The sequence below is a fragment of the Streptomyces sp. NPDC057253 genome (assembly GCF_042669125.1).
Lineage (GTDB): Bacteria > Actinomycetota > Actinomycetes > Streptomycetales > Streptomycetaceae > Streptomyces.
Genome location: NZ_JBHUXV010000008.1, coordinates 55,493 through 109,769, shown reverse-complemented (window position 1 = coordinate 109,769; position 54,277 = coordinate 55,493). Strand labels below are relative to the sequence as shown.

The 54,277-nt window shown below is 70.1% G+C and carries 56 protein-coding genes (2 of these 56 cut by a window edge); 27 read left to right on the top strand and 29 right to left on the bottom strand.

The features are described from left to right. Together ACFULQ_RS06590 and ACFULQ_RS06585 are read right to left on the bottom strand one after the other, a co-directional pair. Positions 1 to 200, bottom strand: the start of a protein-coding gene (locus ACFULQ_RS06590) for a DUF2252 domain-containing protein (protein ID WP_383539009.1). 1,219 nt of this gene lie to the left of the window's left edge; 200 of the gene's 1,419 nt are visible here — the first part of the coding sequence; its start codon is at positions 198 to 200; its stop codon lies beyond the left edge, outside the window. A gap of 262 nt (positions 201 to 462) precedes the next feature. Then, a complete protein-coding gene (locus ACFULQ_RS06585) occupies positions 463 to 1,806 on the bottom strand; it encodes a hypothetical protein (protein WP_383539007.1) in 1,344 nt (447 codons plus the stop codon). A 204-nt stretch (positions 1,807 to 2,010) separates the two neighbouring features. Here ACFULQ_RS06585 and ACFULQ_RS06580 point away from each other — a divergent pair, with 204 nt between their 5' ends. Both ACFULQ_RS06580 and ACFULQ_RS06575 read left to right on the top strand, forming a co-directional pair. Further along, positions 2,011 to 2,463 carry a DUF6325 family protein gene (locus tag ACFULQ_RS06580; RefSeq protein WP_383539004.1) on the top strand — a complete coding sequence of 151 codons (453 nt, stop codon included), beginning with the start codon at positions 2,011 to 2,013 and terminating at the stop codon, positions 2,461 to 2,463. A 36-nt stretch (positions 2,464 to 2,499) separates the two neighbouring features. Continuing rightward, a complete protein-coding gene (locus tag ACFULQ_RS06575; protein ID WP_383539002.1) occupies positions 2,500 to 2,778 on the top strand; it encodes an SHOCT domain-containing protein in 279 nt (92 codons plus the stop codon). Positions 2,779 to 2,802: 24 nt separating this feature from the next. Here ACFULQ_RS06575 and ACFULQ_RS06570 read toward each other — a convergent pair whose 3' ends face one another. After that, entirely contained in the window at positions 2,803 to 3,588 is a 786-nt protein-coding gene (locus ACFULQ_RS06570; RefSeq protein WP_383538999.1) for an MHYT domain-containing protein, read from the bottom strand. Between the two features lie 349 nt (positions 3,589 to 3,937). On the opposite strand from ACFULQ_RS06570, the gene ACFULQ_RS06565 reads away from it, so the two are divergent. Beyond that, positions 3,938 to 4,216 carry a WhiB family transcriptional regulator gene (locus tag ACFULQ_RS06565; RefSeq protein ID WP_383538997.1) on the top strand — a complete coding sequence of 93 codons (279 nt, stop codon included), beginning with the start codon at positions 3,938 to 3,940 and terminating at the stop codon, positions 4,214 to 4,216. A gap of 129 nt (positions 4,217 to 4,345) precedes the next feature. Here ACFULQ_RS06565 and pntB read toward each other — a convergent pair whose 3' ends face one another. From pntB to ACFULQ_RS06545, 4 genes are all read right to left on the bottom strand, one after another. Beyond that, positions 4,346 to 5,812: a Re/Si-specific NAD(P)(+) transhydrogenase subunit beta gene (gene pntB, locus ACFULQ_RS06560; RefSeq protein ID WP_383538995.1), complete on the bottom strand. Its 1,467-nt coding sequence runs from the start codon at positions 5,810 to 5,812 to the stop codon at positions 4,346 to 4,348. 6 nt (positions 5,813 to 5,818) lie between these two features. Continuing rightward, positions 5,819 to 7,375 (bottom strand): Re/Si-specific NAD(P)(+) transhydrogenase subunit alpha, encoded by a 1,557-nt coding sequence (locus ACFULQ_RS06555; protein ID WP_383538993.1) that lies wholly within the window; start codon positions 7,373 to 7,375, stop codon positions 5,819 to 5,821. 239 nt (positions 7,376 to 7,614) lie between these two features. Then, complete coding sequence (locus ACFULQ_RS06550) at positions 7,615 to 8,004, bottom strand: hypothetical protein (protein ID WP_383538990.1); 390 nt, start codon at positions 8,002 to 8,004, stop codon at positions 7,615 to 7,617. Between the two features lie 215 nt (positions 8,005 to 8,219). Further along, positions 8,220 to 8,543 carry an MOSC N-terminal beta barrel domain-containing protein gene (locus ACFULQ_RS06545; protein ID WP_383538987.1) on the bottom strand — a complete coding sequence of 108 codons (324 nt, stop codon included), beginning with the start codon at positions 8,541 to 8,543 and terminating at the stop codon, positions 8,220 to 8,222. Positions 8,544 to 8,765: 222 nt separating this feature from the next. Between ACFULQ_RS06545 and ACFULQ_RS06540 the strand changes: the two genes are divergently transcribed. After that, positions 8,766 to 10,352 carry an amidohydrolase family protein gene (locus ACFULQ_RS06540; RefSeq protein WP_383538984.1) on the top strand — a complete coding sequence of 529 codons (1,587 nt, stop codon included), beginning with the start codon at positions 8,766 to 8,768 and terminating at the stop codon, positions 10,350 to 10,352. 152 nt (positions 10,353 to 10,504) lie between these two features. Then, the gene (locus tag ACFULQ_RS06535) at positions 10,505 to 11,119 is read left to right on the top strand and encodes an SMI1/KNR4 family protein (protein ID WP_383538981.1); all 615 of its coding nucleotides are present in this window, start codon (positions 10,505 to 10,507) and stop codon (positions 11,117 to 11,119) included. Between the two features lie 134 nt (positions 11,120 to 11,253). Here ACFULQ_RS06535 and ACFULQ_RS06530 read toward each other — a convergent pair whose 3' ends face one another. Next, the gene (locus ACFULQ_RS06530) at positions 11,254 to 11,811 is read right to left on the bottom strand and encodes a hypothetical protein (RefSeq protein ID WP_383538979.1); all 558 of its coding nucleotides are present in this window, start codon (positions 11,809 to 11,811) and stop codon (positions 11,254 to 11,256) included. A gap of 113 nt (positions 11,812 to 11,924) precedes the next feature. Between ACFULQ_RS06530 and ACFULQ_RS06525 the strand changes: the two genes are divergently transcribed. Further along, on the top strand, positions 11,925 to 12,614 hold the full coding sequence (locus tag ACFULQ_RS06525; protein ID WP_383538977.1) for a TetR/AcrR family transcriptional regulator: 690 nt from the start codon (positions 11,925 to 11,927) through the stop codon (positions 12,612 to 12,614). Positions 12,615 to 12,694: 80 nt separating this feature from the next. On the opposite strand, the gene ACFULQ_RS06520 is transcribed toward ACFULQ_RS06525, so the two are convergent. Next, positions 12,695 to 12,925 (bottom strand): tautomerase family protein, encoded by a 231-nt coding sequence (locus tag ACFULQ_RS06520; protein WP_383538974.1) that lies wholly within the window; start codon positions 12,923 to 12,925, stop codon positions 12,695 to 12,697. Positions 12,926 to 13,022: 97 nt separating this feature from the next. After that, positions 13,023 to 13,805 (bottom strand): SDR family oxidoreductase, encoded by a 783-nt coding sequence (locus tag ACFULQ_RS06515; RefSeq protein ID WP_383538971.1) that lies wholly within the window; start codon positions 13,803 to 13,805, stop codon positions 13,023 to 13,025. Between the two features lie 159 nt (positions 13,806 to 13,964). On the opposite strand from ACFULQ_RS06515, the gene ACFULQ_RS06510 reads away from it, so the two are divergent. Then, positions 13,965 to 14,870 (top strand): helix-turn-helix domain-containing protein, encoded by a 906-nt coding sequence (locus ACFULQ_RS06510; protein WP_383538969.1) that lies wholly within the window; start codon positions 13,965 to 13,967, stop codon positions 14,868 to 14,870. Between the two features lie 54 nt (positions 14,871 to 14,924). Here ACFULQ_RS06510 and ACFULQ_RS06505 read toward each other — a convergent pair whose 3' ends face one another. Continuing rightward, positions 14,925 to 15,662 (bottom strand): SDR family NAD(P)-dependent oxidoreductase, encoded by a 738-nt coding sequence (locus tag ACFULQ_RS06505; protein ID WP_383538966.1) that lies wholly within the window; start codon positions 15,660 to 15,662, stop codon positions 14,925 to 14,927. Between the two features lie 84 nt (positions 15,663 to 15,746). On the opposite strand from ACFULQ_RS06505, the gene ACFULQ_RS06500 reads away from it, so the two are divergent. Continuing rightward, positions 15,747 to 16,343 carry a TetR/AcrR family transcriptional regulator gene (locus tag ACFULQ_RS06500; RefSeq protein WP_383538964.1) on the top strand — a complete coding sequence of 199 codons (597 nt, stop codon included), beginning with the start codon at positions 15,747 to 15,749 and terminating at the stop codon, positions 16,341 to 16,343. 158 nt (positions 16,344 to 16,501) lie between these two features. On the opposite strand, the gene ACFULQ_RS06495 is transcribed toward ACFULQ_RS06500, so the two are convergent. Next, on the bottom strand, positions 16,502 to 17,482 hold the full coding sequence (locus tag ACFULQ_RS06495; RefSeq protein ID WP_383538962.1) for a helix-turn-helix domain-containing protein: 981 nt from the start codon (positions 17,480 to 17,482) through the stop codon (positions 16,502 to 16,504). 307 nt (positions 17,483 to 17,789) lie between these two features. Between ACFULQ_RS06495 and ACFULQ_RS06490 the strand changes: the two genes are divergently transcribed. The 4 genes from ACFULQ_RS06490 to ACFULQ_RS06475 all read left to right on the top strand — a co-directional run bounded on the left by ACFULQ_RS06490 (position 17,790) and on the right by ACFULQ_RS06475 (position 21,190). Further along, on the top strand, positions 17,790 to 18,614 hold the full coding sequence (locus tag ACFULQ_RS06490) for an alpha/beta fold hydrolase (protein ID WP_383538960.1): 825 nt from the start codon (positions 17,790 to 17,792) through the stop codon (positions 18,612 to 18,614). Positions 18,615 to 18,675: 61 nt separating this feature from the next. Further along, positions 18,676 to 19,515 (top strand): alpha/beta fold hydrolase, encoded by an 840-nt coding sequence (locus tag ACFULQ_RS06485; RefSeq protein WP_383538957.1) that lies wholly within the window; start codon positions 18,676 to 18,678, stop codon positions 19,513 to 19,515. Between the two features lie 29 nt (positions 19,516 to 19,544). Continuing rightward, on the top strand, positions 19,545 to 20,339 hold the full coding sequence (locus tag ACFULQ_RS06480) for an alpha/beta hydrolase (protein WP_383538954.1): 795 nt from the start codon (positions 19,545 to 19,547) through the stop codon (positions 20,337 to 20,339). A 59-nt stretch (positions 20,340 to 20,398) separates the two neighbouring features. After that, positions 20,399 to 21,190, top strand: a complete 792-nt coding sequence (locus ACFULQ_RS06475) for an MBL fold metallo-hydrolase (protein WP_383538951.1) — start codon at positions 20,399 to 20,401, stop codon at positions 21,188 to 21,190. A 45-nt stretch (positions 21,191 to 21,235) separates the two neighbouring features. On the opposite strand, the gene ACFULQ_RS06470 is transcribed toward ACFULQ_RS06475, so the two are convergent. Together ACFULQ_RS06470 and ACFULQ_RS06465 are read right to left on the bottom strand one after the other, a co-directional pair. Then, the gene (locus tag ACFULQ_RS06470; RefSeq protein WP_383538949.1) at positions 21,236 to 21,889 is read right to left on the bottom strand and encodes a response regulator; all 654 of its coding nucleotides are present in this window, start codon (positions 21,887 to 21,889) and stop codon (positions 21,236 to 21,238) included. After that, a complete protein-coding gene (locus ACFULQ_RS06465) occupies positions 21,886 to 23,025 on the bottom strand; it encodes a sensor histidine kinase (protein ID WP_383538946.1) in 1,140 nt (379 codons plus the stop codon). The genes ACFULQ_RS06470 and ACFULQ_RS06465 overlap by 4 nt, the downstream gene beginning before the upstream one ends. A 249-nt stretch (positions 23,026 to 23,274) precedes the next feature. Here ACFULQ_RS06465 and ACFULQ_RS06460 point away from each other — a divergent pair, with 249 nt between their 5' ends. After that, on the top strand, positions 23,275 to 23,898 hold the full coding sequence (locus ACFULQ_RS06460; RefSeq protein WP_383538944.1) for a hypothetical protein: 624 nt from the start codon (positions 23,275 to 23,277) through the stop codon (positions 23,896 to 23,898). A 143-nt stretch (positions 23,899 to 24,041) separates the two neighbouring features. On the opposite strand, the gene ACFULQ_RS06455 is transcribed toward ACFULQ_RS06460, so the two are convergent. The 3 genes from ACFULQ_RS06455 to ACFULQ_RS06445 form a co-directional block, all read right to left on the bottom strand. Next, positions 24,042 to 24,614 carry a transcriptional regulator gene (locus ACFULQ_RS06455; RefSeq protein WP_383538941.1) on the bottom strand — a complete coding sequence of 191 codons (573 nt, stop codon included), beginning with the start codon at positions 24,612 to 24,614 and terminating at the stop codon, positions 24,042 to 24,044. A 113-nt stretch (positions 24,615 to 24,727) separates the two neighbouring features. Beyond that, a complete protein-coding gene (locus ACFULQ_RS06450; RefSeq protein WP_383538938.1) occupies positions 24,728 to 26,314 on the bottom strand; it encodes a helix-turn-helix domain-containing protein in 1,587 nt (528 codons plus the stop codon). Next, complete coding sequence (locus ACFULQ_RS06445) at positions 26,314 to 26,619, bottom strand: helix-turn-helix domain-containing protein (protein ID WP_383539107.1); 306 nt, start codon at positions 26,617 to 26,619, stop codon at positions 26,314 to 26,316. Before ACFULQ_RS06445 ends, ACFULQ_RS06450 begins: the two co-directional genes overlap by 1 nt. A gap of 141 nt (positions 26,620 to 26,760) precedes the next feature. Between ACFULQ_RS06445 and ACFULQ_RS06440 the strand changes: the two genes are divergently transcribed. Beyond that, positions 26,761 to 27,354 carry a VOC family protein gene (locus ACFULQ_RS06440; protein ID WP_383538936.1) on the top strand — a complete coding sequence of 198 codons (594 nt, stop codon included), beginning with the start codon at positions 26,761 to 26,763 and terminating at the stop codon, positions 27,352 to 27,354. 37 nt (positions 27,355 to 27,391) lie between these two features. On the opposite strand, the gene ACFULQ_RS06435 is transcribed toward ACFULQ_RS06440, so the two are convergent. Continuing rightward, positions 27,392 to 28,531, bottom strand: coding sequence for a helix-turn-helix domain-containing protein (locus ACFULQ_RS06435; RefSeq protein WP_383538933.1), 1,140 nt, complete (start codon positions 28,529 to 28,531; stop codon positions 27,392 to 27,394). Positions 28,532 to 28,618: 87 nt separating this feature from the next. On the opposite strand from ACFULQ_RS06435, the gene ACFULQ_RS06430 reads away from it, so the two are divergent. Then, complete coding sequence (locus ACFULQ_RS06430) at positions 28,619 to 29,674, top strand: ferredoxin reductase (RefSeq protein WP_383538930.1); 1,056 nt, start codon at positions 28,619 to 28,621, stop codon at positions 29,672 to 29,674. Positions 29,675 to 29,681: 7 nt separating this feature from the next. Next, positions 29,682 to 30,803 (top strand): fatty acid desaturase family protein, encoded by a 1,122-nt coding sequence (locus ACFULQ_RS06425; protein WP_383538927.1) that lies wholly within the window; start codon positions 29,682 to 29,684, stop codon positions 30,801 to 30,803. A 76-nt stretch (positions 30,804 to 30,879) separates the two neighbouring features. On the opposite strand, the gene ACFULQ_RS06420 is transcribed toward ACFULQ_RS06425, so the two are convergent. Continuing rightward, positions 30,880 to 31,923, bottom strand: a complete 1,044-nt coding sequence (locus ACFULQ_RS06420; protein ID WP_383538924.1) for a saccharopine dehydrogenase family protein — start codon at positions 31,921 to 31,923, stop codon at positions 30,880 to 30,882. 128 nt (positions 31,924 to 32,051) lie between these two features. Between ACFULQ_RS06420 and ACFULQ_RS06415 the strand changes: the two genes are divergently transcribed. The 5 genes from ACFULQ_RS06415 (at position 32,052) to ACFULQ_RS06395 (ending at position 36,694) form a co-directional block, all read left to right on the top strand. Then, entirely contained in the window at positions 32,052 to 32,987 is a 936-nt protein-coding gene (locus ACFULQ_RS06415; protein ID WP_383538922.1) for a helix-turn-helix domain-containing protein, read from the top strand. A 70-nt stretch (positions 32,988 to 33,057) separates the two neighbouring features. After that, positions 33,058 to 33,345: a VOC family protein gene (locus ACFULQ_RS06410; protein WP_383539104.1), complete on the top strand. Its 288-nt coding sequence runs from the start codon at positions 33,058 to 33,060 to the stop codon at positions 33,343 to 33,345. A gap of 221 nt (positions 33,346 to 33,566) precedes the next feature. Then, the gene (locus ACFULQ_RS06405) at positions 33,567 to 34,337 is read left to right on the top strand and encodes an NPP1 family protein (protein ID WP_383538919.1); all 771 of its coding nucleotides are present in this window, start codon (positions 33,567 to 33,569) and stop codon (positions 34,335 to 34,337) included. A 323-nt stretch (positions 34,338 to 34,660) separates the two neighbouring features. Beyond that, on the top strand, positions 34,661 to 35,593 hold the full coding sequence (locus ACFULQ_RS06400; RefSeq protein ID WP_383538917.1) for an Ig-like domain-containing protein: 933 nt from the start codon (positions 34,661 to 34,663) through the stop codon (positions 35,591 to 35,593). A 294-nt stretch (positions 35,594 to 35,887) separates the two neighbouring features. Further along, positions 35,888 to 36,694, top strand: coding sequence for a class I SAM-dependent methyltransferase (locus ACFULQ_RS06395; protein ID WP_383538914.1), 807 nt, complete (start codon positions 35,888 to 35,890; stop codon positions 36,692 to 36,694). 104 nt (positions 36,695 to 36,798) lie between these two features. On the opposite strand, the gene ACFULQ_RS06390 is transcribed toward ACFULQ_RS06395, so the two are convergent. The 4 genes from ACFULQ_RS06390 to ACFULQ_RS06375 all read right to left on the bottom strand — a co-directional run bounded on the left by ACFULQ_RS06390 (position 36,799) and on the right by ACFULQ_RS06375 (position 39,761). After that, on the bottom strand, positions 36,799 to 37,458 hold the full coding sequence (locus ACFULQ_RS06390) for a class I SAM-dependent methyltransferase (RefSeq protein WP_383538912.1): 660 nt from the start codon (positions 37,456 to 37,458) through the stop codon (positions 36,799 to 36,801). Between the two features lie 142 nt (positions 37,459 to 37,600). Continuing rightward, positions 37,601 to 38,182, bottom strand: coding sequence for a GNAT family N-acetyltransferase (locus ACFULQ_RS06385; protein ID WP_383538910.1), 582 nt, complete (start codon positions 38,180 to 38,182; stop codon positions 37,601 to 37,603). 97 nt (positions 38,183 to 38,279) lie between these two features. Then, positions 38,280 to 38,675 carry a GNAT family N-acetyltransferase gene (locus ACFULQ_RS06380; protein WP_383538907.1) on the bottom strand — a complete coding sequence of 132 codons (396 nt, stop codon included), beginning with the start codon at positions 38,673 to 38,675 and terminating at the stop codon, positions 38,280 to 38,282. 72 nt (positions 38,676 to 38,747) lie between these two features. Further along, positions 38,748 to 39,761, bottom strand: coding sequence for a cytochrome c oxidase assembly protein (locus tag ACFULQ_RS06375; protein ID WP_383538904.1), 1,014 nt, complete (start codon positions 39,759 to 39,761; stop codon positions 38,748 to 38,750). A gap of 226 nt (positions 39,762 to 39,987) precedes the next feature. On the opposite strand from ACFULQ_RS06375, the gene efeU reads away from it, so the two are divergent. After that, positions 39,988 to 42,141 (top strand): iron uptake transporter permease EfeU, encoded by a 2,154-nt coding sequence (efeU, locus tag ACFULQ_RS06370; RefSeq protein ID WP_383538902.1) that lies wholly within the window; start codon positions 39,988 to 39,990, stop codon positions 42,139 to 42,141. Positions 42,142 to 42,188: 47 nt separating this feature from the next. After that, positions 42,189 to 43,472: an iron uptake transporter deferrochelatase/peroxidase subunit gene (efeB, locus tag ACFULQ_RS06365; protein WP_383538900.1), complete on the top strand. Its 1,284-nt coding sequence runs from the start codon at positions 42,189 to 42,191 to the stop codon at positions 43,470 to 43,472. Between the two features lie 12 nt (positions 43,473 to 43,484). On the opposite strand, the gene ACFULQ_RS06360 is transcribed toward efeB, so the two are convergent. Then, positions 43,485 to 43,892 (bottom strand): NUDIX domain-containing protein, encoded by a 408-nt coding sequence (locus ACFULQ_RS06360; protein WP_383538898.1) that lies wholly within the window; start codon positions 43,890 to 43,892, stop codon positions 43,485 to 43,487. Between the two features lie 67 nt (positions 43,893 to 43,959). On the opposite strand from ACFULQ_RS06360, the gene ACFULQ_RS06355 reads away from it, so the two are divergent. Both ACFULQ_RS06355 and ACFULQ_RS06350 read left to right on the top strand, forming a co-directional pair. Further along, positions 43,960 to 44,229 carry a hypothetical protein gene (locus ACFULQ_RS06355; protein WP_383538895.1) on the top strand — a complete coding sequence of 90 codons (270 nt, stop codon included), beginning with the start codon at positions 43,960 to 43,962 and terminating at the stop codon, positions 44,227 to 44,229. 182 nt (positions 44,230 to 44,411) lie between these two features. Further along, positions 44,412 to 44,780 (top strand): hypothetical protein, encoded by a 369-nt coding sequence (locus ACFULQ_RS06350; RefSeq protein WP_383538893.1) that lies wholly within the window; start codon positions 44,412 to 44,414, stop codon positions 44,778 to 44,780. A 12-nt stretch (positions 44,781 to 44,792) separates the two neighbouring features. Here the strand turns inward: ACFULQ_RS06350 and ACFULQ_RS06345 are convergent, their stop codons facing one another. After that, the gene (locus ACFULQ_RS06345) at positions 44,793 to 46,049 is read right to left on the bottom strand and encodes a cellulose binding domain-containing protein (RefSeq protein WP_383538890.1); all 1,257 of its coding nucleotides are present in this window, start codon (positions 46,047 to 46,049) and stop codon (positions 44,793 to 44,795) included. A gap of 49 nt (positions 46,050 to 46,098) precedes the next feature. Further along, entirely contained in the window at positions 46,099 to 47,739 is a 1,641-nt protein-coding gene (locus ACFULQ_RS06340) for a glycoside hydrolase family 27 protein (protein ID WP_383538887.1), read from the bottom strand. 379 nt (positions 47,740 to 48,118) lie between these two features. Between ACFULQ_RS06340 and ACFULQ_RS06335 the strand changes: the two genes are divergently transcribed. After that, a complete protein-coding gene (locus ACFULQ_RS06335) occupies positions 48,119 to 49,705 on the top strand; it encodes a glycoside hydrolase 43 family protein (RefSeq protein WP_383538885.1) in 1,587 nt (528 codons plus the stop codon). A 76-nt stretch (positions 49,706 to 49,781) separates the two neighbouring features. Continuing rightward, positions 49,782 to 51,800 (top strand): non-reducing end alpha-L-arabinofuranosidase family hydrolase, encoded by a 2,019-nt coding sequence (locus tag ACFULQ_RS06330; RefSeq protein WP_383538883.1) that lies wholly within the window; start codon positions 49,782 to 49,784, stop codon positions 51,798 to 51,800. A 74-nt stretch (positions 51,801 to 51,874) separates the two neighbouring features. On the opposite strand, the gene ACFULQ_RS06325 is transcribed toward ACFULQ_RS06330, so the two are convergent. The 3 genes from ACFULQ_RS06325 to ACFULQ_RS06315 form a co-directional block, all read right to left on the bottom strand. After that, positions 51,875 to 52,444 (bottom strand): hypothetical protein, encoded by a 570-nt coding sequence (locus ACFULQ_RS06325; RefSeq protein WP_383538881.1) that lies wholly within the window; start codon positions 52,442 to 52,444, stop codon positions 51,875 to 51,877. A gap of 664 nt (positions 52,445 to 53,108) precedes the next feature. After that, positions 53,109 to 54,131, bottom strand: coding sequence for an SDR family oxidoreductase (locus ACFULQ_RS06320; RefSeq protein ID WP_383538878.1), 1,023 nt, complete (start codon positions 54,129 to 54,131; stop codon positions 53,109 to 53,111). Between the two features lie 99 nt (positions 54,132 to 54,230). Further along, on the bottom strand, positions 54,231 to 54,277 hold the 3' portion of the coding sequence (locus ACFULQ_RS06315; RefSeq protein WP_383538875.1) for an aldo/keto reductase. It continues 1,003 nt past the right edge of the window; the window shows 47 of its 1,050 coding nt (coding positions 1,004–1,050); its start codon lies off the right edge, out of view; the stop codon is at positions 54,231 to 54,233.

The window sequence follows — 54,277 nt, the reverse complement described above, 5'->3', positions numbered from 1 at the left end:
TAGCGGACCGGCACGAGCTCGGGCAGTCGGGTCGCCGACTGCTCCCCGATGATCTCGAGCGGGTCCGGTCGTTTCGGTCCCGGCGCGAACTCGGCGTGGCTGGAGCGCGGGACCGCGGCCCGCGCCGCCTTGCCCAGCGCGGCCCGCTCCTGCGGGGTGCGGTGCCGCAACTCGCGGCCGTCGAGGTGGTTCTCTGTCATGACAGCGGCTCCCGGGGATGGCCGCCTCCGCGCCTACGGGGACGACGGGCCGTCAGTTGTGGGATGTCCGCTCCGAGTCGCCCGCCGGCCGGGTGCCGTGTGGTGGGCCGTGTGGTGGCCGGACCGCGACCGGCGCAGCGGGCCGGCGGTCTCGGAGCGAACTCCGTTCGCGCCGTGCTCGCGGCCCTTGTGCCTGCGGGACGGCTGGTTCACGGGCTTCCGCATTCAACGTATCCCCTGACGCTGCACCCGGCGAGCCGAGTCAGTGCGCGGCGGCGGCCCCGGCGTCCGCGCCGGAGGACGGGGAGGCGGCGTCGTAGTCCAGGAACTCACGGATCGCGAAGGCGACCAGAGTGATCACCGCCGTCCACACCACGACCGCCGTGGTCGGGTAGGTCCAGGTGAACAGGACGATCGCCGCGACCACCAGGATGACCACTCCGATCCAGCGCTTGAAGCGATGGACGAACCGCCCGACCGCCCCGAGCCGAAGGCCCGCCGAGGTCGTCACGTCGCGCAGCGCGCCGATGCTCCTACGGCAGGCGGTACGCGTGACGACGGCGACCCGGGACGGGCCGGCGAAGAAGGCGCCGATCGCGGTGAACAGGGCGACCGCGGCGAGGGCGCGGATACCGGCCCGCAGGAACCTGATCAGGGCGTCGTACACGGATCCCGCGGCGGCCTCGGAGACGCCGGACGGCAGGTGATTGAGGTAGACGTCGCGGAAGACGGTGAGGCCGATGCCGAGGACCAGCATGGCGACGAACACCGCCAGGGCAGCCCCGATCAGCGCGTGCCGGCGGTTGAACGCCACGTAGATCCCCGCGGCCGCGATCAGCAGCGCGATGACGGGCAGCCAGCCTCCGAGGATCTGCAGCACTCTGACATAGGACCTGATCTTGCCGAGATCCTTCGACGCGAACACCACGAAGTTCGTGTGAACGGCCGGGATCTTGGCGGCGGGTGTGAAGCCGGCGGCGACCAACTGGTCCTTGACCTCGGCGACGATCGGGCCCAGGTCGACGACGACCTGGTTGTTCTCCACCTTGACCGTGCCGTCGGCCTCGCCGGTCAGGGCCTTGTCCAGGGCCGCGTGAGCCCGGCGGTTGCCGTTCACCCAGATCGTCTCGAAGGCATTGCTGGTGACCACCCGCTCCACCGTGCCGCTGACCAGCTGTTTGAGCCCGCTCTCGATCGGGCCGTCCAGATTGCCGAGCAGCTTGGCCGCCTGCGGAGGCACGCCCTTCGCCGAGGCCGCGTCCGTGAGCTGTTTGACCAGCGCGTCCACGTCGACCTGGGCGAGTACGGCGGCGGTGATCCGGTTGGTGGCCGCCTTCTGCACGTCCGGGTCGCTCGCCAGCGGGCCGACGGTCTTCACGTACCGGTCCGTGTCCTGGACGATGCTGTTCGCCCACACCGCGACGACGGACAGCATCGCCAGCAGTGCGGCGAGGAGGATCAGCAGGACCGAGCCGAGCGAGCGCCACGGGTGGTGCCGCGCCGCTGGGGGCGGCCCGGCGCTCTCCAGGGCATGGACCCGCTGCCGCAGTTCGGCCAGTTCACCGCGCTCGTCGTCCGAGAGCTGTTCGTCACCGCTAGCGCTCATGGTGCCCAGCACAGACGGCCGCAGTGGAGCGCGCGACCCGGGTGAACCGGGCGGGTGAACGGCGCACCGAGGTGCGAGGGCCACGCTCCGGTGATGCAATTGGGTCAGGCCACTCCGGGGCGACGAGTCAGGGGAGCCCTGGGGCGACAGCGGGGGAAGACAGCAACGCGGGGGACGACAGCCACGAGCACCAGAGGTGACGCCGTGAGCGACGAATTCGAGGCCTTCGAAGACGTGGGCCCCATCGACTATCTGGTCGTCGAGTTCCCCGGTAACCGGATGACGGGCGAGGGCCTGCCCATCCTCGTCGATCTCGTGGACCGCGGACTCATCCGGATCCTGGACCTGGTGTTCGTCAGGAAGGACGACGACGGCTCGGTGACCGGCATGGAGATCGCCGACTTCACCGGCGACGGCCAACTCGACCTCGCCGTCTTCGAGGGAGCCTCGTCAGGACTCCTCGGCAAGGACGACATCGACGAGGCCGCCAAGGCGCTGGAGCCCGGCTGCTCCGCGGGCATCCTGCTCTACGAGAACCGGTGGGCCGCGCCCTTCGCCGCCGCCCTGCGCCGTGGCGGGGCCCGGATGGTCGCCTCCGGACGGATCCCGGTGCCCGCCGTGGTCGCGGCCCTCGAAGCGACCGAGACGGCCGGCTGAGCCCACAACACCGACGGACAGCGAAGGGAAACAGTCATGCCAGGTCTCCTCCGCGGGGTCGCGCGTACCGCCGTCGTCGCCGGAACGGCGACCGCCGTGTCGAACCGTGTGAGCCGCCGACAGCAGGGGCGTTGGGCGGCCCAGCAGGCACCCCAGCCCCCTGCGCCCTCCTACGCCGAACCTCCGGCGGCTCCTGCGGCCCCCGACATGACCACCAAGATCGAACAGCTGAAGCAGCTCGGCGAACTGAAGACCCAGGGCGTGCTCACGGACGCCGAGTTCGAGGAGCAGAAGCGCAGGCTTCTGGAAGCGTGATCGCCGAGAGATCAGCGCGGGCCGCTACTGGCCCGCGAAGGGGGCGTCGGCCAACGCCGGTGTGCCCTCGGCCCAGTTGTCGTCGCCGAGCATCAGGTCGGGGTCGAACATGACGATGGTGGCGGCGACGATGAGCGCGATGACGGGGCCCGCGAGCATGACGAGGAGGAACGACAGCACGCTGGTGGAGGAGGTTCCGGTCACGGAGCCCGTGAGGTGGACGTTCACGGCGGCCATGCCGGTGTAGTGCATGCCGGTGACGGCCAGCCCCATGACCAGGCTGGCGCCCAGGCTGGCCCACAGCGCGTGGATCGAGACCGCGGCCCACAGTGCCGCCGTGGCGGCCACGATGGCGATGGCCACGGAGAGGACGACCACGCCCGTGTCGTAGTGCAGGGTGCCGTTGGTGTGAATGGCGGCCATCCCGAGGTAGTGCATGGCCGCCACCCCCAGCCCGGTGACGGTGCCGGCCGTCGCCAGGGTCGCGGGGGAAGCACCCCGGTAGCCGACGAGGAAGACGCCCCCGGAGACGACCACGATCGCGACCGCGAGACTCAGGAACGTCTCCGTCGGGTCGTATCCGACCAGCGCGCCCTGGACGCTGAAGCCGATCATGGCGATGAAGTGCATGGTCCAGATCCCGCACCCGATCGATATGGCCCCCAGGGCCAGCCACCCGGCCTTGCGCTGCGGGCGCCGGAGCGAGCGCGTCGTGCAGCGCAGTCCCAGACCGGCGCCGAGGCAGGCCATCAGGTAGGCGGCGACCGGAGTCACGGCCCCGTAGTAGAAGTTGGAAATGTTCGCGCTCACGCAAGGGCCCTTTCATGTGCGGCGGCGGGAGACGGCGCCCCCTCAGCCACAGGCAGCGCGAATCCACTCGGTCGGTTCGAGCCACCCAGCCGAGTCGTACAAGATTCAATCACGAAGTCCACACAATTCCCACACAATCACGTGGACATCTGCTGAATCGATACTTCACCCCTCTTCACCGCAAAAGGACTCGACGGATGCACGCGAACCGCGATAAGCCGCAATGTCGTAAAAGTCTGCTATGGCCTTTTGGCGACCGGGCTGCCTAAGATGCTGTGCACCTCTGCCGGGACCGTGGCTCTCACGCCGCGCTCACACCTGTGCCCTTGTCGGACCGCGGAGGTGCGGTATGGCTCGAACACCCTCGATCGAGGACCCTCGCTCTGCCTGGCGCGTCCGGGCTCTGTGCGTGGGCGAGGATCCCGAACTGTTCTTTCCCCTGGCCGAGACCGACCGGGCGACGGCGCGTGCCCGGGCGGTGTGCCGCCGGTGCCCGGTGCTGGTCGACTGCCGTGACTGGGCCGTCCGTCACGGAGAGGCGGACGGGGTCTGGGGTGACACCACCGCGAGCCAGCGCCGGGCGATCCGCGGCGCCCGCTTCGGTGCTCGCCCGTCCGGATCAGCCTGAGCACGGTGGCGGGCGTGAGGTGCGGGCGCCGGTACGGGAGGTTCAGCAACGGCCGGTCCCGAAGCACCGGGCCCACCCCGGCCGACTGCCCGCACCTCCACGCTCCGGCGCACGCGAACGGACGACCCGTCAGCGACTGGGCACCGTCGACTGCTGCGCCGCCGGTGCCGCGTCGCGTCGGCTGTCGGCGCCCAGGGCGTGCAGGATCCCTTCCACGCTCTGCTTGGCGTCGCCGAACAGCATGCTGCTGTTCTCCCGGAAGAACAGGGGGTTCTGCACTCCGGCATAACCGGAGGCCATGGACCGCTTGAAGACGACGACCTGCTCCGCTTCCCAGACCCGCAGCACCGGCATCCCGGCGATCGGGCTCGCCGGATCCTCGGTGGCGGCCGGGTTGACGGTGTCGTTCGCGCCGATGACCAGGACGACCGAGGTGCCGTCGAAGTCGTCGTTGATCTCGTCCATCTCCAGGACGATGTCGTACGGCACCTTCGCCTCGGCCAGCAGCACGTTCATGTGACCGGGCAGCCGCCCGGCGACGGGGTGGACGCCGAAACGGACCTCGACGCCCCGCCCGCGCAACTGCCGGGTCAGCTCCGCCACCGGGTGCTGGGCCTGCGCGACCGCCATGCCGTAACCGGGGGCGATGATCACCGAGCGGGCCTGGGCGAGCATCTCGGCCACCTCCGCCGCCCGCACCTCACGGTGCTCCCCCTGCTCCTCCTCGCCTCCGGACGGGGCCTCGATGCCGAAGCCACCCGCGATGACCGAGAGGAAGGACCGGTTCATCGCCTTGCACATGATGTACGACAGGTAGGCACCGGAGGAGCCGACCAGCGCGCCGGTGACGATGAGCAGGTTGTTGTCGAGCAGGAAGCCGGCCGCGGCCGCCGCCCAGCCCGAGTAGCTGTTCAGCATGGAGACGACGACGGGCATGTCGCCGCCGCCGATGGAGGCGACCAGGTGCCAGCCGAGCGCCATGGCCAGTGCCGTCACCGCGATCATCAGCGGCAGGCTGGGACTGAGCGTGAACCACACGGTCAGCGCGACGAACGCCACGAGCGCCCCGATGTTCAGGGCGTTCTTGCCCGGCAGCATCAGCGGCCGGGAGTTGATGCGCGCCGACAGCTTCAGGAACGCGACGATCGAGCCGGTGAAGGTGACCGCGCCGATGAAGATGCCGATGAACACCTCGGCGTGGTGGATGCCCAGCAGGTCGGCGGCGATCCGGTCCTGCGCCGCGCCGTGGGACTCCACCTCCAGGTAGCTGTTCCAGCCCACCAGCACGGCGGCCAGGCCGACGAAGCTGTGCAGGACGGCGATGAGTTCGGGCATCTGCGTCATCTCGACGCGCCGGGCCCGCCACAGGCCCAGCGCCGCGCCGAGCGCCATCGCCAGCACGATCAGCGCGACCGCTCCGGCGCTGATGCTCCGCGACGCGACCACCACGGTGGCCACCAGGGCGAGGCCCATGCCGGCGATGCCGTAGACGACGCCGGCGCGGGAGGTGCGGTGCTGGGACAGACCGGCCAGGCTGAGGATGAACAGCAGGGCGGCGACCAGGTCGGCCGCGTGGGAGGCGGTCAGGGAGGTCATCTCGGCTCAGCCTTTCGAGAACATGGACAGCATGCGGCGGGTGACGGCGAAACCTCCGAAGATGTTGACGCTCGTCAGCAGGATCGCCACGAAGGACAGCGTGGTGACGAGCCGGCTCTCGTGCCCGATCTGGAGCAGGGCGCCGATCACGACGATCCCGGAGATCGCGTTGGTCACCGACATCAGCGGGGTGTGCAACGCGTGGTGCACCTTGCCGATGACGTAGTAGCCGATCACCACCGCCAGCGCGAACACGGTGAAGTTGCCGGCGAGTTGGGCCGGCGCGAAGGCCACCAGCAGGAACATCGCGAGCATCCCGAGCCCGATCAGGCCGAAGCGCCGGGCGGGCGTCAGCCCCGTTCGGGTCGGTGCTGGCGCCTCGGGTGCGGCCGCGGGCTGCGCGGCAGGGGCGGCCGAGACCGCGACGGGGGGCGGCGGCCAGGTGACGTCACCGTCCCGCACCACGGTCACCGCCCGCTGCACGACGTCGTCGAAGTCGATCGTCAGCTGCCCGTCCTTGCCGGGCGTCAGCAGTTTCAGCAGGTTGACCAGGTTCGTGCCGAACAGCTGCGAGGCCTGGGCCGGAAGCCGGGAGGCCAGGTCGGTGTAGCCGATGAGGGTCACGCCGTTGTCGGTCACCACGATCCGGCCCGGCACGGTGCCCTCGACGTTGCCGCCCATCGCGGCGGCCATGTCGACGATGACGCTCCCCGGCTTCATCGCGGCCACGTCCTCGGCCGTCAGCAGGCGCGGCGCGGGCCGCCCGGGGATCAGCGCGGTGGTGATGACGATGTCCACGTCCCGCGCCTGCTCGTGGTAGAGCTCGGCGGCGGCACGGTCGTAGTCGGCGGAGGTCGCCTTGGCGTAGCCGTCGGTGCTCGCCTCCTGGGCGGCATTCACCGGCAGGTACTCGCCGCCCAGCGACTTCACCTGGTCCGCGACCTCCGGGCGGGGGTCGGTGGCACGCACGATCGCCCCGAGGCTGGAGGCAGCCCCGATCGCCGCGAGACCGGCCACGCCCGCGCCGGCCACCAGCACCTTCGCCGGCGGCACCTTGCCCGCCGCGGTGACCTGACCGGTGAAGAACCGTCCGAAGACGTGCGCGGCCTCGATGACCGCGCGGTATCCGGCGATGTTCGCCATCGAGGACAGTACGTCCATCGACTGGGCCCGCGAGATGCGCGGCACCGCGTCGAGCGCCAGGGCCGTCACCCCGGCGTCGGCGAGTGCCTGGAGCAACTCGGGCTTCTGCGCCGGGGCCAGCAGGGCGACCACGACGGCACCCCTGCGCAACCGGCGGATCTCGGCCTCGGTGGGGGCGTTCACCTTCAGCACGATGTCCGCGTCCCAGGCCTCGGCGATCCCCACGCCGACGTCGGCGTACGCCTGGTCGTCGAAGCCGGAGGCCTCGCCGGCTCCGGACTCTACGACGACCTCGTAGCCGAGGTTCAGCAGCAGCCGTGCCGTCGCCGGGGTCGCCGCGACCCGTGTCTCTCCGGAGGCGGACTCGGCCACGACGCCGACGCGGCGAGGGGGGTGGTGTGCGGGTTCTTGACCAGACATGTCCTGTATCTCTCGTCAAAGGAGGTGCGAAAGGGAGACCTGCGCCTCGGGGTTACGTCGTCCTGCCCCGTGATCGCGGGCGCCTAACCCGGCGATCGTGTACGAGCGCTCACGACGGACGAGTGATGCGCTTCACCTTGCGCCACGGCCCTCTCGTGCACCGCCGCGGCGCCCACCCCAGTGGCTCTCCGGCCGTGACCTGCCTCGCCCGCGCCCTGTTCCAGGGGATGCCCAGGCGGTCAGGCGCCGGGGTCGACCTCGGGGTGGGTGAAGCGCACGGGCCTGCCCAGCGACCGGGCGTAGGCGATCTCGGCTCGGGTGCTGTCTCCGATGTAGTTCCCGACCACGAGCACCTCGTCGGCGAGCCGGATCTTCGCTCGGTGCAGTTCGTCGAGTCGGGCCTTCAGCTCCCCGGCCTCGACAGGATCGGACCAGAGTGCGTGCGGCGACTTCATGTCACAACCCGGCTTGACAACGATCCGTCCGGCTGTGGTCTCCCGCAGATCGGCCTCGGCCATCTCGGTCATGAAACGGGTGGAGCCGCAGATCACGACGATACGCGGGAGGTTCAGCTGTTTCTTCGCATCGGCGAGCTGCGCCTCGGGGGTGAGCGGTTGCCAGTCTGACACGTGTTCCTCCTGGTGGTGTGGCCCAAGCACGCCGTAGGCCCCGGCGTCCCTCCGCGGGACAGCGCTGTTGAGCCTCGTTCGTCATGACGCAGCGCTCACTGGATCGCACGAACTGAACGCACACCGCATCGCCTGTCCGCGCCTTGTTCCCCAACCACGTGTCCTCCACGAACGGTGGCGTGACAGGCAACTGGTGAAACTGCGCGATCGCCCCCTCACGAGCCAGCGCGCGTCCTCACGACCGAGGTAGCGACGAAGAAAGGCGGTCGGATCCGGTACCAACTCGCCCCGGGCTCCGAGGAGTTCCGCGCACCGACCTGGTCCACGTAGCGGGAACGCAGCTGCAACAGGCCCGGCATCCTGCGAAAGCGGCGGGTGTTCTTCCCCGAGCCGAACTTGCCCTGCGCGTCACGCACCGCGAAGAGACGGTCGCCGACAAGCCCCCTGAACTCAACCTCCGCGCGGTCGAGCAACTCGCCGCCTGTCGACTTGATCGGGTACCGCCAGATCCTTTCGATCACGCCCGCTTCGATCATCATCCGGATGAGGCTACAAGGGCGAAGGCGTACTCACTTTCGCTTGACGCCCCTCAAGGGCAGGCGCTTCGGGCGACCGGGGCGGCTCGTCGACCTCTCCTGGTGGTCCCAGCAACACCCCCGTACCCGCCGTCTGGCCCCACTGTCCTACGGCTTCGCATCCGCCAGAGTCGTGACGGGCGCCGGACAACAACCGCCCCGTCCACCGCCAGGAGGGAAACCAGCATGTCCGAGGCAACAGAGGGACCACGTCGCGGCACGGCACGGCGCGGCTTCCTTGGTGGGGCCGCAGCCATCACGGGGGCGGCATTGACCGGCACGGTGACCGCCGGCACCGCGGATGCGGCAGCGGCGAGGACCGCGCGCAGCGTCGACACCGAACCGTTGGCGCTCACCCATGTCACCGTGATCGACGGATCGGGAGCACCTGCGGCCCCTGACATGACGGTCGTCGTGGAGGGCGGCCGCATCACCCAACTCGCCCCGAGCGCACGCATCCGGCTGCACCCGGGCACCCGCACGGTCGACCTGACCGGCAAGTACCTGATCCCGGGGCTGATCGAGGCGCACACCCACAGTGACGGTCCGGAGACGGTGGTCCCGGCGCTGTACGCCCTCGCCGGCGTCACCACGGTCCGGGAGATGCGGGGCCAACCCGTCCACCACGAGTGGCGGGAGAAGATCCGCAGGGGCGCACTGCTCGGCCCCCGCTGGGTGATCGGCAGCCCCATCGTCGACGGCAGCCCCTCACTGTGGGCGGCCGACGTGGGACCCACCATCGAGGTGAGCGACGCGGCCGAGGCCCGGCGAGCCGTACGGCGGGTCAGGCGCGAGGGCGCGGACTTCGTCAAGGTCTACTCCCGCCTGTCCCGCGAGGCGTACTTCGCCATCGTGGACGAGGCCCGGCGCCAGGGCATCCCCCATCTCGGCCACTGCCCCGACACGCTGCCGATCGCGGAGGCCAGCGCCACCGGCCACCGCAGCATCGAGCACCTGCACGCGCTGCTGCTGGCGACCTCACGGCACGAGAAGGAGATACGGCGTCGGCTGGCCGCCGTACGGATCGACCCGCGCGACCCCAGCAGTCTGTCCCGCTATCACAGTTGGTTCCAGCAGGTGCATCCGCTCGAATGGCGGGCGGTGCGCGGCTACGACCCGGACCGGGCGAAGGCCCTCTTCCGGCGTCTGGCGGCCGACGGGACCGCCGTCGTCCCCACGCTCAGCGTGCACCGCACGCTGGAGCTGCCCGAAGACGTCCCCTCCGGCTCGGAGGAATGGAAGTACCTCCCCGCCTGGCAGGTGGCCGGTTGGCCGGACCAGCTGGCGGCCCTGACGGGCGGGCGCACCCCCGAGCAGGAGCGACAGATCCGGCGGATCTTCGCGCACCGGCTGAGGCTGGTCGCTGAACTGCACCATGCGGGTGTACGGCTGGCGGCGGGCACCGACACCGGGACGGGATACCTCGTCCCGGGCTTCGCCCTCCACGACGAACTGGCGCTGCTCGTGGCAGCCGGCCTCACGCCCGCCCAGGTCCTGCGCGCAGCCACCCAGGACGCGGCCCGCACCCTCTCCCTGCCGTCCGTCGGCACCGTGGCCCGCGGACAGGCCGCCGATCTCCTCGTCCTCGACGCCGACCCGTTGCGCGACATCCGCAACACCCGGAGCATCCACGGTGTCGTGGTCGACGGCAGGTGGATCCCGCCGGAGGAACGCCGTCGACTGCTCGCGGCGGTCGAGCAAGCCGCCGCACAGACCCCGCCGCCCGAGGAGGGGGCGGCCATGACGGGCTGCGGGTGCGGCGGACACCTCTGACAGCCCCACGGCGACCTGCCGTCAGGTCAACTGCCCTTCGCTGCACCATCTTTGAGAGCAACTCCGGCGCATCCGTGTTCCTGGCACAGCCGTTGTCAGTGCCGCCTTTTAGACTCGCGCCGATGTGACCGAAGGGACGGGAGCAGCTTTCCATGGAAGATCCGACAGGAATGGCAGCGTTGCGGCAGGTTCTGCCTCCGGACCTCGGGGTGGACGAACACATCAACTGGCAGGCGGCCGAAGCACGATGGCGTACCAGGTTCCCGCGCGACTACATGGCCTTCCTGTCTGTGTACGGTGTCGGCTCGATCGGCTCTCAGAACGCGATCGGCGAAATCGGCATCCTCGCCCCGCTTCCCACGGAGTCCGCCCTGTGGCCCCACGGTGACCTGGAGGAGGAGACGGAGAATGCCCGCCTCGCCTGGGAGATGGAGGGTCAGGACCAGGAAGAGCTCGACATCGACCCGGAGCACATCCTCGCCTGGGGTTACACCTCCCACGCGGACATCCTGTGCTGGCTGACCACCGACCCGGACCCTGACCAGTGGCCCGTCCTGCTCTTCGACCGTCAGCAGCTTCTCGTGCCCTGCACGGTGATCCCCTGCGGAATGGCCGGCTTCCTGCGCATGGTGCTGCTGCGGGCGTTGGACGCGTACAGCATGGAGTTCGATCCCGTACCGCGCTTCGTGCACTGGCGTGAGGCGGAAAGGCGCGGCACGGACTCGTCGAAGCTCTATGCTCCCGGCCCGGAGACACGCCCTCGTTGACGTCGTCCCGAAGCCGGCGTGTACGGCTGCGGACATCAGGCCGCGACGGCCTGCCGGAGGACGGGGACCCTGCCGCTCGCGGGTTCCCCGTCGCTGCGTGTCGCGTGTGTTGTCGTGATTTTCGAGCGCCGCGGTCAACGCCTCGAAGCAGAGCGGGGCAGGCGAATCGCCGAGACCAGGAAGAAGATCCCCCCGAGCGTGGCGTAGCCGGCAAGGCTGGTCAGTGTGGGGGCGTCCTGTGAGGCGCTCCGGATGAAGCCGGCGCCCGCCAGCACGGAGATCCCGCCGCTGAGGATCATGGCCCACTGGCCGCCCATCGGTCGGCGTGCGACGCCCACGAGGAGCTGGACCAGGCCGGAGACGACCGCCCACGCACCCCAGACGCGCAGTACGTCGGCGACGCCCGAGGCGCTGGCGACGGCAACGCCGATGGCGGCGAGCGCGCTGACGGCCATGTTGACGTACAGGCTCTTGACCGGCCCCTCGGCCCGTGCCGACCTGGCGTCGACAACAGCCGCGGCCACGTCGAAGGCGGGATAGACGAACAGCAGCAGCTTGGCCCCGACGGTGAGGTCCGAGCCGACCACCACCAGAAGCAGCGCCCACGCGACGGCGAAGACGAAACGGATGACGTACAGCCGACGCAGGGCGGGCGCGGAGCCGACCTGCTCGGCGGAGGCGACGGATGCCATGGGTACTCCCGAGGATGCGAGGTGAGGTAGAGAGAACGACCTTTCTTGTCCGCAGCCTCGCACACACGGCTCTCGAAGACAAGAAAGAGCGTTCTACCCGCTACGATGGAGGCATGGCACCCACGCAGACCGGAACAGGCACCGGCAGGAAAGTCTCCGAGGCCCGGGAGCGGCTCCTCAGGACCGCCGGGCAGCTCTTCTACGCGGAGGGCATCCACACCGTGGGGGTCGACCGCCTGGTCGCCGAGTCGAAGGTCACCAACGCCACCTTCTACCGACATTTCCGCAGCAAAGAAGAGCTCGCCGTCGCCTACATCGCGGGCGTCGACCAGGCGATCCAAGCGCAGATCGACTCCCTGAAGGCCGCGCAGCTGCCGCCCGACGGCATCCTGCGGGGTATCGGAGCGTCCCTGGTCGAGCAGATCCGCTCACCCGGATACCGCGGATGCGCGTTCCTCAACGCCGCGGCCGAGTTCCCCGATCCCGACCATCCCGTCCACCGCGCCGTCGTACGGCACCGCGCCTGGTTCCTGCAGACGATCACCGAACTGTTCGCCGAGATCACGGAGGCGCAGGCCGAACACGCCGGCCAGCACTTCGTCATGCTCCGCGACGGCGCGATGAGCGCGGGCTACCTCGGCGACCCCGTCCTGGCCGGGGAGACCCTCCTGCGTGGCATCGACGGCCTCCTGCGCATCCACGCCACTCGCGGCCAGGAGCCGCACGCCTCTTCCGCACCCGACCCGGCCCCCTCCCCCGCCGCACCCATCTCCGACATCGCCTGTTCGCCGCCCAGCGCGTGACCCCGCCATCGGGACCGGCGGAGGGCCCAGCCCGGTCTGGTCAGCGGACGCGCCGTGACCGGGTGGGCCCGAGGGTGCGGTCAGGCGCCGCTGGTCTCGGTCGGTGTCGCCTCACCGAGCATGGCCAGGGTCAGCACGTTGCCGGAGATACCCCAGCCTCCGTCGGCGACCTCCTCGACCAGAACCATGGTGTTGTTCCGAGCGCGCTCGCCGTAGATCTCGACGTACAGCTCGGTGGTGCGGGTGACGATCTCCTCCTTCTGCTTCGGGGTGAGGGTCTTCTCGGGGACCTTGAAGTTGGCGAAAGGCATGGTGAGTTGTGCTTTCTCTCAGGGGGGCGTTCCAGCAAGTTGCCTGCTGGGGTTTGTGTGGGTGTCTGCGGCATCGATCAACGGCAGAGAAAGACGTTCAGATGATCCCGCCGTTGGCCCGGACCACCTGGCCGTTGATCCAGTGACCGGCCGGTGAGGCAAGGAACGCCACGACCTCGGCGATGTCGGACGGCGTGGCGAGCCGCTCCAACGGAGGCTGAGCGGCCAGGCGGGCGACGGTCTCCTCGTCCTTGCCGTCCAGGAACATGTCGGTGGCCGTGGGACCGGGCGCGACGGCGTTGGCGGTGACGTCCCGGCCCCGCAGCTCACGCGCCAGGATCAGCGTCAGCGCTTCGACCGCCCCCTTGCTGGCGGAGTAGGCGCCGTAGTTCGGGAAGGCCAGTCCGACCACCGACGTGGAGAACGTCACGATCGCACCACCGGGGCGCACCCGGCGCGCGGCCTGCTGCACGACGACGAACGTGCCGCGCACGTTGGTGCGGTACAGGTCGTCCAGGACGGCCAGGTCCAGGTCGGCGATCGGCGCCAGATGTGCCCGGCCGGCCGCGTGCACGACGACGTCGACACCGCCGAACTCCGCCTCTGCCGCGTCGAACAGAGCTGCGACGGCGTGCTCGTCGGCGACATCGGCGCGCACCGCGAACGCCTGGGCGCCGGCGTCGGCGGCCTCCTTCACGGCGGTTTCGGCCTCGTCCCGGTTGCCGCCGTAGCCGACCACCACGGCGTACCCGTCGGCGGCCAGTCGGCCGACGGTCCGGCGGCCGATGCCGCGCGAGCCGCCGGTGACGATCGCGACGCGGGGAGAGCCGGTGGACCGGGCCCCGGCGGCAAGCCCGTCGGGAGAGGAGGGGATGGGCATGGACAACTCCTGGGATGGATGCGGGTCGGGCGGCGCGAATCGCCGTCGCCCTGCTGCGCCCACCACACTCGGCCGATCCCCCACCCCTAGCCAGGGCTGCGTCTACCCAGGGGGTGGCACCCCCTGGCTACGGCCCGACGCGCGAGCGACGATGAAGGCGTGAACCTTCCCGAACTCGGCGCCTTCCTCAGGACACGCCGCGACCGCATCCGCCCGGCCGAGGTCGGTCTCCCCCACGGCCCGCGCCGCCGCGTCCCGGGGCTGCGCCGGGAGGAAGTCGCCCAGCTGGCAGGGCTGTCCGCCGATTACTACACCGAGCTGGAACGCGGTGGCGCCAAGAACGGCGTGCAGCCCTCGGCCCAGACCCTGGCCGCCCTCGCCCGGGCCCTGCGCCTGAACACCGACGAGCGCGACCACTTGTTCCACCTGGCCGAGCGGCCCGTTCCCCCGTCGGCACACGGAGCGTCGCCCCATGTGCAGCCCGCCCTGCTCGGACTCCTGGACCGGCTGTCCAACACCCCCGCGCGTGTCATCACGGACCTGCACGAAACGCTGGTGGAGAACGACCTGGCCGTGAGCCTGCTCGGCGCGTCCCCCGCACACCGCGGCCCGACGGCCGGCTTCGTGTACCGCTGGTTCACCGACCCCCAGGTCCGCGACCGGTACCCGGCCGAGGACCACCCGCACCACTCCCGGGTGTTGGTGGCCGACCTCCAGGCAGCGGCCGCCCGGCGCGGCCGGGACGCGGAGGTCACCAAGATGATCGCCGTACTACGCCGCCGAAGCCCGGAGTTCTCGGCGCTCTGGGACGCCCACGACGTCGCGGTGCGCCGCAAGGACCGCAAGAAGATCGTCCACCCCACGCTCGGCGTCATCGAACTCGACTGCTACAACCTGCTCAGCGAGGACGGACGCCAACGTCTGCTCTGGTTCACCGCGCCGCCCGGAAGCCGCGGAGCCGAGCAGCTGGAACTGCTGGCCGTCATCGGACACCAGGACCTGAGCGTCACCGAGGGGACAGCAGCCACGGGGCCGTCCCCCGCACCATCCGGATCCCAGCGCTGACTCAGGCCGCCGGAGGAAGGGCTGCTCGGGCACCGTCGGCGTCACCCGCCGGGTTCAGGCCCGGGTATAGCCGCCGTCGGCGAAGAGTTCGGCGCCGGTGACGAACGACGAGGCGTCCGAAGCCAGGAAGAGGGCGGCGTCGGCGATCTCCTCGGCGTCGGCCAGTCGGCCCAGCGGTACGACGGCCTCGGCGAACCGGTCGACGTCCGGGCCCGCGGCACCCAGCAGGCCGGGGGTCCGCGTGGGTCCCGGGCTGAGCACGTTGACCCGGAAGCGTCGCTCGCGGGACTGCCGGGCCCAGTTGTGGACGAGGTTGCTCACCGCCGCCTTCGAGGCGCTGTAGACCTCGAGGTGTTCGTTGGGCCGCACGCTGTTGCTGGAGCCGATGACCAGGATGGAGGCGTTCGGCGCCAGCAGCGGAAGGGCCTTCTGGACGGTGAACAGCGGACCCTTGACGTTGACGGCGAGCGTCAGGTCGACGTCTGCCTCGGTGTGGGCGCCGAGCTGGGCGTCCGCGACGATCCCCGCGTTGGCCACCAGCACGTCGATACGGCCGGCCTCCTCGCGGACTTGTGCGTAGAGCGCGTCCAGGTCGGCCAGGACGGAGACGTCGGACCGTACGCCGGTGACCGCGGAGCCCAGTTCCTTGACTGCCGCTTCGAGGCGGTCACTGTCCCTGCCGGTCACGAAGACCCGTGCGCCCTCCCGGACGAAACGGTGGGCGATGGCCAGCCCGATCCCACTGCTCCCTCCGGTGATCACGGCCACCTTGTCCTGCAGTACGCCTGACATGGCGTATCCCCTCAGTTGTGGAATGGTTCGTCCATAACACTGGCAGTAATGGACGATCGAGTCAAGAACGACTACGCTGACACCATGCCCCGACCACGCGAATTCGACGAACGCCAAGTCCTGGAGCGGGCCCGGAACCAGTTCTGGGCCACCGGCTACGCAGGCACGCGGATGGACGACATCGCCCGGGCGACCGGCCTGGGCAAGGGCAGCCTGTACGGCGCGTTCGGCGACAAGGGCAAGCTGTTCCACCGCGTGTTCGACGACTGGTGCACCGCGGTCGTCGAGGTGGCCGAAGAACAGCTGGCGGGCGGCCCGGACGCAGAGGCCCTGGCCCGGCTGTCGCGATACGTGCACCTCATGGCGGAGAACACCGCCTCCGACACCGAGCACCGCGGGTGCCTGCTGGCCAAGGGCGCGGCGGAACTGTCCCAGCACGATGCGACGATCGCCGACCGGTCGGCCGAGACCATGACGGCACTGCTGACCCTGTTCCGCACAGAGATCAGCGCCGCCCAGCGCCACGGCGACATCGACGGCGCCGCGGATCCGGAGCAGTTGGCGGCCCTGCTGCTGACCGTGGTCCGCGGTATCGAGGCGGTGGGCAAGGCCGGCCTGCCCCCGGAGACAGTGCGGAACATCGCGAACACCGCACTGGCGGTCCTGCCCAGGCCGGCATGAAGAGCCTGCCCATCCCCGACGTCGGTTCGACTTCGGCGCTGTGGGGGGTCAGCAGTGGCTCTTCTCCCCCACGTACCACCACACGAGCGCCCGGCAATTCTTGGAGCTCGCGGACGGCGCGGTCCGTCTGTGGACCGCGTGAGCGGTTGTGGCGCTCGTCAGAGGCCATCCCGCGGCGGCAGAAGTCGCCCCTGCTGGGAGAGTCTTCGCCATTGGCTGGGAGTGGTGCCGTAGGTCCGGCGGAAACGGCGGGAGAAGAAGGGCGGGTTGGTGAAGCCCCAGCTCCTGGCGATGGCCTCGATCGTGCGGTGCGCGTGGCCGGGGGCGGCGAGGTCGGCGCGGGCCCCTTCGAGGCGCCGGCGGATGATCCACTTTTCGAGACTGACTCCGCCGTCGTCGCACAGCCGGTACAGCGTGCGCACGGAGGTGTTGTGCGCCCAGGCGATGCGCTCGGGGGTGAGGTCGGGTTCCCTCAAGTGGGCGCGGGCGTAGGCCAGGACACGGGTGAGGAGGGTCTCCCTGGCGACGGCCCGGCGGGTGGGGTCGTCGCCGGCCACCGACACGACCCAGGCGCGCACGAGTTCGACGGTGGCGGAGGCGATGGCGTCGGCTTCCGGGCGCATGTCGATCTGGTCGGCGATACGGTGCACACCGAGCACGTGGTGGATGAGCAGTTGTCCGACGGGGCTGTGCTCCAGCGTCGGTATGGACGCGCGGATCGTGCCTTCGGGCAGACCGAGGCGTTCGGTGTCGAACATCATGGCCAGCGTGCTGCCGACCCCCGACCACCAGTACTCGTAGCCGCCCGGCATGTGCTGCATGCTCGCGGAGTTCGGGCCGATGCGCCGCTGATGGTCGGCCCAGACGAAACCGCCGACTCCCCGACGGTGAATGTTGATCGCAACGGTGTCCATCGCGTCGCGCCGCGCCTGCCGGAGCGAGCGGGAGATACGTACTCCGGTGCCCTGGGTGTGGAAGAGCGTCAACGGGCCGAGGCGCCAGAGTTCGAGTCGTTTCCGGACGCCGTCCTCGGTCTCCTCCTCCTGGACGCGGGAGATGCCGCCTTCGCCGGCGGCCACCGCCTCGAAGGCCGCGGTCCGGTCACCGACCCGTAAGTCGTTCGTGTCGAGGACGAGCACGACGCCTCCCCTTCCGGGCAGCGCCGGTCGCCCCCCAGGGCCTGAGTGTCCGTCGCGTGAAGCTTTCACGGCAAAGGTGTGTGCATGCAACACAGGCATATACGCGTCTGCTGTGACGCGCGAGGCAGCAGGTGCGCGGAGTCGTCCGCGGCAGGCGTCCTGGCACGCAGGGCACAGGCTCTGGCAGACAGGGTCAAGCCGGGCGACGATGCCCGTGGCACGCTCCCCCACACGTTCTTGACGACTACGGGGTGCGGCGGGAAGAACGGTCAACTGCGGTGCCCCGGCTACCGGTTGGGAGACGCCCATGCCCTTCGTCACCGCATCCGACGGCGCCCGGATCTACTACAAGGACTGGGGGACGGGCCGTCCCGTGGTGCTCAGCCACGGCTGGCCGCTGAACTCCGACAGCTGGGAAGCCCAGCAGTTGTTCCTGGCGACCCACGGCTACAGGGTCATCGCCCACGACCGGCGTGGACACGGCCGCTCCACCCAGACGTGGAACGGCAACGAGATGAACACCTACGCCGACGATCTGGCCACGCTCATCGACACCCTGGACCTGCGCGACGCCACCCTGGTCGGCTTCTCCACCGGCGGCGGCGAGGTCGCCCGCTACGTCGGCCGCCACGGCACCGCCCGACTCGCCCAGGTGGTCCTGGTGTCCGCGGTCCCGCCGTTCATGCTCAGGACCGACGACAACCCGGGCGGGGTCCCGATCGAGACCTTCGACGCGATCCGGGCCGGATCGCTCGCCGACCGTTCGCAGCTGTACCGGGATCTGGCCGACGGGCCGTTCTTCGGCAACAACCGGCCCGGCGCGAACGTCCCCGAGGGCACCCGGGCGGCCTTCTGGCGGCAGAGCCTGCAGGCCGGGCACCGCAACGCCTACGAGTGCATCGCGGCCTTCTCCGCGACCGACTTCCGACCCGACCTGGACGCCATCGACGTGCCCACGCTGGTCATCCACGGCGACGACGACCAGGTCGTGCCCTTCGACGTCGGAGGCAAGGCGTCCGCCGCCCGGATCAAGAACGCGACGCTGAAGGTCTACCCGGGCGCTCCGCACGGCATCACCGACACCCACAAGGAACAGCTCAGCGCCGACCTGCTCGAGTTCCTCAACTCCTGACGGACCAAGCCCGCGTCCCGGGCCGCCCTCCGGCCCGACGCCCGAGCACAGGAGCCACCCCATGAGCCTCAGAGGTCAGCGGCCTCACCGTCGTACCGTCAGCGCGTTCCTGCTCGCCGCCGCACTCGTGGCCGGCGTGGGCGGCGCGGTCGCCCCCGTCTCCGCGAGCACGGCGCACACCAGCGGCCCCAAGCCGACCGTCGTCCTCGTCCACGGTGTCTTCGCCGACGCCTCCGGCTGGTACCGGACGATCGCCGCCCTGCAGAAGGCCGGCTACCCGGTCATCGCTCCGGCCAACCCGCTGCGCGACCTGAGCGGCGACTCGGCCTACGTCTCCAGCGTCCTCGACAGCATCGACGGCCCGATCATCCTGGTCGGCCACTCCTACGGCGGCGAGGTCATCACCAACGCCGCCCGCGGCCACAGCAATGTCAAGGCACTCGTCTACGTCGCCGCGTTCGCCCCCGACCAGGGCGAGAGCGCGCTGCAACTGGCCGGCAAGTTCCCCGGCAGCAAACTGCCCGACGCTCTGCGCACCCGCGACTACCCGCTGCCGGACGGCGGCACCGGCACGGACGGTTACATCGACCCGGCCGCGTTCCGCGAGGTGTTCGCCGCCGATCTGCCGTCCTCCCAGACCCGGTTGATGGCGGCCGCGCAACGCCCCGGCAGCGTGGGCGGGTTGGCGGGCCCCGGTGGCGCGCCGGCATGGAAGGACCTGCCCTCCTGGTACGTCATCCCCACCGCCGACAACGTCATCCCGGCCGCCGCGCAGCGCTACATGGCCCAGCGCGCCCACAGCCGCACCGTGGAGGTCAAGAACGCGTCCCACGTCGTGATGATGTCCCACCCCGACGTCGTGGTACGCCAGATCATCGCCGCCCACCAGACCACGCGCTGAAGTCGCCGAAGCCCCTGAGGAGCAGACGGATGCAGCCCGACACCATCGTTCTCGTGCACGGCTTCTGGGTGACACCGCGCGCCTGGGAGAACTGGATCACCCACTACCAGGACAAGGGATTCCGGGTCATCGCCCCGCCGTATCCCGGCTTCGAGGTGGAGGTAGAGGCCCTCAACGCCGACCCGACCCCGATCGAGACCGTGACCGTCCCCGCCATCATCGCCGGCCTGGAGAAGGTCATCGCCGAACTGGACCGACCGCCCGTCATCATGGGCCATTCCGCAGGCGGCGCGTTCACCCAGATCCTGCTCGACCACGGCTTCGGCGCCGCCGGAGTCGCGATCAACTCCGCGCCCACGGAGGGCGTGGCCGTCGTACCGCTGTCCCAGGTCCGCTCGACCTTCCCGGTGCTGAAGAACCCCGCCAACCGCCACCGCGCCGTCGGCTTCGACTACGACCACTGGCGCTACGCCTTCACCAACACCTTCCCCGAGGACCAGGCCCGCGCCACCTACGAGCGCTACCACATCCCCGCACCCGGCAGCATCGTCTGGGGCAGCGCCCTGGCCAACATCCACCCCGGCCACACCGACACCTACGTCGACTACCACAACACGCGCCGGGCGCCGCTGCTGTTCTGTGCGGGCGAGAACGACCACCTCATGCCGCCCAGGGTGCAGCAGTCCAACGCCAAGCACTACAAGGCCGCGGGCACCGTCACCGAGGTCAGGGAGTTCCCCGGGCGCTCCCATCTGATGCCCGCCCAGGACGGCTGGGAAGAGATCGCCGACCACGCCCTGGACTGGGCCCTCGCCCACGCCTGACGCACCCGCGGCACACACCGGGCCCGGGAGCGCCCCGGGCCCGGGAAGGGAGCCTCCGCATGAGCGAGCTGCGCATCACCCACATCGGCGGCCCGACCACCCTCATCGAGACGGGCGGCTGGCGGCTGCTGACCGATCCCACCTTCGACCCGCCCGGACAGCGCTACGGCTTCGGCTGGGGCACCTCCTCCCACAAGTCCGCCGGCCCCGCGCTGGCCGCCCGCGACCTGCCGCCCATCGACGCCGTCCTGCTCAGCCACGACCAGCACGGCGACAACCTCGACCGCACCGGACGCGACGTCCTGCACACCGCCCGGACCGTCCTCACCACCCCGGCCGGTGCGCTCCGCCTCGGCCGGAACGCTGAGGGCCTCGCCCCGTGGTCCGTGACCCGGCTGCGGGCCCCGGACCGCCCCACGATCACCGTCACCGCCACCCCCGCCCGCCACGGCCCGCCCCTGTCCCGGGCCCTGACCGGACAGGTCACCGGCTTCGCCCTCACCTGGGAGGGCCAGCGGCACGGCGCACTGTGGATCTCCGGGGACACCGTCCTGTACGGCGGTGTGCGGGACGTGGCCCGGCGCCTGACCGTGGGCACCGCGCTGCTGCATGTCGGCGGTGTGCGCTTCCCGATCACCGGGCCGGTCCGTTACACCATGACCGCCGCCCAGGCCGTAAGCCTGTCCCGGCTGCTGCGCCCCCGCACCGCCATCCCCGTCCACTACGAGGGCTGGCACCACTTCCACGAGGGCCGCGACGCCATAGAGCACGAACTCGCCCGCGCGCCCGCCGACATCCGCGACCGCTTCCACTGGCTGCTCCCCGGGGTCGCCACGGACATCGGCGCCTGATCCGTGCCGCTGCCTCACCTTTGCGGGAACGGAGCGCCCCGCGTCTCACAGCAGGCCGAGGTCGCGGGCGCGCAGGGCGGCCTGGGTGCGGTCGCGCAGGGAGAGGCGGCTGAGGATGCGGGAGACGTGGTTCTTGACGGTGCCCTCACTGAGATACAGCTGTGCGGCGATCTCCCGGTTGGTCCGGCCACTTGCCACAAGCCGCAGGATGTCGATCTCCCGTGGGCTGAGGGTGGCGGCGAGCTGGGCGGGTTCCGGAGCGGGCGCGGGCAGGGACGCCGCGAGCCGGCCGGCCACCGACGCGTCGAGCTGGGTGACGCCCGCGTGCGCGAGGCGGATCGCCTGGGCGAGTTCCTCGGCCGGCAGGTCCTTGAGCAGATAGCCGCCGGCGCCGGCCCGCAGCGCTTGGACGACGTACTCCTCGTCGTCGAAGGTCGTCAGCATCACTACGCGGCAATCCGGCACACGAGCGCGCAGCACGGCGACGGCCTGCACTCCGTCCAGTTCCGGCATCCGTACATCCATCAGGACGACATCGGGGCGTAGCTCAACGGCCTTCGCCAGGGCCTGCCGCCCGTCGGCCGCCGTACCGACGACCGTGATGCCGGCCCTGATCGACAGCAGGGACGCGATGCCCTCCCGAATCAGCTGCTGATCGTCCACCACCAGCACCCGCACAGCGGCCGGCTCCTCGCTCACCGCTCGCCTCCCCGTCGCGGCACGACGATCGTCAGCCGCGTGCCCTCGCCGGGCCCGGTGTCGATGTCCACGCTTCCCGACACCATGTGCACCCGCTCCCGCATGCCGGTCAGGCCGAATCCGGCGGTGGCCTCGGCCGGTGCGAAGCCGCGGCCGTCGTCGGTCACCGTCAGCCGTGCGCTGTCCTCGGTCAGCCGAAGGTCCACGGACACCCGCGAGGCCCGGGCGTGGCGCAGGGCGTTCGTCAGGCCCTCCTGCGCCGCGCGGTAGATCGTGGTCAGTGCGGGCGTGCCGTAACCGTCCTCCTCACCCGTCACCGCAACGGTGACACGCGGCCCCGAGCCGCCCTCCCGCGCCCAGCCGGCGAGCGCGGACGACAGCGCGGGGCGTGTCACCTCCTCGCGCAGGGCACGCACCGACTGCCGTACGTCCCCCAGCGCCAGCTTCACCGACTCCCTGGCCTCGGCCAACGCCCGGCCGGCAGCATCCGGGTCCATCGCGCCGAACTCCGAGGCGATCTCCAACTGCACGGAAATCGCCGTGAGATGGTGTCCGAGGCTGTCGTGGATGTCGCGGGCAAGCCGGTTGCGCTCGGTCGCGGCGGACAGCTGCGCCACTCGCGCCGCGTACTCCTGCACCTCCCGGCGGGCTCGCTGTTCGTCCACGGCGACCGCGGCCATCGAGATCGCCAGTACCAGGCCGACAGCGAGCATCAGCAGGTCGGACACGTGCTCCGTGTCGCGATACCAGCCGGGGGCCGTCAGCAGGTAGCCGGTGAGCAGTCCGGTCAGACACAGTGCCCCCACCACGAGCGATGTGGTACGGCCGAACGCGAAGTAGGCCGTGAACGGCAGGAGCACGAACAGCACGCGGGACAACCCCGAGGTGTCCAGGGCGACCACGGCACCCGTCAGAGCGCACTGCGCGAGCAGGAGCGGCCATCGTGGCAGGCGCCAGCGGCGACCCGCCGTCTCCACGGCCGCCAGGGCCACGAGTCCGGCGACGAAACCGGCCGTGGACCAGGCCAGCAGCCCAGGTCCCTCCCCCAGTCCCGCCGCCAGGTGGTAGAGCCCGCTGAGCAGGACCGCGCCGCACAGCAGCGGCGACACCCACGGCACCGGCACGTATCCCGCCATGCACACCCCCACCCCTGCTGCCACCGCCCAGGCTAGGCCGGACGCCCGCACCCGGCGACCTGTGCGCACGAACTGGCGGCCATGACGGTCCAGTTGTGTCCGAACGGCACATGCCGAACGGCACCACAGCCGCCTGAGTCCCGGTGACCTCCGGCGGCGAGGCTCACCGTTGGGCACCTGCCCGGACCGGCTGCCCTCTTCCTACGGTTTGGCCCTGACGACCCCCGTCGACGAAACGGAGTCCTCCCCATGTCCTCTCACGTGGGCCCAGTGGCCACCCCCGCCCACCCCGCCCGTCCCGGAGCGCTGTGCGGTGTCCTGGCCGGCCTGCTCATCGCCCTGCCCGGCCTGGTCGAGGCGTTCACCGGCGAGACCGCGGCGACCAGTGTCCTCCTCGCGTTCTCGCCGGCGTTCGCACTCCCCTTCCTCACCGCGGTCCACCAGTGGCAAAGCCCTGTCCCCCACCGCTTCGCGGAAACCGCCTACCTCGTCAACCTCATCGGCCTCGGCCTGTTCGGCGGGGCGGCCTTCGCCTCCAACCTGGTGTTGTTCTTCCTCGACGACGACACCGTCAAGGCGCAACTGACGGGCCCCACCCGTCCCGCGCTGCTCGGCTCGGCAGTCGTCTTCGCCGTGGGCAGTGCGCTGTTCGGGGCAGCGATCCTCCGCGCCCGCAGGCTCCCGACCGTTCCGGCATGGGGCTACGCCGTCGTACTCCCCCTGTTCGCGTTCCTGCCCGCGATCCCCGACTCCGTGTTCACGAGCGCCCTGCACGTCGTCGTGGGCGTCCTTCTGATCTGGCTGTCGATGGCCCTGTGGCACACCGCGCAACCCGTCCCCCGCCCCAACACCGGGAACCGTACGGCCGTGTGAACCGACCGCGCTCGCAGCTCGATGCGGGAGTGGGCCTCTCACGGCCACTCACGGTCGCTCACGGCCACTCACCTGCCGGGATCGAGTCGCTGAGCGAGGTCGTGGGCCACGGCACTGGTGATGAACCGGTCCGGCGCCGAGGACTACGCCGCGAAGCCGATGTTGGTGACGTACTCGTACTGGCCCCACTGGGAGCCGAGGTCGACGACCTGGTCGATCCACGCGTCGTCGAGCTCCTGGTCGTCTCCGGCCGCCCACGCGGCGACGATACGGTCCCAGCGGCGCACGTTCATCGAGCGGAACTCCACCGGCCGTTGGCGCGGGCGCGAGACCTGGGACTGGTTGAGGGGATGGATCTCCACGCGGGTGCCGCGTCCTTCGCGGTTGAGACGAGCGGCCAGGTATCGGGCCACGTTCGCCCGGCGCACGGTGCGGTAGGCCTGCTCGATCGCCTGAAGGTTCTTCCGGGAGGGGGTGCGCGTGCCCGCCATCCAGGCGCGCAGGGTCCGGTCGGTGACGGTCAGACCGGCAGCGCGGGCGGCTTGGCGGGCGTGGTCGGTGCGGGTGAGGTAGTGCAGGCGCGCCTGCAGACCTCGCGAGGCGGTGACGGGGGTGGCGATGTAGCCGGCGAGGGCGTCCAGCTGGCGGGCGACGGCTTCGTGGCCCTTGATGCCGCGGGCACCGTACTTGCCGAACTCGATGTTCCGTTCAGGCATCGTCTCTTCCGGGTTCTCGATCGCTGGATCACTGTACGGGCTGTTGAGGGCCGTTGGGCTGCCAGGCGCGGGATTCGTCCGCCGGGGCTGTCGAGCGGCGCCGGGAGGTGCGGTCAGGGTGCTTCGGGGGCCGGGTCCTGGTCGGCGCCGACGGTGTAGACGTCTTTGACCTTCACTTCGGTGACTCCTCGGCCTTCTGCGAACACCGCCCGCCAGTCCCCGGCGACGTGCAGTTCGTCGGTGCCCATGGCGCGTACGACCATCAGGCCTTCGTCGTAGGCGCGGTGGGCCTTCCACCACAGGTTCGCGAAGGCCTGGGAGCGGATGAGGTGCATCCAGTCGGTGCGGTAGAGCTCGCGGTTGTAGTTCGACTCCCCCAGTGTCGAGACGAACTTGGAGTACATCGCCTTGACGTACTCCAGGGTCACCTCGTCGTTCTCGGTGATCGCCCGGTCGCGGGCGTCCTTGAGGGCGGTGCGGAACTTCTCCAGGAGGTTCTCCGTGGCCCCGGACGTCCACGACTCGTGGATCTCCGGCGCGTCACACAGGGCGTACTTCGGGCCTGCCAGTCGCAGCAGCAGGCGCAGGGTCGGCTCGGTGACCCACAGGGGGCCGGGTTCGTCGCGGTTGCCGACCGGGTTGGGCAGGACCCAGTCGTGGTCCCAGTCGGGCGGGGTGATCAGGTGGACGCCGGCGCGGCGGCGGTCGTGATGGTTGCCGGTGGAGTGTTCCAGCTGCCCGATCGGCAGATGGGTCTTGAGGGCGGACAGGTAGGCGCCGTTGATGTCGAGCGCGGTGACCTCGTGGCGGCCGGCGGGCAGGTGGGGGCGGGTCCACTTGGGACGGGCCTCCCAGATCTGGTCGGCGCCGCGGGCGGTCTGCTTGCGCAGGATGTCTGGGAGCCACGGATGCGCTACGACGTCGTAGCGGCCGCCCTTGCGCGTGTGGTCCAGCAGCGTCATCGCGTCCGGGATCGCCCGCTTCACCAACGCCGCGGTCGCCGCCTCGACGTCACCGGCGTGCTCGGCGAGCGCAGCCGCGACCGCGGCGCCGATCAGGTCCGGGGTGTCGGAGGCGGCCTGCACCCGGCGGCCGACCGGCACGACCTTGACGCCGTGGGCAGGCCGGTTCTGCTGTCCTGCGGGCGCCGGCTGCCGCGGCTGACTGCGGGGGGCGGGCGTCTCGGGCTTCTCGTGCCGCACGGGGGCGGGCGCGGGCGGGGGCACAGTGGTGTGGCACTCGGTGGGGTCCAAATGCTGTGGGAACCCCTCGACCTGATAGCGGGCCGGCTCTCCGCACAGCACACAGGGTTGAGGCGAGGGCAGCACCTCGCCGTCGGCGGCGTCCGTGTCGGCGGCTTGGCGGCCTGCCTCCGTAGAGGCCGCTGGGCCTGCCTCCGCAGGGCCGTCGTCCCCCGGGCCGGGGGCACCGGCGGACACCTCCCCGCTCCCGGCGGCGTCCAGCTTGGTGCGCGCCCCCTTGAGGAAGTACGCGTACTTCTCCCGCACCTCACCGCTCGGCTCCCGACCGGACTCCCAGCCCCCCACCGTCGATGCCCCAACTCCCAAAGCCTGAGCGAGCTGTGCGCGAGAGAGGTGCAGGCCCTCGCGCAACAGACGGCGTTCCTCGGCAGACGGCAGCGGGGCCTGCTCCGACGGCGCGGCCGCGAGCAGGGCATCGATCGCCTCGAAGTCCGTCATCAGGCTCCCCCGTCCCGCACGGCAGCGCCCCGGCGGCGGGTCGCGATACGGCTGACCGGCCGACGGCGTGCCGCAGGCAGGGACTCCGTGGCCCGGGTGGGCCCGGCCAGCAGCTCCAGGACGTCGATGCCGTAGTGCGCGGCCACGACGTCACAGTCGGCCAGGCTCCAGGAAGCCGCACCGGACTGACGGCGGCTCACCTGCGCCTGGCTCACCCCCAGCGCGGCCGCGAGATCGACTTGCGACTCACCCGTCGCGTGCAGGAGCGCCGCGATCGCCGACCGCATCCGCTCGTCCAGAGGCATGGTCACAGTGAGAAGGATACGGGATACGCATCACCAATGCGATTACCGCAACTCCGCGTGTTCCGTTCCGCTTGCCCTCGGCGGCGGTACCGGCAGCGGCGACAATGAGCCGGCGAACGAGTCGACGGCTTGGGGGACGGGATGCTGACGGGCATCGTGATCGACGCGCTGGATGTCACGCGCATGGACCGCTTCTGGTCGCAGGCGACGCAGGGCCGAACGGCCGGCCTGCACCTGCGGTTCGTGCCGACCTCGAAGCCGAAGACGTCGTACAAGAACCGACTCCACCTGGATCTGGCCGGAGGGGAGGACTGGCAGGGCGAGGTGGCACGACTGCTCAGTCTCGGTGCGACGCACGCGGACATCGGCCAGGGGAACGTCCCCTGGGACGTCCTGGCCGACCCCGAGGGCAACGAGTTCTGCGTGCTGCGTCCCGGGCACCCCGGTGTACTCACCGACTCCGGCCTCGCCGCCATCTGCCTCGACGTCACGGAGGAAGACCTGCTCGCGCAGAAGGCCTTCTGGCGGTCCCGGAGCCAATGGCACACAGCCGAGTCCCACGACTGGGGCGTCAGACTGCGCCCGACACCCACCAGCACCGTCTCCCTGGTGATGGGACCACCGGCGGCACCCAAGCAAGGACGGAACAGACTGCGCCTGGAGATCACCCAACGCGACGGGGAGCCCGGCGAGTTCCTCGACCCCGGCAACAACGAGTTCCACGTCACCGGTTGACCCTCCGTCCTCCCGCCGACGACGTCCGCGCGATGTGTCAGCCGGCCCGAAGGCCGACCGCCAGCGTCAGTTCCAGGACCCGGTGGGGCGACGCGAGATCCGGAAACAGCTCCCGCAGCTGCGCCATCCGGTACCGGACCGTCTGGGGATGGACGAACAACGCCGCCGCCACCTCCTCCCGCCTGCCCTGGTGCAGCAGCCAGGCCCGCAGGGTCTCCTCCAGCCGTCGTGCGGTCGTGGCAGGCAGGGCCGCGAGCGGCGCGAGGGCTCGGGCACGCAGGTCCGCGTACGCGTCCGCGTCAGCGCTCAGCACCAGCTCGGCGAGATGGTCCTCGGTGTCGCGGATGTCGGAGGAGAGCAGGCGCGCGCGTATGGCCCGTGCGTACGACGCGGAAGCGCGGGTCCACGGCCGGGCCGGGCCGACCACGGCGGTGCGCTCGGTCAGCTGCCGCAGCAGGTGTGAGCGGTCGGCGTCGGGGACGAGCAGCACACCGGTGGCGTCCGGCAGATCGTCGAGGACGAGGGTGCCCGGATCGAGCGTGCGGTAGGCGGGCCGGGCCTGGGCGGCGGGCAGCAGGACCGCGGTCAGCGTGAGCGGAGGCTGCCACCCGGCCCGCTGGGCGGAGACCAGCAGCACGTCCGGGCTCGCGCCGGCGAGGAGGTCGCGGGCCAGGTGTTCCAGGTGGCGCTCGTGCTCCCGGCCCCGGGCGGCCAGTTCGTCGGCATGGCCGGCGGCGCTCGCGGCGGAGAGCTCGTCGATGTAGGCGAAGGTCAGCTCGGCGAACTTGGCGACCTCTGCGGCGGGCAGGCCGGCGGGCACGGCCCCCGCTGCCAGACATCGCCAGGCCACGCGGGCGCCGACGCGGTAGGCGCTGAGCAGGGCGTCCATCGAACGGCCGTCCCGCACCTCGCCTCGGCCGAGCTCGTACGCCGCGTCACCGCCGTCGCCGCCCGTGGCGTTCCCGCTCGCGAGGTCCAGGTAGTGCCCCAGGGCCGTGCGGACGGCTCGGCGGATGGTGGCACCCATGTGGCCCGAGAGGGCGTTGGCGTAGGGCGGGACCTCGTCGATGATCGCCTGGACGACCTCGTCGGCGGTGGTCTTGAGCGCGGCCCGCAGTACGGTGACCGTCGTCTCATCCAGGGCCAGCTCGCTGGCCCGCTGCGTCACATGGCTCACGTTTTTATTCCCTGCGAACAATTCCACCGACCAGATTCACGTCCTACGGTCAGGACTTTACGCCCTGAGACGCAGCAAGCTGGACTCATGACGAGTACAGCCCTCCGCAGCAGGGCGTGGAAACTGCTGGAGATGGTCACGACGCCGCTGCTGCCGTCGGACTACCTCGACCTGGTCAGCCCGCTGCGTGCGGGCGCCGACCTTCGGGGGCGTATCGAGGCCGTGCACCCCGAGACGGGTGACGCCGCGACCATCGTGATCAGACCGGGACGGGGCTGGCGCGGCCACACGGCCGGTCAGTACGTGCGGATCGGGGTCGACGTCGACGGCGTGCGCCTGTGGCGCGCCTACTCCCTCACCTCGCCGACGAACCGCCCGGACGGCCGCGTCACGATCACCGTGAAGGCGATCCCGGACGGCAAGGTCAGCAACCACCTGGTCCGCCGGGCGAAGCCGGGCACGCTGATCCAGCTCGACCAGCCGACCGGCGACTTCGTGCTGCCGCGGGTCAAGCCCGCCAAGGTGCTCTACCTGACGGCCGGCAGCGGCATCACGCCCGTGATGGGCATGCTGCGCGACACCGAGTTCGAGGACGTCGTCATGGTCCACTCGGCGCCCCAGCCGCAGGACGTGATCTTCCGCAGCGAACTGCACGACCTGGTCGCGGACAAGAAGCTGCGGCTCACCGAGGTGCACACCGACACCGACGGCATGCTCGACATCGCCCGTCTCGACGAACTCGTACCCGACTGGGCCGAGCGCGAGACCTGGGCCTGCGGGCCCGCGGGCCTGCTGGATGCAGCCGAAAAGCACTGGAGCGAGCACGGCGTCCCGGAGCGCCTGCACACCGAACGCTTCCGCCCCAGCGTGATCGCCACCGGTGACGGCGGCGAGGTCACCTTCAGCACCACCGGCAAGACCGTCGACGCGGACGGCGCCACGCCGTTGCTGGACATCGGCGAGGAGGCCGGCGTGCTCATGCCGTCCGGGTGCCGCATGGGCATCTGCTTCGGCTGCGTCACACCGCTCAAGGCGGGCGCCGTCCGCGACCTGCGCACCGGCGAGATCACCGAGGCCGAGCCGGGCGTCCTCATCCAGACCTGTGTGTCCGCCGCCGCGGGCCCCTGCGACATCGAACGGTAGGAGCACCTTGACCGCCATCGACCCCACCGCCCATCTGACCGCGGAGCAGATCGAGGAGCTCGGCCGCGAGCTGGACGCGATCCGCGACGAGGTGATCGCCGGCCGCGGCGAGAAGGACGCCGCCTACATCCGCAAGGTCATCTCGGCGCAGCGCACGCTCGAACTCGTCAGCCGGGGCGTGCTGCTGTTCTCGATCTTCCCGCCCGCATGGGTGATCGGCACCGCCGGCCTCTCCGTGGCGAAGATCATGGACAACATGGAGATCGGCCACAACATCCTCCACGGCCAGTGGGACTGGATGCGCGACCCGAAGATCCACTCCACCACCTGGGAGTGGGACCACGTCTCGCCGGCCGACCAGTGGAAGCACTCGCACAACGAGCTGCACCACACGTACACCAACGTGATCGGCAAGGACAACGACCTCGGCTACGGCATCATGCGCGTCGACGAGGACCAGAAGTGGCACCCCTTCCACCTCGGCCAGCCGCTGTGGAACTTCATCAACGCCTGCTTCTTCGAGTACGGCATCGCGGCGTACGACCTGGAACTCGGCAAGAACCTGCACAAGCGCCGCCGCAAGAACCCGGAGTTCCGCGCGCGGGCCAAGGCGGTGGGCCGCAAGATCCGCAAGCAGGTGCTCAAGGACTACGTGATCCACCCGCTGCTGTCGGGCCCGTCGTTCCTGCCCACGCTCGCCGCCACGTTCACCGCGAACCTGGTCCGCAACCTCTGGTCCCACTCGGTGATCATGTGCGGGCACTTCCCCGAGGGCGTCCAGGTCTTCGAGCGCCGGTCGATCAAGGGCGAGACGCGCGGCCAGTGGTACCTGCGCCAGATGATGGGCTCGGCGAACATCAGCGGCAGCAAGGCCATGCACTTCATGACCGGCAACCTCTCGCACCAGATCGAGCACCACCTGTTCCCGGACCTGCCGAGCAACCGGTACGCCGAGGTCGCGGTGAAGGTGCGCGCGCTGTTCGAGAAGTACGAGCTGGAGTACGTCACCGGCCCGCTGCCCAAGCAGGTGTTCTCCGCCTGGCGCAAGGTCTTCCGGCTCTCCCTGCCGAACAAGAAGAAGCCCACCGTCAGCACGCCGGAACGCGAGCCGGAGCTCATCGCCGCCTGATTCCCTGGCCGGAGGGCGAGCGACCTCAGACCGTACGACACCGACGGGGCGGCCGGCACAGCCGCCTCGCCGCGGATCAGGCGTACTGCTTCTGCGGGTGCAGGTCGAAGGTGATGTGCGGGGCGAGGGCGTGCAGGAAGTCGGTGGCGTCGAAGATCTCACCCGCGGAGACGGCACCGACGGTCCTGATACGGCCGCCCAGGACGCGCTCGAGAGCCTCGACGACGAGGGGCGCGGTGACGGCGTAGATGTCCTGACCGCCGGCTGTCGCCCGGCGTTCGACGCCGCCTGAGCGGACGACCACGTCCACGAGGAAGGTCTGGTCCGAGCGCCCGCTGTCATCGGCGGCGCTCGGGGCCGGCGTCTCGGGGGCGGCGATGTCTCGGACGGCCTGCGTGGTCATGTAGGTGGTCACGTCGGGGACGGCGAGGTGCTGGGCCACGGTGACGACGTCCGCCATCGTGAACTCCCCGACCACGGGCCGGGATCCCATCGGTTCCGGGAAGGTCCACTCCAGAGTCGGCGCCGCGTCCGTGCGGTGCTCCCACTGTCCGCCGCGATAGCGCAGGCGGCGCGCACCGCGGCGCTCGCGGGAGACCGCGCCCGAGCGCCGGGTACCGGCGGTGGGGTGCCAGCTGCTGAGCGCGTAGGCGATGTGTGCCTCTTCGGCTTCGGTCCAATCACCCATCGCGGCGGTGGTCAGCAGGTCGCCGAGGCCGCCGAAGAAGGCCATCGCCGGGACGATCACCGCTGCCGCGTCCCGGGCCCGCTCGCGGTAGTGCGCGAAGGTGTCGAGGTTGGCCTCGAGTTCGGCGGCCACGTCCAGGTAGGGGATCTTCGCGCGCAGGGCGGCCTCGATCACCGGGCCGGTGGTCGAGGCGAAGGGACCGGCGCAGTTGATGACCGCCACTGCTCCCGCCAGGGCCCGGCCCAGCGACGCCGCGTCGTCCACCGACGCCGCCCGGGCTTCCAGCCCCAGCTCACGGGCGAACTCGTCCAGATCCTGCGCGTTCCGTCCGGACAGCACCGGGACGAACCCGCGTGCGACCAGCTCCGCGACCACGAACCGCCCGGTGTGACCATAGGCGCCGAACACCGTCACCAGCTGACCTGACCCCATGAGACCGCTCCCCTGTACGCGAACGCCCGCCGCGCACTCGATCCGCCGCGGCCCGACCCCCACATCCTGTCTCTCCGCCACCACCCCGCACGAGTGTCGGAAACGACATGGCGCGTACAGTTTCGGACATGCCCGCTGTCGCGCTGGCCGTCACCGACGGCATGCTCCACTACGAACTGTCCGTAGCCGTCGAGGTCTTCGGATCCGACCTCACCCACCTCGTCGACCCCTGGTACGACTTCTCCCTCTGCGGCAGCGGGCCGGTCCGCATCGGCCGCTTCAGCCTGGAACCCGACCACGGACTCGACCACCTGGCACACGCGGACACGGTCATCGTCCCCGGCTGGGCAGACACCGACCTCGCCCCGCCCGCCGAGCTGGTCGAGGCGGTGCGCGCGGCTCACGCGGCCGGCGCCCGCGTGGCATCACTGTGCACAGGCGCCTTCGTCCTGGGCGCGGCAGGACTGCTCGACGGCCGGCGTGCCACCACGCACTGGGCCCACACGCAGGAACTGGCGCGACGCCACCCGAAGGCCACCGTCGATCCGGACGTCCTCTACGTCGACAACGGCGACGTCCTCACCTCCGCGGGGAAGGCCGCCGCCATGGACCTGTGCCTGCACCTGGTCCGCCTCGACCACGGCTCGGCCAACGCCAACACGATCGCCCGGCGCCTGGTCATCCCGCCCCACCGCGACGGCGGCCAGGCCCAGTTCATCGCGACCCCGCTCCCGGCGCCGGGCAACCATCCCCTGGACGAGCTCTTCCCCTGGGCCCTGGAACGCCTGAACCAGCCGCTGACCGTGGAGGACCTGGCCCGCCAGGCCCGTATGAGCACTCGGCACCTCGGCCGCCACTTCAAACACCTCACCGGCATCACGCCCTTGCAGTGGCTGCACACCCAGCGCATCCGCCACGCCCAGGAACTGCTGGAGACCACGGACGCCACGGTGGACACCATCGCCGCCGCCACGGGCATGGGCACGGCGACGACTCTGCGCCGCCACTTCCACCGCAGCGTGGGTGTCCCACCCGACACGTATCGCCGGACCTTCCGCCCCTGACGGAGCAAGTGACTGATCGCCAGGGAGGCGTCAGGCAGTTGCAGTTGAAGTTGAGCGCGGTAACCCTCGCCTGTGGGGACCCGCTGGCTTTGGCGGTGTTTTATCAGCAAGCCCGGGCTGGGACTCCAGCCCAAGCCGAACGCCGACTCCGCCGGTCTCGACTGTAAGGACGAGATCTTCAGGCCGTTCCTCAGAACTGCACATGTGCTTCAAGGTCAAGCAGGGGTTGGACCAGGTGGAAGCCCGGTTGCTGGAGCTGGGCGCGGGCAGACCGGACCACCAGCCTCATGGCACCAAGGCGCGCGTTCTCACCGATCCGGTGGGGCACCCCTTTTGCATCGTGAAGGAGACTGGCTGAGCGCGACGGCTGAAACACAAAGGCTCCCCATGTGACGTCGTGTGCGGGCATGCCAGCCGACCGCCCGCACCCGCCGAACAACCGACGTACGCCGGTCAGTTCGGCAAAATGCCGCCCCGAGTTTGATGGAAAGCCCTTCCATCGGCGCCTCGACTTGCCAGTCTCTGTCTGCACACGCCGGATGTCATGTCCGCGACCGTCATGTCACCACGGAGACGCCCATGCCTCGAACCACCAGCAGAACCTTCCGGTTTGCCAGAGCCGCCGCCGTCACGGGCAGCGGCGCCGCTCTCGCCGTCACCCTGACAGGCAGCGCTTCCGCGGGCGTGCTGCAGAACCTGCCCGAGAACACCACGACGTTCCAGAAGTACTTCGAGCCCGTGTACGACTACGACACGGACTCCTGCTACCCGGCCGCCGCCATCGACGCGAACGGAACCCTCAACGGCGGCCTGAAGCCGACCGGTTCCATCACCGGCCAGTGCCGCGACGGCCACCTCGACCACGCCAACACCTACTCGCGGGCCAAGTGCAACAACAGCTGGTGCGGAATCATCTACGCCAGCTACTTCGAGAAGGACGAGGCCTCGCCGGGCATCGGTCACCGCCACGACTGGGAGTGCATGGTCGTGTGGGTCAAGCAGGGGGCGGACACACCGTCGTACCTGTCCGCCTCCCGGCACGGCGGCTTCAGCACCCACCCGATCGCCGACGTCCCGATGAGCGGCCAGCGGGTCATGGCCGTCTACCACAAGGACGGCGCCAGCACCCACGCCTTCCGCTTCGCCAAGTGGGGCGAGACGGCCGAGAACGACACCGGCGCCTGGCACCAGGAGAACCTCCTCACCTGGGACAACCTCGCGCCCAACCTGCGGACCATCCTGAACGGCTCCGACTGGGGCGACGCCAACCTCCCGCTCCAGGACTCCAAGTTCAACGACACGCTCAACAAGGCCAAGCCGGCCGACATCCCCTTCGACCCGTACGCCTGACCAGAGCCCGGCCGGCGCTTGTCGTCGGCATGCCGGCAGCGCCGCACCAGGCCGAGGAGTGTCTGGTGCGGACGGCGACAGAAGACCCTCCTGCCGGCGGGCGCAGCTCGCGGCAGCAGCTCCCTCCACGGCGGCCGTCCCCCATACGAAGGTCGCACCAAGCCTTGGGAGACGTTTTACGCAATGCGTGCAACTGACACCTAGGCCTTCTCTGTCTGACAGGGAGATGGGCCCGTCAGGGCCGTGGAGCGAGCAGACCGGGGCAGTTCGTGGGACGGCGCAAGACCAGCATATGGATCGCATTCGTCACGGGTGTGACGCTGATGGGCGCGAGCGCCTGCGGCGGGGGCGGCAGCGACAAGGCGAGCGGGGACGACCCGAAGGCGTCGACCAAGCCGAGTGCGACCGCCTCTCCGTCACCGACGAAGCCGGCGGGCCCGCCGATGCTGCTGGAGACGATCACCCCGCAGACGGGCACCACGGTCGGCGTGGCCATGCCGATCTCGGTGATCTTCACGAACCCGGTGGCGGCGAAGGCACGGGCCACGGTCGAGAAGCACATGAAGGTGAGCGCCTCACAGCCGGTGGTCGGCGCCTGGCACTGGATGGGCGACCAGCGCGCCGACTGGCGCCCGAAGACGTACTGGCCCTCCGGCACGACCGTGAAGATCGACGCCGACCTGACGGGCGTCAGCAACGGCAACGGACGCTACGGCGTGCACGGCTACACGCACACCTTCAAGATCGGTGACGATGTGCGCGCGGACGTCTCGGTGACCGGCCACACCATGAAGGTGACCCGGAACGGCGCGCTGGTGCGCACCCTGTCGATCAACGCGGGCAGCGCCGAGTTCCCGACGTGGGACGGCACTATGGCCGTCATCGACAAGCAGGAGAAGGTCCACATGACCTCCTGCAGCGTCGGCATCAGCTGCGACAAGGGCAGTCCCAACTACTACGACCTGACACTGCCCTGGGACATCCACCTCACCCAGTCCGGCACCTACGTCCACTACTCGACCGGCGACCCCAACCCCGGCAGCGGCAGCGCCCGCGGCTCGCACGGTTGCGTCCACCTGTCCCTGTCGGACGCCAAGTGGTTCTACGGCCAGGTCAAGCAGGGCGACCCCGTCACCATCACCGGCTCACCTCGCGGCAAGGCCCCGGCCGACAACGGCTACGCCGACTTCAACCTGGGATGGGACCAGTGGCTCGCGGGCAGCGGCTCCGGCGAGGGGACGACGGCGGCGCTCTGACGCGGAGAGCGTGACCGGAGCGGTTGCGGTTGGCCCAGCAACCTTGTCACTCAGCGAGAGGTGACGCGAGGACATGAAGCTCGCGCGCCTGCTCCTGGGCTTGGCCCCTCCACGGGACCGGCGGGTCCTCTCGAAGGACCCGCCGGAAGTGGTCGCGGGCCGTGGCCGTCGCACTGACGCCTCTCACTCCACACGGCCTGGACCGGAGCCCGCCGACGGGAGTGAGTCGACTCCGAAGACGACATATGGCTACGACCCTCCCCAGGCACCTGCCTTGGGGCTAATGTCGGCCAAATGAGCACAGACGATGCGAACCGGCGCTGGACTCGGTCCATGCCCGATGCCTACGAGCGTCACCTCGTGCCGGTCTTCTTCCGCCCCTTCGCCACCGACCTGGCCAAGAGGGCGGCAACACTGCGGCCGAGCAGGATCCTGGAGCTCGCCGCCGGAACCGGCGCGCTGACCTCGGCGCTGCTCACTTCCGTGCCCTCGGCGTCGGTCGTGGCGACCGACCTCAACGAAGCGATGGTCACCGCAGGGTCGGCACGTGAACCCCGCGCGCAGTGGCGGCAGGCGGACGCCCAGGAGCTGCCCTTCGAGGACGGCGAATTCGACCTCGTGCTGTGCCAGTTCGGGGTGATGTTCTTCCCCGACAAGCCCGCCGCCTACGCCGAGGTACGCAGGGTCATGGCCCCGCAGGGGAGTTTCCTGTTCAACAGCTGGGGTCCACTGGCCTCGCACGGGTTCGCGGCCGCTTTCCAGGCCGCCCTGGAGCAGTCCATGCCCGGGACGGCTCCCTCGTTCCTCACGGACGTGCCCCACGGCTACAGCGATCCGGCCGCTGTCATCGCAGACTTGGAGGCCGCCGGCCTCACACCGGCCGCGACCGAGGAGGTAACGCTGAAAGGCACCGCGGAATCGGCCGCATCCGTCGCCACCGGCCTGCTCACGGGCACACCGGTAAGCGCCGCCCTACAGGGCCACGAAGACGCACAGGCCCTCCAAGCCACGGTCACACAGAAACTGACGGAACGACTCGGCACCGGCCCCGTGACGGCACCGATGACCGCCACCGTGTACCTGGCGCAACCCCGGGTGTGACCTTCCTGTTCCACCTCCCCCTCGCACCGTCCGGGCAGGCCCGCTTCCGGCGCGTCGAGCTTGCAGAGGCAGATGGTCCAACGCCGACGGCGTTCCTGACGTGCTCACCCTTGCTGGGGCTTCTGTGCCAGGAACGTGGCGATCGAACGGTTCGCTCCCTCGGCCGGCGCCTCCAACAGGCTTGCGGTGAGGGCGAGTCCGGCCTGGTCCAGGAGTGCCACGATCCTTTGCGCCGGGAGGAGGTGGGACTCGTAGGACACCGGGTGGCCTCCATAGGCCTCCGTCGGCCGGAGCCGGAGGTTGTCTCCCACATGGCCGGCCATCATCAGTCGGCCGCCCGGTGCGAGCGTGCGGTGGAACTCCGCGAACACTTGGGGCAGTGCATCCGGCGGCGTGTGGTGAGTCGAGTAGTAGGCCAGGATGCCGCCGAGGTGGTCGTCCGGGATATCCAGCGACGTCATCGAGCCCACCTCGAAGCGCAGCCCCGGAAAGGCCCCGGAGGCCAGGTCGATCATCCTCGGGGACAGATCGACACCGAAGACGGGCACCCCGAGTTCCGCGAGGTGAGCCGTGACCTTGCCGGGACCACATCCGAGGTCGGCGACCGGTCCGAGCCCGGCCGCCTGCACGACTTCGGCGAAGGAACCCAGCATCGCGCGGGACAACGGGTCCAGGTCCACGGGGGCCTTGACGCGTTCCGCGTACTCGACGGCGACGGTGTCGTACGACTCTTGGACAGCGAGGAGGTAGCTGAGCTCAGTCACTTGGGTGACTGTAGAGCAGACGATCCCGGTCCGTTGAGGTGCTGGGCGGGATGCCGGGCCGCCGCGCTTCCTCCGGGCGAAGTCCGCTCTGATCCTGGCGCAAGTCGCCGTCGGACCAGCTGCCCGACTTGCTCTCGTCTGCTCAACTCAGGCGGTTGCGGCGGTAGTAGAGCATCCCCTCGTGGTCCGGTTCGGGGTCGGGGAGGGTGAAGCCGGCGGATTCGGCGCAGTGGCGGCTGGCGTTGTTGTCGGCGTCGATGCCCAAGAAGAATGTGTCGACGTCACCGGTGGCGGGGTGGGTGAGGACGCTTCGGAGGGCCGAGCGGCCGTATCCGTGCCGGCGGCGGGAAGGGTCGACTAGGTAGGCCAGGCCCAGGGCGCGTCCGGGGGCGGCCTCCGACAGGAGGGGGCCGTCGGGACCTTCGCCGTGGTAGCGGACCCAGCGGTCGTAGACGTCGCCGCAGATGAACGCGACTGGTGTTCCAGACTGGTCCAGGCCGATCCAGGCGTGGGAGCGCAGTACGGTCGCGCCGCGGAAGACGGTGCTTGAAGGCCGGCCGATCAGCCTCAGCTGACGGTGGATCCAGGAACGGTCGCCCAGGCGGCTTTGGACCTCCGGGTGATCGAACCAGTGCTCGATCTGGTGTGCCCCCGTCTCGGTCAAGGGCCGCAACCGCATCTCCGGGGCGTCCGCGTCCGACTCACTTGAGCCGTCATAGTTCATCCCGCCGAGCACCCGGTCTCCCCTCCCTCGATCCACGCTGCGAACACGCGTAGGGTCAAGTGGGACCGTACGCCCTGCGCGCTTGGCCCAGAAAGTTCTACAGAGCGATCAGACCGGCTGTCGTCTCCTTGAAGCCGCACGCGTCGAAGTAGAACGGACGCAGGTGCTCCTCGAAGTCGACGTGGAGCCATTCGCACTTCGCGTTACGGGCTTCGCGGGCCGCGGTTGCGACCAGCGCGGCGCCAACACCCCTTGCTCGGCCATGGGTTGCGACCACCGTGTCCAGGATGAAGGCGTGGACACCGCCGTCCCAGACCACGTTGACGAAACCGATCAGGGAAGCGTCCTCCCACGCGCAGACCCAGCCGAGACTGTGGCGCTCAAGTCGTTCCCGCCAGTCCGTCTGTGCGGGCGGGTGGTTGAATCCGTCAGCGTGAAGGGCGTTGAGGGCGGCATTGTTGAAGTCGCCCCGCCACTCGTACTTGATCGTCATGTCGGGATCGTATGGTCCGCGGCCGGTACAGCGAGGGCGTCGTCGGCCCGACCCGCTCGCCACGCAAGCCGCTCAGCCGTCCCCATGATGCCGTCGGATCCACGCGGCCACCTCGTTCTGCTCGGTCTCCCACCAAGGGCGAACGCGTTCAGGCGCCGAATCCTGGCCCGGGGCCGGGGATCGCGCCGGAGCCAGTTCCGCGTCGAGGCGGCGGTCCAGTGCCGCGGTCTGGAGCCGCTCCGCGCGGGCCCACTGGAAGAGGAGTGCCAACAGGAAGGGCAGCGCGGTCAGTTCGGCGATGCCGAGCATCGCACCGCCGCCGATCTGCTGGTCGTGCTGCACGTCCGGGGACCAGGAGGGCGCGTGGTGCAGATACCAGGCGCCCGCGATGAGCGTGCCGTGGGTCATGACGACGAGGCCCGGGACGGCGTCGACGATGCCGTCGAGGAAGACCAGCGCGGCTCGGACCGGATGGGTGCACCAGGCGGGCAGGGTCTGTTCCCGGGTCAGGACCGGTACGACGAAGAGGCAGCCCGCGACCAGGAGGTGCAGGTACATCAGCTGGTGCAGCCAGCCCACGCGCAGGGCGGTGGCGAAGTACGGCGTGAAGTACACGGTCAGCTCGGTGGCCAGCACCAGAACCGTGCTGACCAGGGGGAAGGTCAGGACACGTACCAGCCTGCCGGTCATCGTCCGCCGGACCCGCGCCGCCGCGCCCTCGGGAAGCGCCTCGACCGCGAGACGCAGCGGGTCACCGACGGCGAGGCCCAGCGGTGCCACCAGGTCGAGGAGGATGTTCTGCACCGCGGCCGGCCAGAACAGCACGTGGTCGTAGACGGCGAGCCCCGACATCGTGGCCACCGTCAGGGAGCCCAGTCCGAGGAGCGCGAACGCGGCTGTGTGCGCGAGCGACCAGCGCTCACCGCGCCGGTGGATCCGGAGTACGCCCCAGCCGTACAGCGTGGCCAGCGCGGCGATCAGGAGCAGCGCCGGGACGTCCAGTTGCCAGGACGACAGCAGTCGGCCCACCGTCAGCTCGGCGAGCTGTCCGGCCGACAGGGCCGTCGTCGACAGGTCACTGGTCATGGGGCCGTCCTCCTCCGAGCCGGTCGGGGCGAAGCGGGTCTCGTCCCAGCAGGACGGTAGTCGGCTGAGGATCCCGGGCCGACAGCGGGGCCTTCTTCGTACGACGGGACGAATCTCCTGATCGGGTTTTGGCTCCGGAATTACCTTTCCGGGACTGATTGATTGCATACCCGCAGTCATGATGGTCCGCGTTGAACTTAGGCATGCCTACGCTAATGAGGACCGGATGTGGGATGACGCGTTTCCGAGCTTCCTGATCGGACTGCGGGAAGGACTGGAAGCGGGACTGATCGTCTCCATCCTCGTGGCGACCCTGGTGCGGGCCGGTGCCCGTGCCCGGCTTGTGCAGGTGTGGACCGGTGTCCTCGCGGCGATCGCGCTCGCGCTGAGCTTCGGCGCGGTCCTCACCTTCACCGCGGCCTCCCTGTCGGCGACCGCCCAGGAGGCGTTCGGCGGCACCCTCAGTGTGATCGCGGTCGCCTTCGTCACCGCCATGGTCTTCTGGATGCGGCGCTCGGCCCACAGCCTGTCCGGCGAGATCAAGGAGAAGGTCACCGGCGCGCTCGGCATGGGCGCGGGTGTCCTGGTCGCCACGTCCTTCCTCGCCGTGGGCCGGGAGGGCCTGGAGACCGCGCTGTTCCTGTGGACCACCGCCCAGGCGGCCGGGGAGTCCGCGGGCCCGCTGACCGGCGCCGCCATCGGACTCGTCCTCGCGGCCGCGCTGTGCTGGGGCCTGTACCGGCGGGTCCTGCGGATCAACCTGACGCGGTTCTTCACCGCCACCGGTGCGGTGCTGATCGTCATCGCCGCCGGTGTCCTCGGCTACGGCCTTCGCGACCTCCAGGAGGGCGGCGTACTGCCCGGGCGGACGTCGTACGCCTTCGACCTGAGCGGCAGCGTCGACGCCGGGGCCTGGTACAGCACCCTCGTCCAGGGCGTCTTCAATCTGACGCCGACCATGACATGGCTTCAGGTCCTCGGCTACGGCGGGTATCTCGCCGTGGTGATGACGCTGTTCGTGCGGGGGGTGCGCGGCACGGCACCGAAGCGCGTCGCGGCCGAGTCCACGGACGTGGGCGAATCCGCCGTGGCCGCCGGTGAAGCGATCCCCGCGGGTGCTCGTGAAGCGGTCCCGGCGGCTGATGGTGAAGCGGTCCCCGCGCCCACCGCCGACCAGGCATCCCAGCAGCGTCCGGAGAGCCGCGCCCTGTCGGCCGTGCGACGCCGCCCCGTCTGGTTCGTGCCGGTCGCCGTCGTCACCGTGCCCGCGGTGATCGCCGGTGCCGCGGTCGCCTTCGGGCGCCCGAAGCCGGCCGCCGCCGAGACCGTGGCGGTCTCCGAGAAGGAGTGCGGCAAGGGGTTCAGCGCGCCCAAGCCGGGTCGGCAGACCTTCCAGATGCACAACACCGGCGACAAGACGTCCGAGGTGTACCTCGTCGATCCGGCGACCAACGCCGTCTACGGCGAGGTCGAGGGCCTGGCGCCCGGCACCACCCGGGCTCTGGTCGCCACCGTCGCGGGCGGGACGTACGCGTGGCGGTGCGTGCCCAGCAGCGGGACGGCGGTGACCTCCAAGGCGGTCCGGGTCAGCGGCGGGAGCACCTCGCAGGCGGTGGTCCCGGTCTCCGAGCAGGATCTCTCCGGCCCGCTCCGGCAGTACAGGTCGTACGTCGACAAGGGCCTCGCAACACTCGTCGGGCAGACCCGCGTCCTCGCCGCCGACATCAAGGGCGGGCACCTCGGCAAGGCGCGCGGCGACTGGCTCACCGCGCACCTCACCTACTCCTCCCTCGGCGCCGCCTACGGCACCTTCGAGGACTTCGACCAGAAGATCAACGGCAGGGCCGACGGGCTGCCGGGCGGCGTGCACGGCAAGGACTTCGCCGGCTTCCACCGCGTCGAGTACGGCCTGTGGCACGGCGAGTCCGCGGCCTCGCTCACCGCTCCGGCCCAGCAGCTCGCCACGGAAGCCGCAGGACTCCAACAAGCCTTCCCGCAGCAGGACTTCGACCCCTCCGACCTGCCGCTGCGCGCCCACGAGATCCTCGAGAACACCCTCCAGTTCGAACTGACCGGAGACACCGACGAGGGCAGCGGCACCAACCTCGCCACCGCCGACGCCAATCTCGCCGGCACGCGCGAGCTGATCGCCGTACTCAGGCCGCTGCTCACCACGCGTGCGCCGCGCCTGCTGCCGACGGTCGACGCCGACATCGCCCGTCTTCAGGCGCTCCTCGACGCGGCCCGGCACGGCGACGCATGGACCCCTGTCACTCAGCTCGACGCCACCGCACGGGCCCGGGTGGACGGAGCCACCGGGCAACTCCTGGAGGACCTCTCCCCGGTTCCGGACCTGTTGGAGATCCGGAAGTCCGCCTGATGAGCACCCGCCACGACAACTCCGCACCGAGCGAAGGGAACACCCCCATGCCGTCCGCCGAATCCCCCGCCCCGCAGGGTGGTTGTCCCGTCGGTGCCGGCCGCCGTTCCTTCGTGAAGACGGCCCTGGGCGCCGGGGCGGCCGGGGCAGTGCTGGCCGGCGGCGGTCTCGCGCTCGCCGAGAGCGGGGGCACCGCGCAGGCGGCCACGCGGACGGAGAACTCCCCCGCGGTCCCGTTCCACGGCGCCCACCAGGCCGGGATCGTCACGCCCGCGCCGGCGGCGGCCACCTTCGTGTCGTTCGACGTGATCGCGGACGGCCGCGCCGAACTCGCCGACCTGCTGCGCACGATCACCGCCCGGGCGCGCTTCCTCACCTCCGGCGGCACCCCAGCCGACCTCGGTGTGGGCGCCCCGCCCTCCGACAACGGCATCCTCGGCCCGACCGTCCCCGCCGACGGCCTGACGGTGACGGTCGGCGTCGGCGCGTCCCTCTTCGACGAACGCTACGGCCTCGCCAAGGCCAGGCCACGCCGGCTGACCGCGATGCGGACCTTCCCCAACGACAACCTCCGGGCCGCCGAGTGCCACGGTGACCTGTCCCTCCAGATCTGTGCGGACCGGCAGGACACCGTGCTGCACGCGCTGCGCGACATCGCCAAGCACACGCGTGGCGCCATGCAGATCAAGTGGCGCATCGACGGTTTCCAGAACGCGCCCCGGCCGACCGGCGCCCAGCGCAATCTGCTCGGTTTCAAGGACGGCATCGCCAACCCGGACGTTCACTCGGCCCGTGAGACCAACCGGCTCGTGTGGGTCGGGGACGGGGACGGTGAGCCCGCCTGGACTTCGGGCGGCAGCTACCAGGTGATCCGGATCATCCGGATGCTGGTGGAGTTCTGGGACCGGGTCTCGCTCAGCGAGCAGGAGTTGATGTTCGGCCGGCGCAAGGACACCGGCGCGCCGCTGGACGGCGCCACGGAGACCGACATTCCGAACTACGCCAAGGACCCCAAGGGCGAGGCGATCCCGCTCGACGCGCACATCCGGCTGGCCAATCCCCGCACCGCCCGCACCGACAGCTCCCGCATCCTGCGGCGCGGCTACAACTACGACCGCGGGATCGACTCCGTCGGCAACCTCGACATGGGGCTGGTGTTCTGCTGCTACCAGCAGGACGTCCAACGGCAGTTCGAGGCGACGCAGACCCGGCTGATCGACGAGCCGCTCGTCGACTACATCTCGCCTACCGGCGGGGGTTACTTCTTCGCTCTGCCGGGTGTGCGGGACGGGAAGGACTGGCTGGGCCGGGGGCTGCTCGCGGCTCCGTAACTGAGCGTCCCTTCAAGTGAGTTGGCCGGAGGCGCGCAGCATGTCGAACACCAACTGGTCCACCGCCGAGACGCGCGCACGATCGCCGTAGCCGAACCAGTCCGACTCGGCGATCTCTCGCGAGGGGAGCAAGGGGCCCTCGTACTCGGCGGTGTAGCAGATCATGCGGAACTCGGGGTGGCCGTCATGGTCCCTGTGCGTCTCGAAGGTGCCCACGTGCGTCATCGTGGAGGTGTCGATCCGGGACTGGAGCTCCTCGTCGATCTCACGCATCAGGGTCTCGTCATCGGACTCACCCGGTTCCCGCTTCCCACCGGGAAAGTAGAAGAGGTCCACCCCGCGGTTGCGCGTCACCAACACCCGCCCACCCCGCACCAGAACCCAGGCCACCTTCTCCGGCACGACCTCGCTCTCCCCCATGCCGGGAAGCTACCCGTCCGACGGCAATTGCAGTGCACCGCGAGCAGGCGCGCCGCAGACTTGCCGAGTGATCGCTCTGCAGCCCGTCCTGGAGATCTCCGCCTCGGACGGCTTCACTCTCTGGCCGGTCGCGGAGTCCATGCCGTACGGCTTTCTGCCGCTCAGCGGCGCACTCGACGCTGCCGAGGTCGGCACAGCCGTGATGCGTATCGCCGACGCCAACAGCATTGATCCTGAGGAGGACGGCAGCCCGCCGCGTCCCGCCGATCCGCTCGGGGGCTACCTGCACGGGCTCCGGCTGCTGCAACGGGCTGGACGAGCGGCGCGACTGGCTTGAGGTCCTCGACGGCGACGGCTGGGCCTCCTTCGGTCACGACCCCTCTCCGGTCGCTGAACGCAAGTCCCTCCATCTGGCCGCCCTTGGACACCCCTGCACCAACGTGACTACACCACCCCTGTCACCGCAGCCCTCTGCCGTGCCCTGGACCTGCAACCGGAATGAAGAGGGGGCCGATCGTCGTGGGTGTCTTCGTTCGGGTCAGAGGTTGGCTGGAGTGTGATGATCGGCAGCTCGGTCAGGTCAGGGAGATCGTCCAGGCCGACGATGCCGACCATACGTACAGCGGTGGCTGGGCCTTTCCGCCCAGGCAGTACAACTTCGCCAACTGGGTGTTCTACGGCGCCGAGATGCGCTCGCAGTCGGTCGGCTGGTTCCTCGACCGACTGCGGAGCGTGGCCCGGATTCCCGCCTCGGACGACGACAACGACCTGATCACCGGCCTGTTCGTCGTCAGTCACGAAGTCGACGGCATGAGCGAGTGGCAGGTTCGCGACGGCACGGTGAGGGTCCAGGCCGCGAGCCCGGCGTATCGATTCCTGGACGAATAGGCGCGCCGGCGGTCAACTACCCGCGACCGCACAGGTGGTGCCGTTGAGGGTGAAGGCCGTGGGCGCGGCGGTGCCGCCGGTGTGCGTGGCCTGGAAGCCGATGCTGACCGAGGCGCCCGGTGCGATGGTGGCGTTGTGGGCGAGGTTTCTGGCCGTCACCTCACCGGAGGCGGGCGAGTAGTCCGCGTTCCAGCCCGAGGTGATGGACTGGCCGCCGGGCAGGGTGAAGCGCAGGGACCAGCCGTCGATCGGGCCGGGTCCGGTGTTGGTGATGGTGATGTCCGAGGTCAGTCCGCTGTTCCACGCGCTGACCGTGTCGGTGACGCGGCAGCCGGCGGTTCCCGGTGACGGGTCGGAGCTCTGGAACTGCGTGAAGAACTTCCACACCTCACCCGGCACCCAGCTCCTGCCGCTGTCACCTGGAGCCCCGTCCTGCGGAGCGGCGATGTGTCCCTCGTCGAAGGCGGCCCAGGCGACCGGATGTCCGGCCGAGCAGCCCGCATACGTGGTGACCCGGTGCGTCAGGCTGCCCTGGGCGGGCTCGGGCGGGTTCTGCGGAGTGCAGCCGTTGTTCCTGACGAACCTGTCCCGCAGCGACCGTCCCCCGGCGATACCGAGGACGTTGTCCCTGAGTCCGTGCACTCCGAGGTAGGCGATGGGCTGAGTGCCGCCGCTGCACCCGCTGAGCTGTCCGCCGCTCTGCACGGCGACCGCACGGAAGACCGTGGCCCGGCTGCATGCGAGGGCGTACGACATGGCGGCGCCGTAGCTGAAGCCGAGCGCGAAGCGCTGCGTGGTGTCGACGCACAGGTCGCTCTCGATGCGGCGGATCATGTCGTCGACGAAGGTGACGTCCTCGCCGCCGGAGTTGGCCCAGCCGTTGTTGAGGCCCTGTGGTGCGACGAAGACGGCGCTGTTGTTCGCCAGTCGCTGGAGTCCGTAGTAGGCCCAGGTGCCCGTCTCCACCGTGCGGCCCGTGGCGACGTCGGTGGAGGTGCCGCCCAGCCAGTGGAATCCGAAGATCAGCCGGTAGGCGCGGTTGCGGTCGTAGCCGTCCGGGATCTTCAGGATGAAGGTGCGGTTCTTGCCGCCGCTCTGGATCGTGTACGTGCCGCTCGTCAGGGTGGGTGCCTTGCCGCAGCCGGGGCTCGCGGCGGCGGGTGCGAGCCCGGTGGTGGCCTGGCCACGGCCCAGCGCGGTGCCGCCCAGGCTCAGGACGACCAGCACGGCGACCAGGGCGGGCCATAACAGAGCTCTTGTCCTTTTCATCGCGCAATTGCCCTTCAGGTGGGGGGTGTGGGAAAGATGTCGAGCCGGCTCACGCACGGCTCCACTTCTGGCCGGTCTGGCCGTTGCAGGTCCGCAGGAGGAGAGCGGTGCCGTTGGCGGTGCCGGACCGGTCGGTGTCGAGGCACAGTCCCGCATGGACGTTGCGGATCGTCCCGTCGGAGCCGACGGTCCATTTCTGGTTGTCCTGGCCGTTGCAGGGCCAGGTGATGACCCGGGTGCCGTCGGCGGTTCCCTGGTTGTAGGCGTCCAGGCACTTGTCGCCGTAGACGCGGATCTCGCCTCCGGCCCAGGTGGTCCACAGCTGGTTGGCGGCGGTGTGGCAGTCCCAGAGCAGCACCGTGGCCCCGGCGGCGGTGGAGGCGTTGTCCACGTCCGCGCAGCGGCCGGAGGCGTTGCCGCGCAATCGGGCGGTGGTGGCGGCGAGTTGGCTGCCGCCGGTCACCCGGAAGGCGGCCACGCCGTGCGCGGGTACGCTCGCCGAGATCTGCCCGGAGGTGGTGGAGGTGGTGCCGGTCCACAGGTCGGTGAGTGTGAACGACCCGCCGGACAGCCCCACTTGTGCGGCCGTGGTGGAGACGGTCGCGGTCCCGCCGCCCCGGTTGAACAGACCCACGGCGACCGAGCCGTCGGAGAGGGGCTTGGCGAAGATCTCGACGTTGCCGTCGTCGCGTACGCGGCGTCCGCCGGCGCCCAGCGGATCCTGGTTCACGGCCAGCAGTCGGGGGTTGCGCAGGATCGCGCTCACATCGGCCGACATGGTGCGGATGTCGTTGCCCGCCATGAGCGGTGCGGCCATCAGCGCCCACAGGGCGAAGTGCGCGCGGGACTCCGTCAGGGACAGGCCGGGGCGGCCCACGACCAGCATGTCGGGGTCGTTCCAGTGTCCGGGGCCGGCCTGCGCCGCCAGCGGTGCGGTGATGTCCAGGACGTTGCCGACGCCCATGGGGTAGCTGTTGGTGTTGCCGTTCTGCCAGATGTCGAGCAGGTCCTCGGTCGTCCGCCACAGGTCGGCGACCTGGCCCCAGTCGTAGGTGGCGCCGGTGATGGCGTGGAAGCTGTTGGGGTTGATGCTGTAGACGATCGGCCGTCCGGTGGCCCGCAGGGCGTCCCGCATCAGCGTGAACCGTGCGACCTGTTCGTCGCGGGTGCCGCTGGAGGAGCACCAGTCGTACTTGAGGTAGTCGACGCCCCAGGACGCGAACGTGGCGGCGTCCTGAGCCTCGTGTCCCAGGCTGCCCGTGGAGCCGGGATAGGCGCCGGTGGTCTGGGCGCAGGTGCGTTCGCCCGGCACCTGGTAGATGCCGAACTTCAGGCCCTTGGCGTGGATGTAGTCCCCGAGCGCCTTCATCCCGCCGGGGAACTTGGTCGCGTTGGCCCGCAGGTTGCCCGCCGTGTCGCGCTGCGGGTCGAACCAGCAGTCGTCGACCACGACGTACCGGTAGCCGGCGTCCCGCATGCCCGACGACACCATGGCGTCGGCGGCCTGGCGGACCTGCGCCTCGGTGATCCCGCACCCGAAGCTGTTCCAGCTGTTCCAGCCCAGGGGCGGGGTGAGGGCGGGGCTGCCGGGGGCGGCCGAGGCGGGGGCGGAGACCGTCAGGGACGCGGTGACCGCCAGCGTGATGGCCGCGAGGATTCTGAACAGTCGTCCGTGTGAGGGTCGGGGCACCGTGCTCTCCTTTCAACGACAGACAGCGGATGGCCGGTGCACGGGTCTGGGCAATGCCATGGAGGGACCTCTCGTCGGAAGTTCGAAATTTCGACGGGATTCCGGATGGTCAGCCGTACGGATGTTAGAGATCGAGCTGAACATGTCAACACTCTCCGGAGAGAGGACCGCATCCCGGAAGCCACGGATACCCGAAAGCTTTCGCTCTCAACTACGAATCATGCGAAGGGTATTGACGGGATGTGTCGACCTCCTACCATCCTGGTTGTTCACCACACCAGTCGGTGTTCGCACTCTCGAACGAGCAGGCTCAGCCCGCCCCCACCGCGCTCCCTCGCAGAGAGAACGACACATGGATATGTCATGCCCTCGCCAATATATGGATCGCCGCCATGCCCTGGCCGCCGCCGGTGGCCTGGTAGCCGGCGCCTTCCTGGCGCCCGCGCGAGGACCGGCCCCCGCGGCCGCGTCGTACACGAACCCGGTCGTCTGGCAGGACTTCGCGGACATCGACATCATCCGCGTCGGCGCCACCTACTACGCGTCGGCGTCGACGATGCACTACTCCCCGGGCGCGCCCGTCCTGCGGTCGTACGACCTCGTGAACTGGGAGATCGCCGGTCACTCGGTGCCCGTCCTCGACTTCGGCGCCAAGTACGACCTGAACGGCGGACGCGGCTACGTCAGAGGGATCTGGGCGTCGTCACTGGCCTACCGCCCTAGCAACAGGACCTTCTATTGGCTCGGCCAGATCGACTTCGCCAGGACGTACGTCTACACCGCGACCGCCGTCGAGGGGCCGTGGAACAGACTGACCACGATCAGCACCCCGTACTACGACGCCGGACTGCTCGTCGACACCGACGACACCCTGTACGTGGCGTACGGGAACAGCACCATCAGCGTGGCCCAGCTCTCCCCCGACGGTCGCAACCAGGTCCGCACCCAGCAGGTGTTCACCACACCGTCGAGCGTCGGCACCCTCGAGGGCTCGCGCTTCTACCGGATCAACGGGCAGTACTACATCTTCCTGACCCGCCCGGCCAACGGCCAGTACGTCCTGAAGTCGTCGGGCGGCCCCTTCGGCCCGTACGCGATGCGACAGGTCCTGCTGGACCTGCGCGGGCCGATCCCCGGCGGCGGTGTCCCGCACCAGGGCGGGCTCGTGCAGACGCAGAGCGGCGCCTGGTACTACATGGCTTTCGTGGACGCCTACCCCGGCGGCCGGGTGCCGGTGCTCGCACCGATCACCTGGACCTCGGACGGCTGGCCCGTCGTCCAACTGGTCAACGGCGCCTGGGGCGCGTCGTATCCGAGCCCGGACGTGCCCGCTCCGCCCCGGCCGGTCACTCCCATGACCGGCGTGGACACCTTCGACGGCACGGCCCTCAAGCCGAGGTGGGAGTGGAACCACAACCCGGACAACACCAAGTGGTCCGCCGGCAACGGCCTGACGCTGCGGACCGCGACCGTCACCAACGACCTGTACTGGGCCCGCAACACCCTCACGCACCGCATCCAGGGACCCACCTCCACCGCCACCGTCCAGCTCGACCACACCGCGATGCGCGACGGCGACCGCGCGGGACTCGCGCTGCTGCGTGACTCCTCCGCATGGATCGGCCTCAAGCGCGACGGCGGCACGACACGCGTGGTCATGGTCAACGGGCTGTCCATGGACGGCAGTTGGAATACGACGGGCACCGGCACCGAAGTCGCGAGCGCGGCCGCGCCGACGGGCACCGTGTGGCTGCGCGCGACCGCGGACATCCGCCCCGGCGCGGCACGCCCCGGCACCTTCTCCTACAGCACCGACGGCACCCGCTTCACCCGCCTCGGGCCCGACTTCTCCCTGGGCAACGACTGGCGCTTCTTCATGGGCTACCGATTCGCCCTCTTCAACCACGCCGCCCAGGCGCTCGGCGGCGCGGTGCGCGTCCCGCGGTTCGAGCTGTCGACGCCCTGACCCCGTCCCCTCTACGTCCCCTCGACGTCCCTTGATCGCACAGCGCAACCCCCCACCCGCACGTACGAGGAGTCTCATGAACGCGCTCAAGCGGCTCGGCTGTCGCCGAGCCTCGGTATTACCCCTGGTGGCCCTCGCCGCCCTGGTCACCCCCGGCGCCGCGAGCGCCGCACCCGACGGCGTGCGCGCCTCCACGCTGGGCGCCCAGGCGGCCCAGTCCGGACGGTACTTCGGCACCGCCGTCGCGGCGGGGCGCCTCGGCGACGGCACGTACACCGGCATCCTGGACCGCGAGTTCAACTCCGTCACGCCCGAGAACGAGATGAAGTGGGACACCGTCGAGCGCTCTCGCGGCCAGTTCACCTTCGGCCCCGGCGACCAGATCGCCAACCGGGCCGCGTCCCGAGGGCAGCGCCTGCGCGGGCACACGCTGGTCTGGCACCAGCAACTGCCGTCCTGGGTCAGCTCGATCAGGGACGCCAACACCCTGAGCAGTGTCATGAACAACCACATCACCCAGGTGATGAACCACTACAAGGGCAGGATCCACTCCTGGGACGTGGTCAACGAGGCCTTCGCCGACGGCGGCAGCGGTCAGCTGCGCAGCTCGGTCTTCCGGGACGTGCTGGGCACCGGCTTCATCGAGCAGGCCTTCCGCACCGCGCGGTCGGCCGACCCCGCGGCCAAGCTCTGCTACAACGACTACAACATCGAGAACTGGAGCGACGCCAAGACGCAGGGCGTCTACCGCATGGTGCGCGACTTCAAGGCGCGCGGCGTGCCCATCGACTGCGTCGGCCTCCAGTCCCACTTCGGGGCGGGCGGACCGCCGTCCAGTTTCCAGACGACCCTGTCGAACTTCGCCGCGCTCGGCGTGGACGTCCAGATCACCGAACTGGACATCGCGCAGGCGCCCACGACCGCGTACGCGAACACCGTGCGGGCCTGTCTGAACGTGGCCCGGTGCACCGGCATCACCGTCTGGGGCATCCGCGACAGCGACTCCTGGCGCAGCGGCGAGAACCCGCTGCTGTTCGACCGGAACGGCAACAAGAAGGCCGCCTATCAGTCAACGCTCACCGCGATGGGCGGCAGTGCGGCGGTACAGCGGACGGTCGCCCGGTCGACACGGGCCGCGGCCGCGCTCCCCTCCTCCTTCCGCTGGAGTTCGAGCGGAGCGCTGATCGCGCCCAAGTCGGACGCCACCCACAACATCGCCGGGATCAAGGATCCGTCGGTCGTGTACTACAACGGCAAGTACCACGTGTTCGCGAGCACCGCGAACGCCTCCGGGTACAACCTGGTGTACCTGAGCTTCTCCGACTGGTCCCAGGCGGGTTCGGCCACGCACCACTACCTGGACCGCACCGCCATCGGCACCGGGTACCGGGCCGCGCCGCAGGTCTTCTACAACGCCCCGCAACGCTTGTGGTACCTCGTCTACCAGACCGGTAACGCGTCGTACTCGACGAACCCCGACATCAGCAACCCCAACGGGTGGAGCGCTCCGAGGAACTTCTACTCCTCGATGCCGGAGATCATCCGGCAGAACATCGGCAACGGCTACTGGGTCGACATGTGGGTGATCTGCGACAGCGCCAACTGCTACCTGTTCTCCTCGGACGACAACGGCCATCTCTACCGCTCCCAGACGACCGTCGGCCAGTTCCCGAACGGCTTCACCAACACGGTCATCGCGGCTCAGGACTCCAAGTACGCCCTGTTCGAAGCGAGCAATGTGTACAAGGTGCAGGGCAGCAACCAGTACCTCCTGCTGGTGGAGGCGATCGGCTCGGACGGCCGGCGCTACTTCCGCTCCTGGACGGCGAGCAGCCTCGCCGGCACGTGGTCACCCCTGGCCGCGTCCGAGAGCAACCCCTTCGCCAGGTCGAACAACGTGACCTTCCCCTCCGGTACTTGGAGCCGGGACATCAGTCACGGCGAGATGATCCGCGCGGGTTACGACCAGACGCTCACGATCCCGGCCTGCCGGCTCCAGTACCTGTACCAGGGGAAGGATCCCAACGCCGGCGGTGACTACAACAGCCTGCCCTGGCGGCTGGGACTGCTGACCCAGACCAACTCCACCTGCTGACCGCGTGGGCCCCTGGTGCGGGGCCCTGCGACGAGCGCCGCAACGCCCTTTCCGCACAGGGGAGTTGCGGTGCCTCAGGAGGTGAGCGAGAGACGGGCGTCCGTGCCCGCGCTGTCCGACAGGAGGGCTGCCAGTTCGGCGTCGTCGGGGCGGTGGACCGCCTCGGCCGCCTTGCGCAGAACTGCACGGTCGACCTTGTCCACGTCGGCGATGAGCCGGACAACCACGCCGTCACGGGGCACCGCGTACTCCTGGGACGCGCCTGCCGTGCGATACCAGGCCTCACCGTCACGCTCACACGTGACCTGCTCGTCGGTCACCTCGCCCAGCGGCTGCTCGGTGCAGTTCTCGGCGGTCAGGGTGTCGCGGTCCACGAAGAGTCCGAAGCGGGCCTTGTCGGACCGGTACGCGGCGACGAACATGTCGTCCTCATAGACGCCGACAGACGCCGGGAACACGGTGAAGCCGGAGACCTCGGTGACGTAGACGAGGTCGGGGGCCACCCCCCAGCCCCGGGCAGCGGCATCGAGCCCGGCGGCCGTCTCAGCCGTGCCCGCCTCCTTGTCCGGCTTGTCCGCGCCACATGCCGCGAGCAGCGCCGACAGCAGGACCAGGGGGAGCAGAGCACGCGCGTTTCCTGTCATGCGCACATCCTGACGCACGGAGCTGGCCGAGGGTAACGGGTTTCGGATCACGGTGCCCCGTCGCCATGGCCAACCACCGCCGATGCGCTCCGGCAACCAAGGGTCACTTCATGTCGAGTGCGTATTCACAGGGCACCTGCTGAGTGAACCGGGCCCCGTTGTGTGGAGTTCACGTTGCAGTTTGTTGTCACCGTCCTCGCTGTCGCTCTTCGACCTGTTGACGAAGAGCGGCAAGGCGGATCTCCAGACACTTCCGATCTTGGCGTTGGGAACTCCCAGAACTCCGAAGGCGGGCGGACCCCGTCGCCGCGAGAGCGTGCCCTGTCGCGGGGGAGGAACCCGCCGCGCTCGCACTGGAACATGGGTGCAGTTCTACATCGTCTGCGAGCTGACACCGATGCCCGCGGATCGCGTACCCGCTGACCAGGATGGCGGGATCGGGGATCATGCACCGCCGCGAGGCGTACGAGTGACAGAACCTCTCGCCCCTCTAGAGGAAGCCCCTCGGCATTGCCGTGCTGCCGGCGAGCTTGACGGCCTCCAGCACCGGCGCGCCTCGGCGGGAGCGGGTGTCGGTGAGGTGCAGGACCAAGAACGCGGCGTAGCCGACCCGGCCCACCCGCCACGAGGCGCCTCGTGCCGGTCCCCCTCTGTCGTCGGACCGTCAGTTGCCGATGCCGTGGGCCAGGAGGCTCTCGGCGGTGTCCGCGATGGTGTCCTCGATGGGGCGGGGCCGCCATTCCAGAAGCTGTTCCGCCTTGGCGCTCGTGGCGTCGAGGTCGCGGCCGAGTTGGTGCCGTAGCAGTCGCAGCTCCGGGTTCACCAGGCCGAGCGCCCGGGTGAGCCAGACCGGCAGTTCACGGGTCGGTGCCTTCGCGGCGCGCTCCCCCAGGCGGTCGTGCAGCGTGCGTGCGATGTCCACGACCCGCATGCTGTGCCCAGCGATGGCAAGGAAACGCTCGCCCGCCGCTTTCGGCGAGGTCATCGCACGCAGATGCAGATCCGCGACGTCCCGTACGTCGACGTAGCCCATCCCGAACGGGGGACACGCGGGGACCCGTCCTTCGAGCATTCTGCGTACCAGGCGCAGGGAGGGGGGGTCGTCCGGGCCGAGCAGGGGACCGAGGACTCCCACCGGGTGCACCGTCGCCAGTTCCAGTCCGCCGCCTTCTTCCTCGACGAACTTCCAGGCCGCGCGCTCGGCCAGTGTCTTGGAGCGCTGATAGGGCGGGATGTCGCTGTCGAGGTCGGTCCAGTCCTCCTCCGTGAAGGGGGTCGAGCGGGGCGGGTGCCCGATACCGATGGCACCGAAGGCGCTCGTCAGGACGACCCGTCGCACGCCGGCGTCGCGGGCGGCACGCAGTACCCTCAGGACGCCCTCCCGTGCGGGGACCACCAACTCGTCCTCGGTGGCCTGTTCCTGACGTAGCGTCGGTGAGGCGACGTGAAGGACGAAGTCGCAGTCGGCGACGGCTTCGTCCCAGCCTTGAGGCTGTTCCAGGTCGGCTTGAACGACCGTGAGACGGTCGTCGTCGAACGGTGCGGCCGCCTGCAGCCAGGAGCGCAGTGCGGGCTCGCGCCGCGGGTCGCGGACCGTGGTGCGGACGGTGTGCCCGGCATCGAGCAGGGCCAGGACGCACCAGCTCCCGATGAACCCTGTCCCGCCGGTGACCAGTACCCGTGTCATCCGTGTCTCCTCAGGTCGTGACGTGTGAGTGGAGTGGTGTCGGCGCAACGTCGGATGACGCCGCCGTGCGGCGGCCGTGCTGCGGCCGATTGAGCGGGCTCATGCGAGCGCCATGCCGGGGACGCGGCGGCGGATGGCCTCCAGCT

What these genes read in the sequence shown, in the direction of transcription:
- ACFULQ_RS06585 (WP_383539007.1), bottom strand. Translation starts at nt 1,806, where the DNA reads ATGAGCGCTAGCGGTGACGAACAGCTCTCGGACGACGAGCGCGGTGAA.
- ACFULQ_RS06575 (WP_383539002.1), top strand. Translation starts at nt 2,500, where the DNA reads ATGCCAGGTCTCCTCCGCGGGGTCGCGCGTACCGCCGTCGTCGCCGGA.
- ACFULQ_RS06565 (WP_383538997.1), top strand. Translation starts at nt 3,938, where the DNA reads ATGGCTCGAACACCCTCGATCGAGGACCCTCGCTCTGCCTGGCGCGTC.
- pntB (WP_383538995.1), bottom strand. Translation starts at nt 5,812, where the DNA reads ATGACCTCCCTGACCGCCTCCCACGCGGCCGACCTGGTCGCCGCCCTG.
- ACFULQ_RS06555 (WP_383538993.1), bottom strand. Translation starts at nt 7,375, where the DNA reads ATGTCTGGTCAAGAACCCGCACACCACCCCCCTCGCCGCGTCGGCGTC.
- ACFULQ_RS06545 (WP_383538987.1), bottom strand. Translation starts at nt 8,543, where the DNA reads ATGATGATCGAAGCGGGCGTGATCGAAAGGATCTGGCGGTACCCGATC.
- ACFULQ_RS06540 (WP_383538984.1), top strand. Translation starts at nt 8,766, where the DNA reads ATGTCCGAGGCAACAGAGGGACCACGTCGCGGCACGGCACGGCGCGGC.
- ACFULQ_RS06535 (WP_383538981.1), top strand. Translation starts at nt 10,505, where the DNA reads ATGGAAGATCCGACAGGAATGGCAGCGTTGCGGCAGGTTCTGCCTCCG.
- ACFULQ_RS06530 (WP_383538979.1), bottom strand. Translation starts at nt 11,811, where the DNA reads ATGGCATCCGTCGCCTCCGCCGAGCAGGTCGGCTCCGCGCCCGCCCTG.
- ACFULQ_RS06525 (WP_383538977.1), top strand. Translation starts at nt 11,925, where the DNA reads ATGGCACCCACGCAGACCGGAACAGGCACCGGCAGGAAAGTCTCCGAG.
- ACFULQ_RS06520 (WP_383538974.1), bottom strand. Translation starts at nt 12,925, where the DNA reads ATGCCTTTCGCCAACTTCAAGGTCCCCGAGAAGACCCTCACCCCGAAG.
- ACFULQ_RS06515 (WP_383538971.1), bottom strand. Translation starts at nt 13,805, where the DNA reads ATGCCCATCCCCTCCTCTCCCGACGGGCTTGCCGCCGGGGCCCGGTCC.
- ACFULQ_RS06505 (WP_383538966.1), bottom strand. Translation starts at nt 15,662, where the DNA reads ATGTCAGGCGTACTGCAGGACAAGGTGGCCGTGATCACCGGAGGGAGC.
- ACFULQ_RS06500 (WP_383538964.1), top strand. Translation starts at nt 15,747, where the DNA reads ATGCCCCGACCACGCGAATTCGACGAACGCCAAGTCCTGGAGCGGGCC.
- ACFULQ_RS06490 (WP_383538960.1), top strand. Translation starts at nt 17,790, where the DNA reads ATGCCCTTCGTCACCGCATCCGACGGCGCCCGGATCTACTACAAGGAC.
- ACFULQ_RS06485 (WP_383538957.1), top strand. Translation starts at nt 18,676, where the DNA reads ATGAGCCTCAGAGGTCAGCGGCCTCACCGTCGTACCGTCAGCGCGTTC.
- ACFULQ_RS06480 (WP_383538954.1), top strand. Translation starts at nt 19,545, where the DNA reads ATGCAGCCCGACACCATCGTTCTCGTGCACGGCTTCTGGGTGACACCG.
- ACFULQ_RS06475 (WP_383538951.1), top strand. Translation starts at nt 20,399, where the DNA reads ATGAGCGAGCTGCGCATCACCCACATCGGCGGCCCGACCACCCTCATC.
- ACFULQ_RS06465 (WP_383538946.1), bottom strand. Translation starts at nt 23,025, where the DNA reads ATGGCGGGATACGTGCCGGTGCCGTGGGTGTCGCCGCTGCTGTGCGGC.
- ACFULQ_RS06460 (WP_383538944.1), top strand. Translation starts at nt 23,275, where the DNA reads ATGTCCTCTCACGTGGGCCCAGTGGCCACCCCCGCCCACCCCGCCCGT.
- ACFULQ_RS06455 (WP_383538941.1), bottom strand. Translation starts at nt 24,614, where the DNA reads ATGCCTGAACGGAACATCGAGTTCGGCAAGTACGGTGCCCGCGGCATC.
- ACFULQ_RS06450 (WP_383538938.1), bottom strand. Translation starts at nt 26,314, where the DNA reads ATGACGGACTTCGAGGCGATCGATGCCCTGCTCGCGGCCGCGCCGTCG.
- ACFULQ_RS06445 (WP_383539107.1), bottom strand. Translation starts at nt 26,619, where the DNA reads ATGCCTCTGGACGAGCGGATGCGGTCGGCGATCGCGGCGCTCCTGCAC.
- ACFULQ_RS06440 (WP_383538936.1), top strand. Translation starts at nt 26,761, where the DNA reads ATGCTGACGGGCATCGTGATCGACGCGCTGGATGTCACGCGCATGGAC.
- ACFULQ_RS06430 (WP_383538930.1), top strand. Translation starts at nt 28,619, where the DNA reads ATGACGAGTACAGCCCTCCGCAGCAGGGCGTGGAAACTGCTGGAGATG.
- ACFULQ_RS06420 (WP_383538924.1), bottom strand. Translation starts at nt 31,923, where the DNA reads ATGGGGTCAGGTCAGCTGGTGACGGTGTTCGGCGCCTATGGTCACACC.
- ACFULQ_RS06415 (WP_383538922.1), top strand. Translation starts at nt 32,052, where the DNA reads ATGCCCGCTGTCGCGCTGGCCGTCACCGACGGCATGCTCCACTACGAA.
- ACFULQ_RS06405 (WP_383538919.1), top strand. Translation starts at nt 33,567, where the DNA reads ATGCCTCGAACCACCAGCAGAACCTTCCGGTTTGCCAGAGCCGCCGCC.
- ACFULQ_RS06400 (WP_383538917.1), top strand. Translation starts at nt 34,661, where the DNA reads ATGGGCGCGAGCGCCTGCGGCGGGGGCGGCAGCGACAAGGCGAGCGGG.
- ACFULQ_RS06395 (WP_383538914.1), top strand. Translation starts at nt 35,888, where the DNA reads ATGAGCACAGACGATGCGAACCGGCGCTGGACTCGGTCCATGCCCGAT.
- ACFULQ_RS06385 (WP_383538910.1), bottom strand. Translation starts at nt 38,182, where the DNA reads ATGAACTATGACGGCTCAAGTGAGTCGGACGCGGACGCCCCGGAGATG.
- ACFULQ_RS06380 (WP_383538907.1), bottom strand. Translation starts at nt 38,675, where the DNA reads ATGACGATCAAGTACGAGTGGCGGGGCGACTTCAACAATGCCGCCCTC.
- ACFULQ_RS06375 (WP_383538904.1), bottom strand. Translation starts at nt 39,761, where the DNA reads ATGACCAGTGACCTGTCGACGACGGCCCTGTCGGCCGGACAGCTCGCC.
- efeU (WP_383538902.1), top strand. Translation starts at nt 39,988, where the DNA reads ATGTGGGATGACGCGTTTCCGAGCTTCCTGATCGGACTGCGGGAAGGA.
- efeB (WP_383538900.1), top strand. Translation starts at nt 42,189, where the DNA reads ATGCCGTCCGCCGAATCCCCCGCCCCGCAGGGTGGTTGTCCCGTCGGT.
- ACFULQ_RS06360 (WP_383538898.1), bottom strand. Translation starts at nt 43,892, where the DNA reads ATGGGGGAGAGCGAGGTCGTGCCGGAGAAGGTGGCCTGGGTTCTGGTG.
- ACFULQ_RS06345 (WP_383538890.1), bottom strand. Translation starts at nt 46,049, where the DNA reads ATGAAAAGGACAAGAGCTCTGTTATGGCCCGCCCTGGTCGCCGTGCTG.
- ACFULQ_RS06335 (WP_383538885.1), top strand. Translation starts at nt 48,119, where the DNA reads ATGGATCGCCGCCATGCCCTGGCCGCCGCCGGTGGCCTGGTAGCCGGC.
- ACFULQ_RS06330 (WP_383538883.1), top strand. Translation starts at nt 49,782, where the DNA reads ATGAACGCGCTCAAGCGGCTCGGCTGTCGCCGAGCCTCGGTATTACCC.
- ACFULQ_RS06325 (WP_383538881.1), bottom strand. Translation starts at nt 52,444, where the DNA reads ATGACAGGAAACGCGCGTGCTCTGCTCCCCCTGGTCCTGCTGTCGGCG.
- ACFULQ_RS06320 (WP_383538878.1), bottom strand. Translation starts at nt 54,131, where the DNA reads ATGACACGGGTACTGGTCACCGGCGGGACAGGGTTCATCGGGAGCTGG.